This window comes from Bradyrhizobium sp. BWA-3-5 (assembly GCF_032917985.1).
Classification (GTDB): Bacteria; Pseudomonadota; Alphaproteobacteria; order Rhizobiales; family Xanthobacteraceae; genus Bradyrhizobium.
In genome coordinates this window covers 6,508,018-6,559,980 of the sequence record NZ_CP136626.1, presented here as the reverse complement: position 1 = coordinate 6,559,980, position 51,963 = coordinate 6,508,018, and the positions used below count along the sequence as shown (strand labels likewise).

Below are 51,963 nucleotides of genomic sequence, written 5' to 3'. Positions count from 1 at the left end.
CTCCTCGATCACTTCGCCCATGTATTTGAGGATTTCCGCGGCGCTCGCGATCGGCGCCGTTGTCCACGGCTTGAAGCGATAGCCGAAGGTGTGCAGGTCGCTGTCGGAGCGGATGCCGGGGTAGCGGTGGGTGGTCCAGGTGCCGCCAAACGTCTTCTGCGCTTCCAGCGCCACGAAGGTCGTGCCGGGGCATTGCGTGGTGAGGTGGTAGGCGGCGCCGACGCCTGAGATGCCTGCGCCTGCGATCAAAACGTCGAAATGCTCTGTGGTGCGGGGCGAAGTTGCGTCGATCTGGGCTTGAACGTTCATCTTCCCTGTTCTTTTTCGTTTGTTGTTCTGAAAAGCGAAACGCCAGAACTTTTGGTTCTGGCGCCGTGGTCGTCAGCTAATTACACTTCGCGCCGGCTGAGGAACGCGAGCCGCTCGAACAGGTGCACATCCTGCTCGTTCTTGAGCAACGCGCCATGCAGCGGCGGGATCAGCTTGCGCGGATCGCGCTCCCGCAGCATTTCCGGCGTGATGTCCTCGTTGAGCAGCAGCTTGAGCCAGTCGAGCAGCTCGGAGGTCGAAGGCTTCTTCTTCAAGCCGGGCACCTCGCGCACCTCGAAGAAAATGCGCAGCGCTTCTTCCACCAGGCGCTTCTTGATGCCGGGGAAGTGCACGTCGACGATCCGGCCCATCGTGTCGGCGTCGGGGAACTTGATGTAGTGGAAGAAGCAGCGGCGCAGAAACGCGTCCGGCAGTTCCTTCTCGTTGTTGGAGGTGATCATGACGATCGGGCGCAGGCTCGCCTTGATGTTCTCGCCGGTCTCGTAGACGAAGAACTCCATGCGATCGAGCTCGAGCAAAAGATCGTTCGGAAACTCGATGTCGGCCTTGTCGATCTCGTCGATCAAGAGCACCGGTCGCTTCTCATGGGTGAAGGCTTCCCACAATTTGCCACGCTTAATGTAGTTCGAGATGTCGGAGACGCGCGGATCGCCGAGCTGGCTGTCGCGCAGGCGCGACACCGCATCGTATTCGTAGAGGCCCTGCTGCGCCTTGGTGGTCGACTTGATGTGCCAGGTCAGGAGCGGCGCGCCGAGCGCTTTCGCCACTTCCTCCGCCAGCACGGTCTTGCCGGTGCCGGGCTCGCCCTTCACCAGCAGCGGGCGCTCGAGCACGATCGAGGCGTTGACGGCGACCTTGAGGTCGTCGGTGGCGACATAGTCTTTGGTGCCGGTAAATTTCATCTATCCGCTTGCCTTGTTGTTCGTCCGTTTGTTTGCGTTTGCTTTTTCGTGGGCCGCGATGGCCCGAACAGTAAACGACCGCCGGTTCGGCGGTCGCGATTGAAGGTGATGCGGCTTCCTCAGCGTTTGATCAGCGACAGGATCACCAGGATAATCACCGCGCCGATAGTGGCGTTGACGATCTCTCGGATCCAGCCATAGCCGAGGTGGACACCGAGCTGCGGCAACAGCCACGTCGCCAGCAGCGCGCCGATGATGCCGACCACGATATTGCCGACCAGCCCGAAACCCGCGCCCCGCACGATCAGCCCGGCAAGCCAGCCGGCAATACCGCCGATGATCAGCGCCGCAATGATGCCCATTGAATTTCCCCTGCCGGAATAAACCCTTTACGGTTCAATTGTAATTGAAAAAGCCTCCCGGTCTAGGCCTGACAGCTATGCGCTGGCCTTTGACAAGCGCCGGCCCTTGACGAGCGCGGTCCGGCGGGCAATCTGTCATCCATGTTCCTGCAATTCTTCACATCGCTCCGCGATGCCCAGGTCCCGGTGACCTTGCGCGAATATCTGACGCTGATGGAGGCGCTCGACGCCGACCTTGCCGATCAGACGGTCGAGAATTTCTATTACCTGTCGCGCGCCGCGCTGGTGAAGGACGAGCGCAATCTCGACAAGTTCGACCGCGTCTTCGGCAGCGTGTTCAAGGGGCTGGAAAGCCTGCTCGACGCCATGGACAAGGCCGAGATCCCCGAGGAGTGGCTGAAGAAGCTCGCCGAAAAATACCTCACCGAAGAAGAGAAGAAGCAGATCGAAGCCATGGGCTGGGACAAGCTCATGGAGACGCTGCGCAAGCGCCTTGAAGAGCAGAAGGGGCGGCACCAGGGCGGCAACAAGTGGATCGGCACCGCCGGCACCTCGCCGTTCGGCGCCCACGGCTACAATCCCGAAGGCGTTCGAATCGGACAGGAGAAGAACCGTAACAACCGCGCCGTGAAGGTGTGGGACAAGCGCGAGTTCAAGGATCTCGACGGCAATGTCGAGCTCGGCATCCGCAACATCAAGGTCGCGCTTCGCCGGCTTCGCAAGTTCGCCCGCACCGGCGCGCCGGACGAGCTTGATCTGGACACCACGATCCGCGAGACCGCCAACCATGGCTATCTCGACGTCGTCATGCGCCCCGAGCGCCGCAATGCGGTGAAGGTGCTGGTGTTCTTCGATATCGGCGGCTCGATGGATTCGCATATCGAGCAGGTCGAGGAATTGTTCTCGGCGGCTAAATCCGAATTCAAGCACATGGAATATTTCTACTTCCACAACTGCCTCTATGAGGGCGTCTGGAAGCAGAACAAGCGCCGCTTCACCGACCGCACGCCGACCTGGGACGTGCTGCACAAATATCCGCATGACTACAAGGTGGTGTTCGTCGGCGACGCCTCGATGTCGCCTTACGAGATCATGGTGCCGGGCGGCTCGGTCGAGCACGTCAACGAGGAGGCCGGCGCGGTCTGGCTGGAGCGCGTCACGCGCACCTATCCGCACACGGTGTGGCTCAATCCGGTGGCGCAGAAGCACTGGGACTATTCGGAATCCACCACCATCATCCGCCGGCTGCTGTCGGATCGCATGTACCCGATCACAATCGAAGGCCTCGAAGCCGCGATGAAGGAGCTGGTGCGGTAACGCGATTTCGTGCCCCGGACGCAGCGCAGCGCCTTGGCGGTGCGCTGCGGAGCCGGGGCCCATCGACTGGCCGCGATGTGGGTCCCGGCTCTGCGTCGCGTCACTCTGTGCCGCGCCGCGTCCGGGACACGCGAGAGCAGGCGCAAACACAAGAGGTAACAAATGCCCCAGACCATCCACCGCGGCATCAAGGCCCTGATCGACGAGGCCAACGCCGAGATCGAGACCGTCAGCGCCGCCGACGCCATCAAGGTCGCGCAGGACCCCAACGTCGTGATCGTCGACATCAGGGACCCCCGCGAGATCGAGCGCGAGGGCAAGATCCCTGGCGCGTTCTCCTGCACGCGCGGCATGCTGGAATTCTGGATCGACCCGCAAAGCCCCTACGCCAAGCCGATCTTCCAGCAAGACAAGAAGTTCATCTTCCACTGCGCCGGCGGCATGCGCTCGGCGCTCGCGGCCAAGACCGCGCAGGACATGGGCCTGAAACCGGTCGCCCATATGGGCGGCGGCTTCGCCGCCTGGCGTGACGCCGGCGGCCCGGTCGAGAAGTGGGAGCCGAAGAAGAAATGACTCGTCACACGCGGGCTTGACCCGCGTGTCCATCCAAAAATTGAATCGTTCGGAGAAGATGGATTGCCGGGTCAAGTCCGGCAATGACGATCTGAAATATCCGGAGAGTGACCAATGCCCGCTACCACCGACCCGCTCGTCTCCACCGAATGGCTCGCCGCGCACCTGAACGACCCGAACGTGCGCGTCATCGACGCCTCGTTCAAGATGCCGGGCGTGCTGCCGCTGCCGAAGGACGACTATCGCGCTGCGCACATTCCGGGCGCGGTGTTCTTCGACGTCGACGCGGTATCGGATCATTCCAACCCGCTGCCGCACATGTTTCCGTCCGCCGAGCAGTTCGGCCGCGATGTCGGCGCGCTCGGGATCGGCAATGACGACACCGTGGTGCTGTATGATTCCGGCGGCTGGGTTGCCGCGCCGCGGGTGTGGTGGATGTTCCTGTCGTTCGGCAAGGAGGTGCGCATCCTCAATGGCGGCCTGAAGAAGTGGGTCGCGGAGGGACGCAAGGTCGAGAAGGGCGAGGGGACGCCAAAACCGGCCACCTTCAAGGCGGCGTTCGATGCGCGGCGCGTGCGCAGCATGCAGCAGCTCGTCGCGAACCTTTCAAGCCGCGCCGAGCAGGTGATCGATGCGCGCGCCAATGAGCGCTATCAGGGCAAGGTGGCCGAGCCGCGCGCGGGCCTGCGCTCCGGCCATATCCCCGGCAGCCTCAGCCTGCCCTACAACAATCTGTTCGATGCAGCGACCGGCACGATGAAGCCGCTCCAAGAGTTGCGGGCGGCGTTCGCCGGCGCCGGCGTCAAGCTCGATGCGCCCATCGTGACGAGCTGCGGCTCCGGCGTCAGCGCCGCCGTGCTGACGCTGGCGCTCTATCGCCTCGGCGTCGAGAACCCGGCGCTGTATGACGGCTCGTGGACGGAGTGGGGCGCAGCCGACGGCCCGCCGGTCGCAACCGGCCCGGCCTGATCCAGCCCGCCTCACCGCGTCGCGCGGGCGACCGGGCCTTGTGCGAACGGTGTCTGGATAAACGGATTGGGCTGTTGCTGCTGCAAGGTCAGTGTCGCCTCGCGCGCGAGGCGCGCGCGCCGTGCCGCTGCAATCCGCCGCTTTTCGCGCGCCTGCTCCGCGGCCCGCTTTTTGGCGGCGCTGCGGTCCGGCTTGGCTTCCGTCGTCTTTGTTTCTGCCGTCTTGCCTTCCGCTTTTTCCGACGCTTGGGCTGCGGCCTCTTCGTCGACGATCACGGCCGGGCCGCCAAGCGTGGCGATCCTCGCCGCGGCGGAGTTGCCTTCGAAGGAATAGATGTCGGCGGCCACTGGAGGCGGGGTCGGGACAACGGCCGGCTGCGGCGCTTCTACGAGGGCGGCGAGTTTCGCTTCGGCACCGGGCGCTTGAGGCACGGCGGGCACTTCGACAACCGCCACCGCGGGCGCAGCGGCTGGCGTCTCGGCCGTTGCTTCCCTGGCGGGGATGTCCGGTTTCGCCGCCTCGGCCTGGATCGGTTCCGGTGCCTTCGTGGCCGCCGGTTTTTCGGGCTCGATCGCCGTTAGGTCAGCGGTTGGCGCCGCCGGCGCTGAATTTTCGAGGGCGGTTTCCGGAATGGCGGCCGGAGCGTTCCCGGCCGGCTTGTCGTTCTCAGGCGTTTCGATGCGGAGTAGCGCCAGCGTTGGCGGAGAATCGTCTGTCCGGCGGGCAAACATCGGCTCGGGCGCCGTCCGCCGTGCCGGAAGGTTGGCAAACTCCTCGTGCGCGGCGCGCAGCAGGGCCGCTGCGCCAAGCCCAAACACCAGGATCGACATCGAGAGGACGACTGCAGTGAACAGGAAACGAAAGCCGGGAAGCATGGACTCGAGTTCCGCCCTCCGTTGATCGCTGGAGGGTCATTGATGCCAAGGGAACGCGGTGACCACTGGAAGGCGGATTCGTCAGGCGCGAATCAGGCCGCTTTGAGAGTATCTCAGCGCCCGGTCCTTTTTGTTGCAAAATCTGCGGTTCGACGTCGCGCATCGCTCGCAAATCGCGATTTTCGGCGCGCTGAGGCATCTTTGCCGCAGCGCAGGCGCGATCACAAATGGCCGGCGCGGACCGAATTTCGAGGATTTGTCTTGAATGCGCCGCTATCTTCCGTCATCTGCCGTTAACCGTCCGGTGGGGCTTGGGGTCTAACATAAGGCGATGATGAACAACCGCATTCTGACGATTTGTGCTGCCATTGCCGCTGCCACGGCGGGAACTTCGCTCGCGCATGCGCAACAGGGCTATCCTGTCGGCCCGGCCTATTCGACGGCACCCGGTACGTATGTCCAGGGTGGTTACGCCGCAGCCGAGGATCGCCGCCCCGGCGAGCCAGATTTCGACGCCCTGGACGATGACGACACGCCGAACGCGCCTGCTACGGCCGCGTTGCCGCCGCCCGGCCCGGTGCTTTCGCCCAGCGATCCCCGCTATGGCCGCCCGGCGCCCGCGCCGGTTTATTCGGACCGCGGCGCCCCGGCGCCGACGGGCCCGATCCTTTCGCCCGATGATCCGCGCTATGGCCGCCCAGCTACCGCCGCAGTGCCAACCGGTCCGGTCATGTCGCCGGATGATCCGCGTTACGGCCGCCCGGCCGGTCCGCCCCCGGTCATCTATGCGGACCGTCCGCCCGGATCGCAGCCGCAGGTCTATTCCGATCGCGGCGACAGCCGCATTCCTGGCGCCGGCATCGTCTATCCGAACGACGACCGCGCTGGCCTGCGCCCGCCGGGCGCGGTAGGCGCTGCGCCAGGTGCTGCTGGCGCGCTACCGCAGGCGGAGCGACCTGCCGTCGGCGCCGACGGCAGGCCGGTGCAACTCGCCGCGCTGCCGCCGGAAGAGCAGCCGGAAGTCGGCCCTGCGCAGCTTCCGCCGCACCTGCGCCGCCAGGAAGTGTCGTTCGCGACCAAGGAGCCGGCCGGCACCATCGTTGTCGATACCGCCAACACCCATCTCTACTATGTGCTCGGCGCTGGCCGTGCGATCCGCTACGGCGTCCGCGTTGGCCGGGACGGCTTCACCTGGAACGGCGTGCAGAAGATCTCCCGCAAGGCCGAGTGGCCCGATTGGCATCCGCCGACCGAGATGATCGAGCGTCAGCCCTATCTGCCGCGCTTCATGGCCGGCGGTCCTGGCAATCCGCTCGGCGCCCGCGCGATGTATCTGGGATCGACCGTTTACCGCATTCACGGCACCAACCAGCCGTCGACGATTGGCAAGTTCGTCTCCTCAGGCTGTATCGGCATGCTCAACGAGGACGTCTCCGATCTTTTCGAGCGCGCCAAGGTCGGCACCCGCGTGGTCGTGCTGCCCGGCAGCCCGCCGCCCGCCAACACCGCGAACGCCGCGCCTGCTCCGGCGCCCGGCGGCCCGGCTCCCGTAGCTGCACCGGCGCCAGGACCCGCACAGGCGCAACTGTCGCCCGCGCCGGGTGGCATGCAGCCGACCGTCGTTCCGCCGCTGCCGGCGCCGGTCACCGTGCGCTAAGGCGTCTCGGTGTCCGGACGCGGTGCAGCGTTCTTCACGCTGCTCCGCAGAGCCGGGACCTACCGCAAGCACCAACAAGCAGTCTGGACCCCGGCTCAGCAGCGCGCTGCGCAGCGTCGGGGAACGCTGTCCGATTGATGGCTTGGCCTAAGTTCCGCACCGGACAGACTTCCGTCATCGCCACATTCGCCGCTTGATTTCACATTCGCTCCGACTACCTGCCGCTGGTCGCAACGAATGTGAGGATCACGCCATGAGAATTCTTGTTGCGGGCGCCACCGGCGCCGTCGGCCTCAACCTCGTTCCGCAGTTGATTGCTTCAGGTCATTCCGTCGTCGGCACGACGCGGACGGCGGCGAAGGCGGAGCTCATCCGGCGGATGGGCGCGGAACCTGCTGTTGTCGATGGGCTCGACGCGCCAGCTGTTCGCGCCGCGGTGCTTGCAGCCGGGCCGGAGGTCGTCGTCCACCAGATGACCGATCTTGCGGCCGTCACTGATCTCCGGCATTTCGATCGCGCCTTCTCGACGACCAATCAGCTTCGCACCCAAGGAACCGACTTCCTGCTGGCGGCCGCGCGCGAGGCCGGCGTGAAGCGCTTCATCGCCCAGAGCTTCTGCGGCTGGACCTATGGCCGCAGCGGCGAGGCAGTCAAGACCGAGACCGATGCGCTCGATGCCGATCCACCGGAGGAACTGCGCCGCACGCTGGAAGCTATCCAGTATCTGGAGGCCGCCGTCGCCGGTTCGACGAGCATCGAAGGAATCGTCCTGCGTTATGGCTCGTTCTACGGCCCCGACACTGGCATGCTGTCGCGCGCGATGATCGATCAGGTGCGCCGCCGCCGCGTGCCGCTGATCGGCGGTGGTAGCGGACGATGGTCGTTCATCCATGTCGAGGATGCGGCGTCCGCGACCGTCGCGGCCATCGAACGCGGCACGCCAGGCGAAATCTATAACATCGTTGATGACGAACCGGCGCCGGTCAGCGAATGGCTGCCGGCGCTTGCCACGCTCGTCGGGGCGAGGCAGCCGATACGCGTGCCGGCCTGGCTCGGCCGGCTGTTCGCCGGCGAGCACCTGGTATCGATGATGACCGAGGTGCGGGCGGGATCGAACGCCAAGGCCAAGCGCGCGCTCGGCTGGCAGCCGGCGCATCCGTCATGGCGTGAAGGATTTGCGGAGGTTGCCAGCCGCGCAACTGCGCAGCGCGCGGCCTGAGGTTTATTGATCTAGGCGAGCCGCTGCTTCGGCTCGCCCTTGAACCAGGCGTCGATGCCTTCGACCATCTGCCGATAGTGATTCCGAAAGCTGTCCTCGGTGACGTAGCCGAGATGCGGCGTGATCACCATGTTGTCGAGCTTGCGGAAGGGATGATCGACCGGCAGCGGCTCGACCGAGAACACGTCAACGCCGGCGCCGGCGATCTTTTTCTGGGTCAGCGCTTCCAGCAGCGCGGCCTCGTCGACGATCGGCCCGCGCGCGGTGTTGACGAGATAGGCGGTCGGCTTCATCCGCGCGAGGTCGGCAGCGCCGACGAGGCCGCGCGTGCGCTGGCTCAGCACCACATGGATGGTGATGATGTCGGCGGTCGAGAACAGCTCTTCCTTGCTCGCATAGGCGGCGCCTACCTCCTTGCACTTTTCCGGCGTGAGGTTCTGGCTCCAGGCGATCACGTTCATGCCGAAGGCCTGCGCCAGTTTCGAGACCTTGGTGCCGAGCTTGCCGAGGCCGATGACGCCGAGCGTGCGGCCCTCGATTTCCATGCCGACATGGGCCTGCAACGGCTCGCCGGCATGCATCCGGGCGCTTTCGCGGCCGATATTGCGCGTCAGCTCCAGGATCAGGCCCATGGTCAGTGGCGCGGTCGGGTCGCGGCCCCATTGCGTGCCGCACAGCACCACGTTGTGGTCCTTGGCCGCTTCCATATCGATTGCCGCATTGCGCAGGCCCGAGGTGATCAGCAGCTTCAAATTGGGCAGCGCGGCAAACATAGTGCGGGGGAACGGGGTGCGTTCGCGCATCGCGCAGATGATCTCAAAATCCTTCAGCGTGCTTGCCGCGACTTCCGCGGTCGCAAACGGCTGGTTGAACACGGTGATGTCGACGCGATCCCTGACCTTGGACCAGTCGGCGACCTTGAGCGCCACATTGAGATAGTCGTCGAGGATTGCACAGCGCAGCCGCGTCATGGGGAAGTCCCGTTGATGGCGAGGGTGACGGCGGATCAGCCGTCGGGAGGTCGCCATGGTTGCGCGCAATCACAGGGCGCGCAAGCGGGCAAATAGCGTTTTCGAGCGAAGTGGGTACCGGTTCGCGTAAAGAAAACGCGTCAAGAATGGAGCCGCAGGGCAGGCTCAAATAACCCGGAAGGCTCAGCTCTGACGGCCGAGATTCTTGGCGCGCCAGGCCGGGCCGGGGCCGCGCATATAGTGCAGTTCCGGGCGGTACGGGTTGAACGCGATGGCGATGAACTTCCGCCAGAAGGCGCGGAATTCTGCCAGCGGTTTTGCCAGTCCGGCGTCTGCGTGAGCCGGGGTGGAAAGCGATGCCGAACCGATCGTAGCCATGACGCGGGCCCTTGTTTTCAGACGCCTTTTCCGGCGCTGAGAACCAGTTTTCGCCCGATTTATTAAAAGATAGTTTCAATTGTCTGGATTTCGCCGGGGATGGTGACCAACCCGTATTCATCCGTGGTGAACGGATGGAAAACGCACCCGGTGCGGTTGCCCTTTGGGAGCCGCGCCGCTACATCAGCGGCAGCAAATTTCCCTAAATCCTCCGGTTTCAAGGAAGCGCGATGGCTCGCCAGTTCGTCTATTTCATGCAGGGTCTGACCAAGAGCTATCCGACCCGCAAGGTGCTCGATAACATCCATCTGAGCTTCTATCCGGACGCCAAGATCGGCGTGCTCGGCGTCAACGGCTCAGGCAAGTCGACCCTGCTCAAGATCATGGCCGGCATCGACAAGGAATATACCGGGGAGGCCTGGGTCGCCGAGGGCGCCCGGGTCGGTTACCTCGAGCAGGAACCGCATCTCGACTCCAAGCTCACCGTCCGCGAAAACGTCATGCAGGGCGTCGCCAAGCAGAAGGCGATCCTCGATCGCTACAACGAACTGGCGATGAACTACTCGGACGAGACCGCCGAGGAGATGACCAAGCTGCAGGACGAGATCGAGGCGCAGGGCCTTTGGGATCTCGACAGCAAGGTCGACCAGGCGATGGATGCGCTGCGCTGCCCGCCCGACGATGCCGATGTCACCACGCTTTCCGGCGGTGAGCGCCGCCGCGTCGCGCTGTGCCGCCTCTTGCTGGACCAGCCGGAACTTTTGCTGCTGGACGAGCCGACCAACCATCTCGACGCCGAATCGGTGTCGTGGCTGGAAGGCCATCTACGGCAATATCCCGGTGCGATCCTGATCGTGACCCACGACCGCTACTTCCTCGATAACGTCACGGGCTGGATCCTCGAGCTCGACCGCGGCCGTGGCATTCCCTATGAGGGCAATTACTCGTCCTGGCTGGTGCAGAAGCAGAAGCGACTGGAGCAGGAAGGCCGCGAAGATGCGGCGCACCAGAAGACGCTCGCCCGCGAGCAGGAGTGGGTGGCGTCCTCGCCGAAGGCGCGGCAGGCCAAGTCCAAGGCCCGCTATCAGCGCTATGAGGAGCTGCTCAAGAAGGCGAGTGAGAAGCAGACCCAGACCGCGCAGATCATCATCCCGGTTGCCGAGCGACTGGGCGCCAACGTCGTCGACTTCGAAGGCCTCAGCAAAGGCTTTGGCGATCGGTTGCTGATCGACGATCTCACCTTCAAGCTGCCGCCTGGCGGCATCGTCGGTGTCATCGGCGCCAACGGCGCCGGCAAGACCACGCTGTTCCGCATGATCACGGGACAGGAAAAGCCGGACAAGGGCACGATCACGATCGGCGAGACCGTGCATCTCGGCTATGTCGACCAGTCACGCGACGCGCTCGACGGCAAGAAGACGGTGTGGGAAGAGATTTCCGGCAACAACGAGCTGATCCTGCTCGGCAAGAAGGAAGTCAATTCGCGCGGCTATTGCTCGGCCTTCAACTTCAAGGGCGCGGACCAGCAGAAGAAGGTAGGGGCGCTGTCGGGCGGTGAGCGCAACCGCGTGCATCTCGCCAAGATGCTGAAGTCCGGCGCCAACGTGCTGCTGCTCGACGAACCGACCAACGACCTTGACGTCGATACGCTGCGCGCGCTCGAAGAGGCGCTGGAGGATTTCGCCGGCTGCGCCGTCATCATCAGCCACGATCGCTGGTTCCTCGACCGCATCGCCACCCACATCCTGGCCTTCGAAGGCGACAGCCATGTCGAATGGTTCGAAGGCAACTTCCAGGATTATGAGAAGGACAAGATGCGTCGGCTCGGCCAGGACAGCATCATTCCTCACCGCGTGAAGTACAAGAAGCTGACGCGGTAAGACAATCGGGCATTTGCGTGGTGGCCGCAGCGGGAGCGCTGCGGCCAGTTGTCGCTTCACACAGCGGCGACATTGCGTAGATATGCTATTCTTCGCAATTCGAATCCCAGCAAGCCGAGTGCCTCCTTGATGTCCCTTACGCCCGAAACACCCTTGCCGCCGGAAGCTCAGCGCAAGGAATTGCGTCCGATTCCGCTTTTGATCTTCAGCTCCCGCTGGCTGCAATTGCCGCTTTATATCGGCCTGATCGTCGCACAGGGCGTCTATGTCGTGCTGTTCCTGAAGGAACTGTGGCATCTGTTCGCGCATGCCTTCGATTTCAGCGAGCAACAGATCATGCTGCTGGTGCTGGGCCTGATCGACGTGGTGATGATTTCCAACCTCCTGGTGATGGTCATCGTCGGCGGCTACGAGACGTTCGTCTCTCGCCTCAACCTGGAAGGCCATCCCGACCAGCCGGAATGGCTCAGCCACGTCAACGCCAGCGTGCTCAAGATCAAGCTGGCGATGGCCATCATCGGCATCTCCTCGATCCATCTGCTTCGCACCTTCATCGAGGCCGGGGGCCTTGCGTCCGGCAAGAGCGCCTATACCGAGGTCGGCGTGATGTGGCAGACCATCATCCACACGGTTTTCATTCTGTCGGCGATAGGCATTGCCTATGTCGACAAATTGTCGAATGCTTCCACCGAACACACCAAGCACGCCGCTTCACACTGACGGCGGCGTATAGGTCAAGTGGAGTTCCAGCTTTGCGAACGAAAGCGATCGCCGCAATTCTCATAGCGACCGTGGCGGCGCTTGGAATGTCATCTCCGGCATTCGCCGCCGACGCCGCCTTCACGCAGTTCATCGCCTCGCTGTGGCCGGAGGCGCAGGCGGCCGGCGTGTCGCGCGCGACATTCGATCGTGAGACGAACGGTCTCGAGCCCGATTACAAATTGCCCGATCTCCTGCTGCCCGGTCGACCTTCGACCGGCGCGCCGGCGCAGGCCGAGTTCGTGCAGGTGCCGGCCGACTACATGAAGGAGGCGTCCATCGCACGGCTGGCCGGCGAAGGCCAGAAGCTGATGCAGAAGCATCGCGCGGCGCTGAATGAAATCGAGAATCGCTTCGGCGTGCCCGCCAGCATCGTGCTGGCGATCTGGGGCCGCGAAACCGATTACGGCCGCTACCGCCTGCCATATGACACGCTGCGCGTGGTGGCCACGCAGGCCTATGTCGGCCGCCGCAAGGATCAATATCGTGGCGAGTTCATTCTCGCGCTAAAACTGCTCGGCGAGGGCGTGGTGGCGCGCAAGGATTTCCGCTCGTCCTGGGCCGGCGCCACCGGTCTCACCCAATTCCTGCCGTCCGAATATTACAAGCATGGCATCGATCTCGACGGCGACGGCCGCGTCGACATCTGGCATTCGGTGCCGGATGCGCTGGCCTCCGCTGCGCAGCAACTCCTCAACAAGGGCTGGCAGCGTGGCGTGCGCTGGGCCTATGAGGTGAAGGCGCCGGCCAATGTCGATTGCACCATGGGCGTGCCCGAGGTGACCAAGCCGATCGCCGAATGGCTGCGCTTAGGCTTCGTGCCGGTGCGCGGGCAGAGATTGAGCGCCGCCGAGCAGGCGCAGCCGGCCTCGCTGTTGCAGGTGGAGGGGGTCTACGGTCCGGCGTTTCTGACAACGAAGAACTACTTCGTCATCAAGGAATATAATTTCTCAGATCTCTATGTGCTGTTCGTCGGCCATCTCGCCGACCGCATGCTGAGCCCGCAGCCGTTCGCCACGCCCTGGTCGGCATCGACGCAGTTGCGCTCAGCCGATGTCGAGGCCATGCAGCGCCATCTGACGCAGATCGGTCTCTACAAGGACAAGCTCGACGGCAAGGCGGGCATGCAGACCCGCGCGGCGCTCGGTGCTTATCAGAAGTCGGCAGGGCTCAAGGTCGATTGCTGGCCGAGCGAAGCGGTACTACGTTCGATGAGCGGGGGACGTTGAGAGGCGTTACAGTCAGAATGTCCGCTTCCGACGGAAGAGGTCATCGTGGCGCCCGACTTCCGGTTCTGCCCGAAGCAGACTTCGCCCGCAGACCAGCCCGCCTACCGTACGACGAAGCGAACTGGTAGCCTTGCAACAGCGGGGAGCCAGTTACCGGCAACTTACCCGGCGGAAGCAAGTCGGCCCGGTCGACCGCGACGTTGATGACGGGGAGTCACGAGATGATACTCAATGCGGATCATATTACGATCGCAGTGGCAGACGCGGGCCCAGCGATCGAGTTCTTCGCCCTGCTCGGCTTCAAAAAGGATCATGTCGCGACGATCGATGGTGGCCATCCCGCCCGGTACATGGGCATGCCCGGCATGAAAGCGCAGCACATCACCCTCGCACTCGAAGGAGCTAATCCTCCCTTCGAGATCCAGCTTCTTGAGTTCGACCCGGCCGCAGGAACCGATCCGGGTGCGCACCCCACGAACCTGCGAAAACGGGGCTTCAATCATCTCGCGTTCCGCGTCGACGACATCGAGACGGCCACCGCGCGCCTCGTGGCCAACGGCGTAACCGTGCTGAGCGACGAGATGGACTACATCAGCCGAAAGCTGCGGCTCTTCGAAGGACCCGAGGGCATCACAATCGAATTGGTACAGCGGGACGGCTGAGACGCCTGGCATGACGGCCGCTCCTCAGAGCGAGGAGGTACAAACAAAAAGCCCGGCCGAGATATCGGCCGGGGCTCTTGATCAACAGGCGCGGAAAGCGCGCTGATGTCAGGTCAGTTACAGACCTCGACGCGGCGATAGCGCCAGTCGTAGCCGTCCCAGAAGCGCTCGCGGACCATGCGGCACGCCGGGTAGGGCGCTTCTTCGACATAGACCGGACCGCCATAGGCCGGGCGGCTGGAGGCGATCGCACCGCCGATGATCGCGCCGCCGAGCAGGCCGGCCGCCACGCCTGCGGCAACGCCACGCTGGGCGCTTGCGGGTGTCGAGGCAAGCGAACCGGCAATCGTTGCGACCGCGACGAAGGCAGCAAATGTCTTCTTCATGTCCTGGGCTCTCCTGGAGTGGCGCCTGCAGGCGCCGGGTTTAGGGTGACTCACACGCTGTTTCGAACTGCCGTTTCGCTAAAAAAGCGTACATGGGTCAATCGAAAGTAAACGTCCCAAAACTGTGATCGAAGAAAACGGTTTTTTCGGGCCAAAACAGCATTCATCCCGGAAAAGCGGGGCCTTTCCGGGATGTTGGACCGTAAATTTAATGAAGATGAATGCTGGATGAATTCCTTCCAGCGGCGTCTGCTAGTCGCAAACCCTGACGTTGCGCACGCGCCAGCCGTAACCGTCCCAGAACCGCTGCCGCTGCCAGATGCAGGATTCGCCGTAGCCAGGATCGACCACGTAGGCCGGACCGCCACCGTAGTAGCCAGGCGCATAATAACCGGGGCCGTAGTAGCCGTTCTGGGACGCAATCGCGCCGCCGACAATGGCACCCCCGATCAATCCGGCGGCAACGCCTGCAGCGACACCGCGCTGCGCATGGGCGGGAGCTGGAACGGCTACCGCCGAAAGGGTTAAAGCGGCAGCGGCGCCGAGCGCCAGCAATGTCTTCTTCATGGCCATGACCTTTCTCAGGGGGCAAAGGGGGAGGTCGCGTCCCGACAAAAGTTCCATACTTCGCTTGAATGATCAATGAACGGCCGCGTGAGCCAGGGCGACTAAAGTGAAGGCTGGCGGTGCAAAAATACCTGCTTCAAGCGTCCTCGAAACGGGAGCTCACGGTGACGAGCGAAATGGCGGCGTTCATAGTGGCGGTCGGCGGCACGTCGCTGATCTGCTTCCTCCTGATGAATCGTGGGCAGAACCGAAAGGCGCGGCGCGAGAGCGTGAGTGACGGCACATATTCCAGCATCGGTGGCAGCGATAGTTCCAGCACAGAGAGCTGGAGCCTGTTTTCCTGGGGCGGCAGCGACAGCTCTTCGTCGCAAGATTCCACGTCATCGAGCGACACCAGTGGAGACAGCGGAGGAGGAGGCGGTGGCGACGGCGGCGGTGGTGGCGGCGATTGACGCCGAAAGCTGCGGATAATCAGCGCGGGTTTGATGTACCTCAACACCGCTATTTAGATTCATTCCAGTAATTGCCCGGCATCAGTTTGGAATTGCTTGAAAATGCGGCTTTTCCTTTTGCATCCAAGAGCAGTCTTCCATATCGATGAGGGTGCATCACCTTAGGGTTCTTTTGGTTTCATGATCGTCTGTTCCTGCAATGTCCTGAGCGACCAAGATGTCCGGAATGCCGTGAGTGCAGCTTCGGACCTGCCGCGAAATCCCAAGCAGATTTATGGTTGCCTCGGCTGCAGTGCCGAATGCGGCCGCTGCGCACGCACGCTCAAGACCATCATCGACGAAGCCCTTGGCGCCTGCGCCAAGGAATGCTGCGCCGGCTGCCCGCACAGCCATGCGGCGAATGATAAGCCTGCCCAGGAAGCTGCCCCGGCCTTTGCGCTCGCGGCCTGCTGAAATTCCCTTCGAAATCCACTGACTTCAGGCAATCCCACGGCTTTTTCCGTGGAACGGTTGCCCTTGGCTCCAAACTGATTTAGAGGCATTCTAAATGCAGGTGCGGGCCGCGTTTGGCCGGCAAAATTGGAGTGAACCATGCAGGGCGATCCCAAAGTCATCGACTATCTCAACAAGGGCCTGCGTAGCGAGCTCACCGCCATCAACCAGTATTGGCTGCACTACCGGCTCCTGAACAATTGGGGCCTGCTCGACATGGCCAAGGTCTGGCGCAAGGAATCCATCGAGGAGATGGAGCACGCCGACAAGTTTACCGACCGCATCCTGTTCCTCGACGGCTTCCCGAACATGCAGGTGCTCGATCCCTTGCGAATCGGCCAGAACGTCAAGGAAATCATCGAAGCCGATCTCGCCGCCGAAATCGGCGCGCGTGCGCTTTACCAGGAAGCCGCCACCTACTGCCATAGCGTCAAGGACTACGTCTCGCGCGACCTGTTCGAGAGCCTGATGAAGGACGAGGAACATCACATCGACTTCCTCGAAACCCAGCTCGACCTGATCGGCCGCATCGGCCTTGAGCTCTACACCCAGAAGCACGTGGGTGGTTTGGAGAACGGGGACTGAGCTTCTTACTTTTCGTCTCTCAAGCGAGGGGCATCCCGCAACGCACTGCTGTCATCATCCGCGAAAGCGAAAGCGGGTGATCCAGTATCCAGAGACGCCAGTGAATAAATCGAAAGGACGCGGCGTACTGGATACCCGCCTTTGCGGGGTATGACGGCCAGTGGAATGTAGCCCCTACAACTGGGTCTTATACCGCTCGTAGATTTCCGCCTGGCTCTCGCGCTCGCCGAGGCCGGTCTGGTCGTGGATCACTTCGCCGATGCTCGGCATCACCGAGCGTTCGACGCGTTCTGTGGTCCACAGCTTCGAGCGCATCAGCGCCTTGCCGCAATGAAAGTAGGCCTCGCGCACGTCGATGCGCAGCACCGCGCGCGGCGGCTTGCCGAACTCGATCATCGAGGCCATCAGCTCCGCCTCTGTTGTGACGGCGCCCTTGCCGCCGACGCGCAGCGTCTCGTCGATCCCGGGCACGAAGAAGATCAGCTGCACGAAGCCCGAGCCTTCGACGACGTTGCGAAAGCTGTCGATGCGGTTGTTGCCGGAACGGTCCGGCATCAATAAGAGGTTTGGTCCGCCGACATGGACGAAACCGGGATTGCCGCCGCGCGGCGACGCATCGACGCTGCCGTCCGAGCCCGACGTAGCAAGCACGCAGAATGGCGACATGCCGATGAACTTCTTCGCATGCGCGTCGATCTCCGGCCGCGCCTTGGCGATCACGCGCGGCGAGGGGGCGGGATAGATCTTGGCGAGGTCGTCAGGGGCAAGATCGGACAAGGGCGGCTCCTTTCGATTTCGCGGCAAGGCTAGCATCCTGCGGGTTTTGCGTCATCCCCCGGGGTTTGAAGCCTTCTAGCTCCGTCATTGCGAGGAGCGATAGTGACGAAGCAATCCATCTATCCCCGCGCGGGGAGGTGGATTGCTTCGCTTCGCTCGCAACGACGCCGCATCATCAAACCGCGTCCGCCGGCACGAAGCAGCTGATGATGATGCTGCCGCGGTGATGCACGTACCACACCACGGCTTCGCCGATCGGGTTGCCCTGGTCGCGGATGACCGCGCGCTCGGGCACCTGCATCCACTGGCCTTCGATCGGCACCCAATACGCGCCGCCGCGAACGTCATAGGCGGTGCGGTGGCCGTCCGAAATATCGCAGCACGGCACGCCGTTCGGCGCGATCACGCGCTTGAACCAGGCGCGGATATCCGGCGGCACGTGATCGAACTGCCCTCTGTCGACGGCGAGCGCGGTGCTCGCCAGGATCGAAAGGCAGCCAAGCAAGGCGAATGGCGCAAGCCTTCGCATCCGATCCTCCGCTTTTGGTTTGTCTGTCCGAGCGCGTCGCGCCCGCGATTCGTCAATTGAGAACAATTCAAGCGGAGCCGGTGCGCGGATGCACGCTCAAATAATGAGCGATGCGCGGGTGGCTGGTTTGATGCGGTGCGAAATCAAGGCTTCTTCTTGCCACGCTCGCTGGCTTCTGCGCGCGCCTTCAGTTGCGTTTTCGGCACGACATTCTGCCACGCCATGACAAGCGCGCTTTTCAGTGTCGCCGCATCGGCCTTGGCGAGAAGCACATTGGTGTAGCCCTGCTTGCCCCAGCCGCCGGGTACAGGCCGGAAGATGTCGGGCTCGGCCTCGACCAGCACCTGCTGCTGCTCGGCCGTCAGCTTGACCGTGCCAAAATTCTCGTCGGGATGGCCGAGCGTCGCGAAGATGCGTTTGCCGACGCGGAAATCGGCCTTGCCGTGATGCGCGCTCTCGACCGCATCGGAAAGCGTCAGGGCTATCCGGCGAAAACAGCTGGCCGACATCGCTCGCCCTGTTACCGTCTACATCGCCCGCTGCGGCGCGCTCTGCAATAGCTCCTCCAGCTGCTTCTTGTAGATCTTCGCATTGCCGGTCGTGAGATGGCCGCGCGTCTCGCGCGAGGCCGGGATCAGGAACAGGCGGCCATTCTTGACGCGTTTCATCGCGGCATCGGTGACGCCGGTCTCCGGCGGATTGCGCTCGTCGTCGGCGGCGTTGATCAACAGCAGCGTCGCCTCGATCTTCTCCAGCGCGGGCGCCGGGTTGTAATCGTGCGAGGCTTCCCATTGATAGATGAAGTCGTTGGCGTCGGCCGTGATCGCGGTCGCCAGCCGCTCGTCCACCATCTTGTCGGCCTTCGCCGCGGTGGGCGCCAGCGACTGATAGGCGAGGGTTCCGCCGCCGGTCGCGATGCCGTAGGCATTGATGGCGTATTTCATCATGCGCGGCTGGGCGGTGTAATTGCCGCCATTGTAGTCGGGGTCGTTCTTGATAGTCTCCAGCATCATCCGCCGCAGCATCCAGTTGCGCGCCGCCATCTCGGTCGGCTGCGAGGCCATCGGCACCAGCGCATCCATGAAGTGCGGATACTTGCCGCCCCAGATCCAGGTGTGCATGCCGCCCATCGAATTGCCGATCACGAGCCTGACATGCTTGATGCCGAGCCCTTCGGTGAGGAGGCGATACTGCGCGTCGACCATGTCCTCGTAATTGTATTTCGGAAACGTGGTCTTCATGCCGTCGGAGGGTTTTGACGATTTGCCGTGGCCGATGCCGTCAGGGATGATGATGTAGTGTTTCGCAGCATCAAGCGGCTGGCCGGCGCCGAACAATTCGCCGCCGAAGGTTGCCGTCAGCATGCTGGCCGCCGAGCCGCCGGAGCCGTGCAGCACCAGCACCGGCTGTCCGTTTGGCTCGCCGATCGTGGTGTAATGCAGCCGCAGTTCCCCCATTGTCTCGCCGGTGTGGAATTTGAAATCCCTGGCGATCCAGTCGCCCTGCTTCGGGGCGGGATAGTCGGCTGCAAGAGCGGTGATGGAGGTCAGGGCAAAGGCGGCCGACAGGGCTGCGCGCGACAGGTGCATGATCGTCTCCCCGAGGTTTCCCTAAAAGCTTGCGGCTTGTTGCGCCGCTTGCCGGGAACCTTATCACACCGTCGTGCCCCGCCTATCCCTCCACTTCGGTTTCCGGCCGGTCGTTGCCGGCGGCGGTCTCCGAGTGCCAGCGGCCGTCCGAAGTCTCATATTCGATCACTTCGGTACGGCCCGGCACGCGCTGCTCGGCCGCCGCGCGCCGGGCCGCGGCGAGCGCGGCGGCCCGGTTCGGAAACGGCTCGGAGAACACGCCATCGACAGTGTAGGCCCAGCCGCCGTCATGTTCGACGATCTTGTAGGTCACATGGGTCATCGGGAACTCGCTGTGGTGCAGGTGCCGACGGGGTGAACGCGCCGCATGATCCGTGACAGAATAGGCTACGCCGTCGGATTTTGCACCGGCCGTTCGTCCTTGAACGACGAGCCGTGCCCAAGGAGAGAACTATGTGCCGCAATATCAAGACCCTGTTCAATTTCGATCCCCCGGCGACGCATGCCGAAATCCATGCGTCCGCACTGCAATTCGTCCGAAAGCTCTCCGGCTTCAACTCGCCGTCACAGGCCAATGCCGAGGCGTTCAACCGCGCGGTATCCGAAGTTGCCGACAGCGCGCGGCGCCTGCTCGCCTCGCTGCAAACCAACGCGCCGCCGCGCGACCGCGAGATCGAGGCCGAGAAGGCGAGGGAGCGCTCGCGGGCGAGGTTCGGCTAGGGGGAATTAGCGGCGGATGGATCGATCATCTGCTATCGCGCGACCTCACAAAGGCCCCAGGGCTGCTGCGCCCCTGCCTACCTTCCGTCAAACCAGGATCGCCTCTTCCCTTGAGAATTCGGCAAAATCGTCGGTGGAGGTACCCATGTTATATTCGCAAAGCCCACCACTGACGGCCGAAGAAACACTCGACGGGCTTGCGCGCGATCTGGACGTCCGACCCGACCAGCGCGTCGGCCGACGGCGCACAAAGCCGCCGACCGGTTCGGCCTATTCCTACCGCTTCGGGGAAGGGCGGCCGGAAAGCAGTCGGCCGTCGATTGGCAGGCGACTATTCCGTAGCATTGTCCGGTTCTCGATTGCGGTTCTCATCGGTGTCGGCGCGACGCTTGGCTGGCAGGCCTATGGGGATGAAGCAAGGGAGATCCTGGTAACCCAGGCCCCAGTGCTGGCTTGGGTATTGCCCGTTCCGACGACGAAGTCGCCAATCGCTGTACCGTACGCTGACCCGACGCGGCAGCTGGCGCCCATGGCATCCACGCTCGATGCCGTGAGGCGCAGCGTAGAGCAACTCGCGGCCAAGCAGGAGCAGATGGCCCAGAACATTGCGGCATTACGGGCTGCCGGGGAGGATGTCAGGCAGAAGACGCCGGCTGCACCTGCAGCCGCCACCGCTACGGCCGCAGCCCCGGCCCAGCCGGCCGTCTCCGCCCCGCAGCCCAAGCCTCCGCAAGCCAAGATCGACTCTCGCCTGCCGTCTCCCGCCGGATCGCAGTTCTCGCGCTGACTAATCGGCGCCCTTCGGCGTGATCTGCGTCACGGCGTGGCGCAGCCATGGTCCCGATGATGGCAGCGGATATTGGCCATCGGAGAGATATCATGGACCAGGCAATGCGGCTGAAGCTCGCCGCGGTTTTCTTCGCCATCTTCTGGGTTGGAAGCATGCTGTGGTGGAGCGGCGAGTATCATCCTGCCTACATCATTCTGCTCGCCGTTTGCGGGGCACTCGGAGGCTATCTGTGGTACCTCGCCATGCGCTGGGTGTTTCGGCACATGCACCTGTTGACGCGAAACGGCGATCGCGGCGCCGGCAGCGAGACGCCGTGACGCGTTCGCGGATTGCTGCTAGTTTCTTCTCACGCATCACAAACCGGGCAGGCCCGCCATGCGAGTTCTCGCCGCTCTTGCATTCGTCCTGATCTCGTCGACGGCGTTTGCCGCCACCTCCGAGAGGTTCGGCAGGGGCGGCTGGTACAAGTATTTTCAGCCGGAGATCGAACGTGCCAACGCCAGTGGCGAATTGTTTCGCATCAGAGGGCACTGCCAGTCGAACTGCACGCTGTTTCTCGGCCTGCGCAATGTCTGCGTCGAGCGCAGCGCCACGCTGTTGTTTCACGCCGGCCACGACCGCCAGCGCAACATTCACGCCGGCTCCACGCAGCGCATGCTGAGCGCCTATAACGCAAAGCTGCGCAAATACGTCCTCGATAACCATTACATGGACACGCTGGAATTCCACGCCGTCCCCGGCAGCATGATCATCGACCGGTTCGGCTATAGGGAATGTCCGCGCCTGTAGCAGCCGTGCCGCAGGCCTCAGACGAGGCGAAGCGGAAGCTGGTGCAGGGGACGGGCGTGGCGCTGCATGAAGTCGGTCAGGTGTTCCGGCACCGGCACGCCGTCGATATCGCAGCGCATCTGGATCTCCGCCGCAACGTCGGAAGAAACGTCCTCGGACCAGTGTTCGAGCGTGTTGAATGCCACGATGCGGACGGGGCTGTTGTATTGGCCCGCCAGGAGATCGCCGACGATGGTTTCGAGGTCGGCCCTTTCAATCTCGGTTTCCCGGTAATCCGTCCCGACGGAAAAGCTGTCCACGATGAGGTAGGCGGTTTGATCCGCCCCGTAGGGTACCGTCCCGGGTGACCATCCGGCACCTGGCATGTGCGCATATCCTGCAATTCGGGCGATTCAAGCGCCGGTGTGCGCAGAGGTTCCTTTGTTCAATGCCAATTTTTCCCGGATAGGCTATGATCCGAGCCGGTCCATCGCCCGTAAGGGATGTCGTTCCACCACAAGCGCCCGGAGAGGTAGCGTCATGACCAGATTGGATGATCGGACGATTGCCAACATGGATATCGTGCTGGAGGAGGCCTGCCGGGTCTTCCCACACGGTGGCGACCATGAACATCGCCGCTACATCGCGCAGAAGCTGAAGCTGAGTGCGCGGAAGGGGAATACCACCTTGGGCGGCCTGAGGGCCGTCGCCCACAGCGCACTCAAGGAGATCACGAGCGACGCTTCGCCCGATCGGCTGCACAGGAACTAGCCGGTCAACCTCGGCGTTCTCCCCTCGCACAGTGTACGCGGCCACTTATCGGCACGCTGAGCGAGATCGAGGGGACGTTTGTGATGGATCAATTGACCCGAAGGGACACGCGCGACAGAAGCAAGATCAACATGCAGCAGCGCTGGGAGGTGAAATACTGGGCGAGAGAACTTGGCGTATCCCACGCGGAGTTGCAGAAGGCCGTCGACAAGGTCGGCAATTCGGCGGCCGCGGTTCGGAAGGAATTGGCCCGTCCTTGAGCCGCAGCAATGCCGTTTAGGCTGCTCCGTCAGATGATCAGCCAGTATTTTTCCGGATAGCCCACGAGGGCCGATCGGATCAAAATACCACTTTCACCAAGAGCGTATATTTGCGTTCGCCCGGCGGAAACGCCGGGCTTTCGCATCTATTGCGTCTGGATGCCTGTCGTTGGCGGTGCAGAAGGCGGGCAGTCCGGTTATGAAGCAGGGGCGGCTGACTTTTTGTCGTCGGCCCAGGTGCGCTGACCGCATTGGCATTCGAAGATGCGGACCGTCGTGCCATTTCGGGGGTCCATGATCTTGCGGATCAATTTCGGCCGAGCGCCACATCGACACCTGAATTCGTCGCGTAGTTCTAGTTCCGAAAGTCTTTTGTCAGCTAGATTCATGACTCGCTTCCCCTGCAAAGGGGAACCACTTAACTCGACCCTCGCCCGATTCATTCATCAGGGTATGCGGGCTACTCGACAATGAGTCTTCAACTTTCTAAGCAGGTTCAAGTCGCGATGAGAGATACGGTGGTCACGGCTTCACATCACCGAGAGGCAAATCTGTTGGCCTTCAACTCACTTCCCACTTCACCGGCAGATTGAGCAGGCCGCGGAACGCCCAGCCGCCGATCCGCACCGGCTCGCGTTCGTCGAGCCGCAGGTCCTTCAGCCGCGCGAACAGGCTCGGCAGTGCCACGTCGGCGACCATAGCGCGGGAGGCGAAGGCGCCGGCGCAATAATGCGGGCCCGCGCCGAACGCGATGCTCTTCTGGGTGTCGCGGGTGACGTCGAAACGATCAGGCTCGGCAAAGCAGGCCTCGTCGCGGTTGGCGGAGCCGAACATGAAGAACACTCGGTCTTCCGGCTCGAAGTCGACGCCGCCGAACGTCCACGGTTTGGCGACGCGGCGCGGCGACATCTGGATCGGCGCGATCCAGCGCGCATATTCCTCGAACACGTCGATCCACTTCGCTCCTCCTTCGTGCACCAGCGCGAGCTGGTCGGGATGGGTCAGCAGCGCCCAGGTCGCGCCCGATATCGCATCGCGCGGCTCGTTCTGTCCGCCTGATATCGCAAGCTTGATGTTGGCGCGGACGCTTTCCATGTTCTGGCCCGCCGCGAGCAATACGCTGAGGATCGAGGTGTTCGGACGCTTCTTCACGATCGGGATCATGTCGTCGATCGCCGCATCGATGCCCGCGGTCGCGGCGTGGCAGCGCGCCTCGACCTCCTTGTTGCCGGTGTAGTTGGCGATGCCGTCGATCATTGCCTGTGACCAGGCGTCCATGTCCTGGTAGCGCATATTGGTCAGCCCGGTGACGTCCTTCAGGCATTCGGCCGACAGCGGCAGCGCGAACGCCTTGCAGAGATCGGCTTCGCCTTTCGGCGCGAGCTCGTCGAGGATGCGGTCGGCGTGGGCCTGGAATTGCCGGATCCAGGTGTCGCGTACCGTGCGCGGTGACACCGCCGGAAACATCGCCTGCCGCTCGCTCATGTGCGCTTCGCCGTCCTTGCGCATCATGTTGTGCCCCATCAGCACGTTCATCAGCCCGTTCGGCTGGTGCGAGGAGAATACGTCGATGCGCTTCTCCTGGGTGAAGATGTCGTCGCGGCGGGTGAACACGGTGGAGCCGAGCTGCGGCACGAAGGCAATCGGCGCCTCCTTGCGCATACGCGCCAGCGCGGGATAGGGGTCGGCCCAGAAGGAGGGGACGTCGATGTCGAAATGCGGAGCGTTGGACATGGTTCACACCGCCCGGTAACCGCCGTCGACCATCACGATCGAGCCGGAGACATAGGCCGACAGATCGGAGGCGAGGAAGATCGCGGGGCCGACGATGTCTTCCGCGGTTCCGGGACGGCCGAGCGGGGTGTGGTCCATGAAGGTCTTCACCAACTCCGGATTGTTGGCGCGGGCGTTGGCGTTGAGCGGCGTTGCGATGAAGCCCGGGCCGATCGCGTTGACGCGCACGCCTTCCTTGCCGAGTTCGGCGGCGAGCGCTTTGGTGAAGCCGAGCACGCCGTGCTTAGAGGCGGTGTAGGCGGGTGAGCTCGGCGTGCGCACATGCACGAAAGACTGGATCGAGCCGATATTGACGATGCGCCCCTTGCTGGCGCGCAGCGGCGGCAGGAACGCGTGCGTCACGTTAAAGACGCCGGTGAGGTTGATCGCGATGATGTCTTCCCAGTCGCTGATCACGGCCTCCGCCGCACCTAGCATGCCGCTCCGGCGGACGATGCCAGCATTGTTGACGAGGATCGAGACCTGGCCGACCTGGCTGGAGACATGCTTCGCCATCGCGACGCAGTCTTCGCGTTTGGCGACATCGAGCGCGAAGCTGTCGGCCTTGCCGCCGGCGCTGCGGATTTCCTGCGCCGCCTCGGCTATAGCCTTCTCCTCGCGGTCGAGCAGCACAACGCGCGCACCCTCGCGGGCATAGCCGAGCGCGATGGCGCGCCCGATGCCGGAGCCTGCGCCGGTGACGACGGCGATGTGATTTTCGAGAAGGGGCATGGCGCGTTTCCTCTTTGCTTGGTTTTGCCAGAGGATAGCAAGCGTGCCCGCGCGCACAAGGTGAAACGAATGATGTGGGCGGGTGAGGCGCAGCCGTAATCCGCCGCAATTTCACGCAAGAGAGGCGGATTACGCTATCGCTAATCCGCCCTACGCAATCTTACAGCTTGCAGCTGCCCTTCTTGAGCATGCCGTCCTTCACGGCGAGCGCCGCGGCGAATGTTGGAATCGGCGTGCTGACGGTCTTGTAGTTCGACGGGATCGGCTTGGTCGGAATGCTCTGATCGCAAACCTGGCAGACGCCGGTGCCTTCCCAGCGGATCAGATGAAAGGCGGCTTCGGCGGGATTGGTCGCGACAACAGCGGTGAGGGCCAGGCCGGCGGTAGCAGCAAGCGCGGAAAGACGAAGCATGGGCAAAAGACTCCTGTCATGGAAATGCGCGGCCGCGCTCCGCAAGGGGAGTTTGAGGGAGCGGGCTCCCGACCGGGGATGGCCGGGGCTTTCCTTTGTTGTAACCGGCGCGTGCCAGAGCTTCGCCGGAAATCGACGCGTTCCCGCAAAATGCAAAGCTTTGGGAGATCACAGAGGCCAAGCGTACGAGTGATGGCGTGCAGCCGATCGCATCCGAGCACATCGATGGACTTTTCGGAATGGAAAGTCCGTTCCATCGGTCACACGGCTTCTACATCGATGGCGTCGACGACACGACGGCCAAGTTGCCGAAAGACTGGCAGGTCGGGCCGTGAAGGTCCAAACAGAGGTCGACAAACGGATCGTGTTCGGCGTGGCGCCGGCTCCGGAGGACCTTGTCGTTTCCAAGCTCGCGCGCTTGGACGACCGGGACAGGCAATTCGTCGAGGCGATCCATGACGTGCGGCCATTGGATATCGAACTCGTCGAACAACGGATACGAGAGACCGATTTGGAGCCTGCCATCGCGGAAAGGGCGATCGCCTATATCCGTAGTTTGGCCCCAAGATAAGACTTCCGGTCCAAAGCCGCCGGGGCGCTCATCGGAGGGAGCGACTGATGCGCCGCTAATAGGTTGACGCTGCGCTTGCCGCCCCCTCACCATGAGAAGCAAGCTCAGAACGAGCAGGCGCCGCTGCGCAGCATGCCGTCCTTGAACACCAGTGCGTCGACGAAGGTCGGCACTTCCGAGCCGACGATCACCCTGAAATTGCCGGGATAGGGCGCGGTCGGAATGTTCTGATCCCAGATCTGGCAGAAGCCGGTATCCCGCCAGCGGATCAGGTGATAGGCGGCGCTTGCGGGGCTCGACGCGGCAAGGGCAGTGAAACCAATGGCGGCAACGGCGCAAAAGCCAAAAATACGACGCATCTTCGAAATCTCCTGTTTGAACGCGGGGCCTTGGCGCCCGGTTACCCTTGAGTAGCGGGCCATGCGGGAAGGTTCAAAGATGGGAACGTTGGAATAGGTTAGCGGATTTCTTACGCGCCGCTACAATTTGGCAGCGAAGCGATGCCGGCATCGGGTCAGGAGGAGAAGTCACAATGCAAGCAGCAAACTCATGGCGCGCGTCACGCCGGCGCAGCCGCGCAAGGGCCGTGCTGACGATGCTGTGCGTGGTCATCGCATTGTCGATTGCGCCGGGCGGATCGCCGGCGGCCGCGCCGATCGCGGTGGCGGTCGCGGATTTCGATTATTTCGACACGTCCGGCGAGGTCGTGGACCAGAGCGCGGAGCACCGCGCCCGCGTTGCCTCGTTTGCCGCCCTGCTACGCGACAACCTCGCGGCCCAGGACGGCTATCGCGTGGTCAGGCTGGAATGTTCTGATCCACCCTGCACCGCTAACAGCCTATCGCAGGATCTCTTCATCGCCGCCGCGCGCAAGGCCGGCGCGCGCCTCGTGGTCTATGGCGGCATCCGCAAGATGAGCACGCTGGTGCAGTGGGGCGAAATCCAGTTGCTCGATCTCGAAGCCGAGAAATTGTTGATGCGGCGAACGGTGACGTTCCGCGGCGACAATGACGCCGCCTATCGCCATGCCGCCGACTTCGTCGGCAATACGCTGAAGGAAACCATGCCGAAGCCGTGAACCCCGCAGGCCTCGACGATCCAGGGCGGAATTATGTGCTAGTCTCGCGAGCCATCAAACCGACGACGGGAGACAGCGATGTTGGAAACCGACAAGGTATTCGCCGGCTCGATTCCGGAAAACTACGACCGCTACATGGTGCCGTTGATTTTCGAACCGTTCGCCGCAGATCTCGCGCAGCGCGCAGCGTCCTTCTCGCCAAGCGCCGTTCTGGAAATCGCCGCGGGCACCGGGGTTGTCACCCGCGCATTGGCGCCAAGACTATCGCCCGACGCAAGCTATGTCGTAACCGATCTCAACCAGCCGATGCTCGACTATGCCGCCTCTAGACAGGGGCCGGACAACCGCATCGAATATCGGCAAGCGGATGCGCTGGCGCTGCCGTTTGAAGATGCGGCCTTCGATCTCGTTTGCTGTCAGTTCGGCGCGATGTTCTTTCCCGACCGTCCATCTGCCTATCGCGAAGCCAAGCGGGTCCTGAAGCCCGGCGGGCATCTCTTGTTCAATGTATGGGACCGCATCGAAGAAAATGTATTCGCAGATGATGTGACGAATGCGCTCGCAAGGATGTTTCCGGACGATCCGCCGGGCTTTCTGGCACGCACCCCGCACGGTTATCACGATACGCTACTGATCCGCAGCGATCTGGTGGGCGCAGGTTTCTCCCGCGTGGCGATCGAGACGAGAGCCGAACAAAGCCGTGCACCCTCACCGCGCATCCCGGCCGTTGCCTATTGCCAGGGAACTGTTCTTCGTAACGAAATCGAGGCGAGGGACGCCGGCAAACTGGAAGCGGCAACCGACTACGCCGCATCGGCAATTGCAGACAGGCATGGCAGCGGCGAGGTTGCCGCCAAGATCCAGGCACACGTGATCGTGGCCGCAGCCTGAATGCCAGAACGATCCGGTGCGATCTTCAGCGGCTGACCGCCGCATGGATGGCTTCGCAATGGCGCACCAGGTTAGGGTGGGCCGTGACGAACGCTTTCAGCGGCGTCGGGATCGGGAAGAAATGGATGTTGGCGATGAAGCCGTAGATGCCGGCATCGATGCTGGTCGGCTCATTGCCATGCATGTAGCCGTCTGCCGGGACCAGATCGGCGAGCACCTGCAAATCGGCCAGCCCGCGCGCATAGGCCTGATCGGGCGTATAACGCCCGATGCCCTGGAAATGATAGCGCTGCGCGTTGTAGTCCCTGGCCTTGTTCATGCCGGCTGCGTCGATCTGCGAATGCTGCGCCATGAACCCGTCGCGAAATGCCGGGAAATAACGCTCGTCCTTCCAGCGCGAATACGACATGACCCAGTAGAGGTCATCAAGCATCCGCGTGACGAGGAGGTTGGTGATGCGCTGCGCCGGTGTCAGGGCGGCATCGATGGTCAGGCGATATTTGCTGACGAGATGGGAGATGATAGTCTCGCTGTCGCCGATCGTCTCATCGTCATCGACGACATAAGGCAATTGCCCGCGCGGCGCCGACGAGGCGTCGAAGATATGCTCATGGACGAACGGAACGCCGGCGAGCTTGAGGAAGGCATAAACCTTCAGTCCGTAGCCGTTATTGTCGGCGACGCCGAACAGCTCGGGGTAGGAGTAGAGCGTCAGCATCGATCACCTTCTGGAAATCTGCGCCACGCATTCGATCTCGATCAGCATTTTGGGGTCTGGCAACGCCTGCACCACGCAGGTGGTGCGGGCCGGGTAGGGCGCCGGCCCGAATGCGGAGGCATACAACATATTCATCGTGGCGACGTCGGAGGCGCGGGTCAGCAGCACGTTGACCTTGACGAGATCGCCGAATGTCGCGCCCGCCTCGTCGAGGATGCGCTTGATGTTTGCGACGACGAAGCCGAACTGCGCCTCAAAACCGTCGGCCAGCGCGCCCTTGTCGTCAAAGCCCGGAATGCCCGAGATGAACAGCAAGTCGCCGACACGTGCCGCGAAGGAGAGCGGCGGAGACTTGATGTCGGCGGGCGGCGCAAAGTGCTGGATCTCTGGCATGGGACACCTTTGGTGGCGCGATTGGTTCCCTTGAGCCTAACGCGCCGCTGCCTCGCTGGAAAGGCAGCGGCGCTGCGCCAGCGACCCGCCGATAGCTCTGGGTAAGGTGCGATGCGAAACGATCGCGAAGCGGAAATTGCCGCGCGAATGACTAGCGCAAGATGATGGCGGTAAAGGTAATGCAGTTCACAGGCGCGCTGATTTTCATGCGTTCATGTGGAGATTTTTCGCCAGCAGGCGGCAGAATTTGATGAAATTGTGTCATGCCTGCCGTAGCGCGACCCCAGATGCGGTCATCAATCGCTTTTCCCCTATCGCTGATGGGGTACAATCGCCCGGTCACGACTCAATCGGCGCCGCAGGCTGCCAATCCCTGGAGAAGATATCCATGAAGATGCCATCCGCCCTCCGTGCCGCCGTGCTCGCGCTTGCGGCCTTTGCGGGCGTCAGCCTGTCCTCCGCCGCGCAGGCCGATGAAGGTTTTGTGCAGCTCACGATCTACAAGGCGGGGTGGGTGATCGGCGGCTCCGGCGGCAGCGGCGTTCTGGATTTCCACGGCCGGCGCTATGCGCTTTCGACCGGCGGCCTCGACTATGGCTTTGTATTCGGCGGTTCGAAGACGATTTTGCGCGGCCGCGTCAGCAACATCTGGCGCCCCTCCGATGTCGCCGGCGTCTACGGCGCCGCTGGCGCGGGGCTTGCCGTTGGCCGCGGTGCGCGCGCCATCGTGCTGACGAACCAGAAGGGGGCAGTGCTAGAATTGACCGGGCACCAGGTCGGATTGATGGCGAACGCGGATTTGTCAGGTCTCGCCATTACGATGCGGTAGGTCCCTCGACGTCATTGCGAGCGAAGCGAAGCTTGCTTCGTCGCTTCGCTCCTCGCAATGACGCCGCTTACCCGGTGAGCGCCTCGCAATGACCCGCGAAGATCTGATCGCGGCCTATACCGCCGCCGGCCGCCACTACCACAACCTCGCGCATATCGAGGACTGCGTCGCCGCGCTCGCGCGCATCGACGATCTTTCGGCGCGCGAGCGCGAAATCCTGTCCGAGGCGATCTGGTGGCACGACGTCGTCTACGACGCGACGCGCGCGGACAATGAAGAGCGCAGCGCCGAGCTTGCCGAGCAGCATGTCCGCGCTGACATCGCCGAAGAGGTCGGCCGCCTGATCCGCCTGACCAAAACGCACGACGTGAAGTCCGGCGACCGTCTCGGCGCGATCCTGATCTCGATCGACCTCAGCATTCTGGGCGCCGAGCCCGCGCGCTACGACGCCTATGCCGCCGCGATCCGGCAGGAGTTCATCCACGTGCCGGAGGCCGACTATCGCGCCGGCCGCGCCAGGGTGCTCGGCCATTTCGCGGCGAAGCCGGTGATCTTCCCCGATGCTGCCTTCGCCGCGAAATACGACCAGAAGGCGCGCGCCAACCTCGCGCGCGAGCTGGCGTCGCTGCGCTGAGAGTCACTTCACCCCGAGAAAATCCCGCTTGCCGATCTCGACGCCATTATGGCGCAGGATGCCGTGCGCGGTGGCGGCGTGGAAATAGAAATTCGGAAACGCGAAACCGGTGAGATACTGCTGGCCCTTCAGCGTCATGGTGTTGCCCGGGCCGATCGGGAAGGTGACATCCCGCGTATCGCCGCCGTCGAACTGCGCCGGCTTGAACGACTTCACATAATCGGTCGCTTTCGCGATCCGCTGCTGCAATTCCCCAAAACTCTTTTCGGTGTCCGGCGTCTGTGGCACCTCGCTGCCGGTGAGCCGCGCGCAAGTCTTCATCGCGAAGTCGCAGACCGTCTGCACTTGCCGCGTCAGCGGATACATGTCCGGGTAAAGCCGCGCATTGAGCAGCACCTCGGGCTGGATGTTCTTCCCCTTGCAATGCGCTTCGGCCTTCGTGAGCAGGCCGGAAAGGCTGCCGAGGATCTGCAGGAAGGCGGGCACGGAGGCGTCGTGGAAGGACATGTGATGCTCTTTTTCTTGATGTGGAATATCGCCCCGCAAGGATGAGGCGTTGTTCGAGATGGGGCGGCGAGCGGAAAATTCAACACTTGCGACGTGGCGAAATGCCTCAAGCACATGAGCTGCCCAACCTCGCCCCGCGTGCGGGGAGAGGTCGGATCGCGAAGCGATCCGGGTGAGGGGGTACAGGTATGTCGACGAGTTGCGTCCGCGGAGGAGGCCCCTCACCCCGACCCTCTCCCCGCGAAGAGCGGGGAGAGGGAGAAGAGCTACCGCGCTGCCGGCATCACCATCCCGGCGGGTTGCGCCTGCGCGCTCGGCCCGCGCATCCGCGCCAGCAATTCCGCCGTCGGCCAGGAATCCGCCGGCAGGCCATACTTGATCTGCATCGCCTTCACCGCCGTGCGGCTGAGCTGCCCCATCACGCCGTCGATCTTGCCGACATTGAAGCCGGCGCGCACCAGGTGCTGTTGCAGCTCCTTCAGCTCGTGGAGCGGCAATTGCGCGACCGGCACGGCCGGTTGCCGCATCGGCGCAGCGCCGGCGATGCGGCTGGCGAGATAGGCGGCGGTGGTCGAATAGATCAGCGAGTTGTTCCACTCCGTGTAAACAGCGAAATTCGCATAGGCCAGAAACGCCGGTCCGGTGCGGCCCATCGGCAGCAGCAGCGAGGCCGGCAGGTCGTCGTTCGGCAGCGGCCGCCCGTCGGGATAGGTGACGCCTAGCTGCGCGAATTTTGCGCGCGACAGCTTGATCGTCAGATCCGCCTGCTCCCACGGAAAGTTTTGCGGCGCGCGCACTTCCTGCAGCCACGGCTCGCCGCGCCGCCATTTCAATCCGGTGGCGATGTAGTTCGCGGTCGAGCCGATCACGTCGGGCGCGCTGCGCAAGAGGTTGCGATGGCCGTCGCCGTCATAGTCCACCGCATAGGTGAAATAATGCGTCGGCAAGAATTGCGTTTGCCCGAGCTCGCCGGCCCATGCGCCAATCATCTCGCTTGCCGTGAGGTCGCCGCGGTCGATGATTTTCAGCGCCGCGATGGTTTCCTTGCTGAACATCTCGGAGCGGCGGCAGTCATAGGCCAGCGACACCAGCGAGCGCAGCGTGGACAGATTGCCGAGCTCGGCGCCAAAGCTGCTTTCCAGGCCCCAGAACGCGGCGATCACCGCCGGCGGCACGCCATATTCCTTCTCGGCGCGGGCGAACGCCGCTGCGTGCATCTTGATGCGCGCCTGTGCGTTCCTGGCCGCGCCGTCGGAGGCGCGGTTGCGCGCGAATTCGGTGAACACCTGGCCGAACACGCGCTGGCCGCGGTCGCGGTTGACGATGCTCTGGTCGTAGACGAGGTAGGGCGCGGCCTCGCCGAGCGTGCGCTGCGATACGCCCTCGGCGACCGCCTGCTGTTTCAGGTCAGTCAGGAATCGGTCGAACGACATGCCGTTGTGACAGGAGGCCCCCCGCGGTGCGCGCGGGGCGGCGGCCGGTTGGCCGGGTGCCGGTGCAACCGCAGGCCTCGGCGCAGGACGGGTTGGGGCGGGGACCGGCTGGGCGATGGCGAGCGAGGAAAGGAACAGCGATGCCGTGGCAGCAACGAGGAATCTGAGAAGCGGCATCCATGTCCCCGGTGAAAGGAATCGTAGGGTAGGCAAAGCGAAGCGTGCCCACCATTTTCGGCAACTCGGCCAGTTCAATCAAGATGGTGGGCTCGCTTCGCTCAGCCCATCCTACGGCGCCATCTCGGAGCAATCCCCCGCGCAAGCCCCGCCGCACGCATAGGAGCTTACCGTAACAACCTGATCTCGCAGGCTGTTCCAACCGCCTCCCGCCGTGTAGGCTCAGGCCCGCACTGCCGGGCCAATAAATATAAGGCCATCGCCCATAGGGGCGGGCAGACAAAAGGGAGATGGCGGAAAGACCATGACGGAACTCCGATACCTCGCGCCGGCAACGCTTGACGAAGCGGTTGGCGCCTTTGCCAAGGCCGGCAGCGCCGCGCGCATCCTGGCCGGCGGCACCGATCTTCTGGTGCAGATGCGCTCCGGCATCCTGAAGCCCGGCGTCATTGTGGACATCAAGAAGATCCCGGAAATGACCGCGATCGAACAGACCGCCGACGGCGGCTTTCGGGTCGGCGCCGCCGTCTCCGGCATGGCGCTCGCGGAACACAAAACGTTCGGCAAGGTCTGGCCCGGCGTGCTCGAGGCGGTCAACCTGATCGGCTCCAAGCAGGTGCAGGGCAGGGCCTCTGCCGGCGGCAATCTCTGCAACGGCTCGCCCGCCGGCGACAGCGTGCCCGCGATGGTCGCGGCCGGCGCCGTCGTCACCGTCCAGGGCCCGGATGGCCGCCGTGAGTTGAAGGTGGAGGATGTGCCGGCCGGTCCGGGCCGCACCAATCTCAAGCACGGTGAGATCCTGGTCAGCTTCAAGCTGCCGCCACGCCCGCCGGGTTCGAGCGATGCTTACCTGCGCATGATCCCGCGCACCGAAATGGATATCGCCGTTGTCGGCTGCGGCGTCGGCCTCACCATGAAGGATGGCACGGTAACCGCGGCCCGCGTCGGTCTCGGCGCGGTGGCCCCCACCGTGCTCTTGGTTGAAGACGCTGCGAAGGCATTGATCGGCTCCAAGCTCGACGACGCCGCGCTGGCGAAGGCCGCCGCTGCATGCTCCGCCGCCTGCCGCCCGATCGACGACAAGCGCGGCACCATCGCCTACCGCACCAAAGTGGCCGGCGTGCTGCTCAAGCGCACCGCCGCCATCGCCGCCCAACGCGCTCAAGGGAAGCAATAGCTCAATGGCCAAAGTTCACGTCACCACCACGATCAACGGCGAGCCGATGGAATTCCTCTGCGAGCCCAACGACACCATGCTCGACGCGCTGCGCGGGCCGCTGGCCCTGACCGGCTCCAAGGAAGGTTGCGCCTCCGGCGACTGCGGCGCCTGCTCGATCACGCTCGACGACCGTCTGGTCTGCTCCTGCCTGATGCTCGCGGTCGAATCCGAAGGGCATCATATCCGCACCATCGAGGGCATGGCGCAGGGCGACAAGCTGCATCCGCTGCAGCAGAAATTCCTGGAGATGGCCGCGCTTCAGTGCGGCATCTGCACCTCTGGCATGCTGGTCGCCTCCGACGCGCTGCTGAAGAAAAATCCAGACCCGACCGAGGAAGAGGTCCGCTTCTGGCTCGCCGGCAACCTCTGCCGGTGCACCGGCTACGACAAGATCGTCCGCGCGGTGATGGAAACCGCGGCTGAAATGCGCGCCCAATAGGAACTGGAGCAGCCCAATGAATCTCGTCACCAACAACAAATGGATCGGCCAGCGCACCATCAGGCCCGACGGCATGGACAAGGTCACCGGCCGCGCCCAGTTCGCCGCCGATACCACCATGCCCGGCATGATCTGGGGCAAGGTGCTGCGCAGCCCGCATCCGCATGCGCGCATCCGCTCGATCGATACTTCGAAGGCCGAGAAGCTGCCCGGCGTGAAAGCCGTCGTCACCGCGAAGGACATCGTCGATTTCCCGATCGAGAATGGCGCCGTGATGCTCGGCATCCAGGACATGCGCTGGATGTGCCGCAACGTGATGGCGCGCGACAAGGCGCTGTTCCCCGGCCACCCCGTGGCGGCGGTGGCCGCGACCACGGAAGCGATCGCGGCCGAAGCCTGCAAGCTGATCGAGGTCGATTACGAGGTGCTGCCCTGGTCGATCGAGATCGACGACGCGATCAAGCCCGACGCGCCCATCCTGCACGAGTTCAACAAGTTCGACGGCAAGCCCTCCAACATCGCAGGGCGTCTCGAGCACAAGAAGGGCGACATCGCCGAAGGCTTCAAGAAGGCCGATGTTGTCATCGAACGCACCTTCACCACGCGCCCGGTGCACCAGGGCTATATCGAGCCGCATGCCTGCCTGATCTCGGTGGCGCCTGACGGCAAGACCACGATCTGGAGCTCCAGCCAGGGCCAGTTCATGGTCCGCGCGATGACGTCGATGCTATCAGGCATCCCGCAGAGCGACATCCGCGCCATCCCCGCCGAAATCGGCGGCGGCTTTGGCGGCAAGACCATCGTCTATCTCGAACCGCTCGCGACGCTGCTGGCGAAGAAATCCGGCCGGCCGGTGAAGATGGTGATGACGCGTGAGGAGGTGATGCGCGCGACCGGCCCCACTTCGGGCTCGAAGAGCACGGTGAAGATCGGCGCCACCAATGACGGCAAGATCGTCGCCGCGCACGGCACCTTCTACCTGCAGGCCGGCGCCTTCCCGGGCTCGCCGATCCGCGGCGCGGCGGGCTGCAGCTTCACGCCCTACGACATCCCGAACCTGCTCTCGGAAGGCTTTGACGTCTGCTCCAACCGCTCCAAGGTCGCGGCCTATCGTGCGCCGGGGGCGCCGATCGGCGCCTACGCGGTCGAATGCGTGATCGACGAGGTTGCCGAAGCGCTGAAGATGGACCCGCTCGACTTCCGCCTGAAGAACGCGGCGAAGGAAGGCACGAAGGCGGCGCACGGTCCGGTGTTCCCGCGCATCGGTTATGTCGAGACCGTGGAAGCTGCGAAGAACTCGCCGCATTACGCCGCGCCGCTCGGCGACGGTAACGGCAAGCTCCGCGGGCGAGGCGTCGCTAGCGGCTTCTGGTTCAACGCTGGCGGCGAATCTTCCGCGCAGGTCAACATCACCGAGGACGGCAACGTCGTCGTCACCACGGGGCATCCCGATATCGGCGGGTCGCGCGCCGGCATCGCCAACATCTGCGCCGAGCTGCTCGGCATCGATTATCGCCGCGTCTCCGTCATCATCGGCGACACGCAGACCGTCGGCTTCTCCAACCTCACCGGCGGCAGCCGCGTGCTGTTCGCCTCCTCGATGGTGGTGACGCAGTCGACCGAAAAGATCATCCAGACGCTGCGCGAGCGCGCGGCAAAAATCTGGGAGATCGATCCGGAAGCGGTGAAGTGGGAGCAGGGCGCCGCGCATCCGGTCAGCCCGAACGCCGGCCAGTTCGAGCCGCTGACGCTGAAAGAGCTCGCTGACAAGGCGCCGGCGATGGGTGGCCCGATCGGCGCCGGCGTGCAGCTCAACACCGCGGGCGCCGACGGCGGCTTCGGCACCCATGTCTGCGACGTCGAGGTCGATGTCGACCTCGGCATAGCGCGGGTGATCCGCTACACCGCCGTGCAGGATGTCGGCCGCGCCATTCACCCGGGCTATGTCGAGGGCCAGCTCCAGGGCGGCGTCGCCCAGGGCATCGGCTGGGCGCTGAACGAGGAATACATCTACACCAGGGAAGGCAAGGTCGATAACCCCGGCTTCCTCGACTACCGCATGCCCGTCTGCTCGGATCTGCCGATGCTCGATTGCATCATGGTCGAGATCCCGAACCCGAAACACCCGCAAGGCGTCAAGGGCGTCGGCGAAGTGCCGCTGGTGCCGGTGATGGCGGCGGTCGCCAACGCGATCTACAACGCGCTCGGCAAGCGGTTCTATGCATTGCCGATGTCGCCGCCAAAGGTGCTGGAGAAGCTCGGCGAGCCGACGCGTCAGGCGGCGGAATAAGAGGCGAGATGCGTAGGATGGGTGGAGCGCAGCGAAACCCATCAATTTTCGCCAACCGGATGAATTGATGGGTATCGCTTCGCTCCACCCATCCTACGCACTGCGCTCCTCGCAATGACGGCGAAGCGCATGCGTAGCGCGGATGAGCGGAGCGATATCCGGGGCTATTCACTATCGATCCCGCGTATCGCGGCGCTCATGCGGGCTACAGGCTGATGCCAATGAACGGTGTGCTTCCCTTCCGCGCCATGGCCTACAACAACGCCTGGGCCAACCACCGTCTGCTCACCGCGTGTCTTAAGCTGTCACAGGATGAAATCACCGCGAAGCGAACCGGCTTCTTTCCGAGCCTGCGCGCCACGCTCAACCACATCCTGATCATCGACCAGTTCTACGTCGACGCGATGGAAGGCGGCACGCTCGGCCCCGCCGCCTGGGCGGACCAAGAGCCGTGTGCGACCGTTGCCGCGCTGAAGGAAGCGCAGGCTGCCGTCGACCGCCGCTTGCTCGCGATCGTCGAAGCGCTCGACGGCGACGGACTGCAGCGCATCGTCTCCGTGCATCGCGGCACCTCGATCCAGCGCGAGCGGATGGATCGCCTGCTGCTGCACCTGTTCCAGCATCAGGTGCATCATCGCGGCCAGGCCCACTGCATGCTGAGCGCCACCTCAGTGAGCCCGCCGCAGCTTGACGAGTTCTTCGCGGTGGGCGAGGCGCCGTTGCGGGCGGCGGAGTTTGCGGAGCTGGGTTGGACGGAGGAGAGGATTTGGGGCGAGCAAACATGCTAGCTTCGGACGTCCAGTCTGCGGGCTGCACATAAAGGCGATCATGGCCCACCAAAACGCGCCGAATACTTCCCCCTTCCAGTCCATCCGTGCCGTCGATTACACCGTCATCTTCGTGCGCGACATGGCGGCGATGCGCCGCTTCTATGAGGGCGTGCTGTGCTTTCCGCTGACGCGGGAATTGTCGGCGGGCTGGATCGAGTATCAGATCGGCGGCAACACGCTCGCGCTGGCGCGGCCGAGCCGGACGGCGAAGGATGCCCCGGTGCCAAAGGGGAGTGCGTCGCTGCAGCTTGCGTTCAGGGTTGGCGTCGAGGATGTCGACCGCTGCGCCGACGAGCTAACGCGGCATGGTGTCGATCTGCTGGAGCCGCCGGCCAACCAGCCGTTCGGGCATCGCACGCTGTTCTTCAGGGATCCCGATGGCAATCTGCTGGAGGTGTATGCGGAAATTTGATGTCGCCGTGTGGTCCGTAGCTAGGATGAGCGAAGCGATACCCGGGGTCTAAGCTTCCACATCTGGCGGAGCCAGACGTCTCACTTTCCCGCATGTCGCTGGCTTATGCGGGCTACGGCGTCGCGATAGCTATGACCCTAGTTCAGCGTTTGCCACGCCAGCTGGACGTCGCTGTGGCAAGTGTTGCAATGGGCCGGCTGGTTGAAGGTATTGGCGAGCTGCCATTCCTGCGCTTCATTGCTCCATTGCGCGGTGGCATGGCAGAGGATGTCGTCGGAACCGCAGGCGGAGCAGACTGGCGTCGCGCGGGCGGCGCGGGGCGCCACCTTCAAATCGGGCGGTTGCGCGGGCGTCCGCTCCGGCGCAAGCCGGTCCTGGATGATCTCGAATGGGTTCATCAGCTTGACGCGTCGCAGCATTGGCCTGCATCCATTTTCGTGCGAGTCGAGATTCGCTTCTTTCAAACTAGCGAATCAGCCCGGCCGTTCCATTGCTAAATTGCGCAATCCCCGAGAATTAACTTTGTCATTTCGAAGAAGATTCGCGCAAGCCGGCGGCGCAAAAAGCAGCGAGGTGTTGACGTATCGCAACACCTTTGGGGAGGCGCGGCGTACGCTTCGATGGACTTCCGCAAAACTACGGAGTGCCCTTGTTGCCTCCATTCATCCGGCGCTTCACTTCGCGCTTCCCTCGGCAATTCACTTGGCGAACACTTCCCGCGCTGGCGTCTCTGGTGCCGCTGCTGCTCGGCGCCACCAGCCTTGCCGCGCAGGCGCTCGCTGCGGAGCAGCGGCGCGCCAAGGCGATGCTGGAAGAGATGTGCGGCGGTGTCACGCGGTCGGCGCCACCGGCCGGAGCTCGAACCCGCTGGCCCCGGCATTCCGCAGCTTCGACGAAAAACTTTACGATACCGACATGGTGCAGCGGCTGCAGGATGGGCTGACCACCATCCATACGGAAATGCCGACCTTCCGCTTCAAGCATGATGACGCCGCTGCGGCGGTGAATTACCTGCAATCCATTCAGCGCCACCACTGAGGCCATTGCGGCAATGCGAAACCGCCCGGCATCGCTGCCGGGCCGCTCCATTAACCGACTAATACTTTTTCTTGGTCGTCGCCGCTCCGGTCGTCTGCTGGCCTGGCGCACTTTCCGAATGGCCCTTGGCGGTCTTCTTCTGGTGCCCCGGCGCGTATTCCGACGCGCCCGGCGCGGTCGAAGTCTTGCTTTTCTGCATCTTGTGTCCCGGCGCGTACTCCGAGGAGCCCGGAGACTTCGTGCCGCCCTGGGCAAAGGCGGCGGTCGTCAGCAGCACGGTTGAAACCGTCAACAATGTCTTCAGCATGGGTCACTCCTATTCAGGTGGCCATGCAACGCGGTGCCCGCGGCTGATGTTCCGCTTTTTCCCGATGCTCGCGCGACGTAATGTCGATGAACAGCCCTTCATCTTCAGCCTCCGCCTTGAGGAGGCGCACCTGATGTGACCTCGCGCCAGACTGCCCGGACGGGGCAGATCACTTCCGATTGTCAGAAATTGCCGTCAAGTCAAAAATTGCTGAAAATCAGAAATATTCCGCTTCCGTTTTCACCCAAATCAGCGGCATATTCCGCCCGTCTCACCGCGAAATGAGGGGCGTTGGCCATCGTCACTGACGCGCGGCGGGATGCGATGGACGCAGAGGCCGTAACTGACGAGTGTGGCTGATGCGTACGGTGAAGTCGTGTGGTTCTGGCGCCGTGGTGCTGGCGTTAAGCCCTCAAGGTGCGAAAGTATCTGGAGGGCGACGGAGGCAAAAGAGCCGTTCTCCGGGAAGAGTACGAAGTAAGCCGTAAAGCCATTGCGCAGGGAAGGCCGGGATGCTTCCGCCGAACCTGTATGCTCGTGTGCAGCTTTTGCTAATGCGCATAATGGCACACGAGACCGCGGGTGCGGCGCGCACCCGGTCTTCCCTGCGCCCTCTGACTTTCAGGTGGGCGAAAGCTGATGCAAACCTCGGGCAATTCATGCCGCGAGATCGCCGCCTCATATTCAGTCGTCATCCCCGCGAAGGCGGGGATCCAGTAATTCGAGACGCCAGTGATTGAACCGATGAGCCGCGGCGTACTGGATCCCCGCCTCCGCGGGGATGACAGTCGAGGGTTTGGCGATTCTGGAAGCGTCGTTGAAAGGTGAACGAGCGATCTTCACAACTCCCTTGCATTGGAAAACGCGAACGAAGTCACCCGCCGCGTGTTCTCGTCCAGGATCAGCGTGCGGGTGATCGGCGGCTCGGCGCGCTGGCTGCAGTTTTCGCGCTCGCAGAGCCGGCAGTTGACGCCGATCGGCGTGCCTTCGGCTTTCTCCAGATCCATCCCCGCGGCATAGACGAGCTTTGATGCATGACGGATTTCACACCCCAGACCAATCGCAAAGCGCGGCTGCGGCTGCGGGTGCGGAGCGATCGGCCGGCGCACCATCTGCGCGATCGAGAAATAGCGCGTGCCATCCGGCAACTCGATCACCTGCTTGAGCAGACGGTCCGGCGTGTCGAAGGTCGAGTGCACGTTCCACAGCGGGCAGGTGCCGCCGAATTTCGAGAACGGAAACGTGCCAGAGGAAAAGCGCTTGGAGACGTTGCCGGCATTGTCGACGCGCAAGAGGAAGAACGGCACGCCGCGCGCGTTCGGCCGCTGCAGCGTGGTGAGGCGGTGGCAGACCTGCTCGAAGCCGGCGTTGAAGCGCTGCGCCAGTACATGGACGTCGTAGTTCAGCGCTTCGACGGCGCCGTGGAAGGCGGCGTAGGGCATCATGACGGCGGCCGCGTAATAGTTGGCCAGCGTGATGCGATAAAGCCGGCGCGGGGTGTCGTCGAGCGGGCCGGCACGATTGACGATGGCCTCGATCGCCGGGGCGCATTCGGCGAGCCCGATCTGGAAAGCGAGCTGAAAGGCGCGGCCGGAGCTATCGACCAGTTCCGAGATGAGGAGCTGGCGGCGATGCCGGTCGAAACGGCGCAGCGTCTCGCGCATCACGTCAACAGGCATGATCCGGGTGACGATCGAATGCTTTTCGCGCAGCCGAACGGACAGGGCCGCGAACAGGCCGTCCGCGGCGACGTTCAGTTCGTCGCGCAGGTTCTCCGCGGCCTGCTCGAGCTCCGGAAAATAATTGCGGTTCGCCTCGATCAGGTCGCGGACGCGCTCGATCGGATTGGCCTCGAACCGCGCGCCCTCGTCGCGGTCGGCCATCTGTGCCGCCACCAGGGTTTCGCCGCGGCGGGCCTCGGTGTAGGCGGCATACAGCCGCTGAAGGGAATGCGTCACGCCGGGGCACAATTCAGCGAGGTCGCGCAGTTCCTGTTTCGGCAGGTCGATCTGGCGGAACAGCGGATCGGAGAAAATCTCGTTCAGCTCGGCAAAGAAGCGGTCCTCATCGGCGGTGGCGAGATCGCGCAGATCGAGGTCATAGGTCTCGGCCAGCCGCAGCAATATCTGGGCCGTCACCGGTCGCTGGTTCCGCTCTATCAGGTTGATATAGCTCGGAGAAATCCCGAGGCCCTCGGCGATCTGGGTCTGCGATAGGCCGAGCTGCTGGCGGATCCGGCGGAAGCGCGGGCCGACGAACAGCTTCTTTCCGGACTCGGCGGGCACGGCAGCGTTCCTGACCTATATGTGACAAAATTTACAAAGTGACATTTGTTACAAGTACGTATGTTACATGACATCACCAATCAAAAACAAGCCATCTATACGAATTTCTGTTTTTGACGTTTAGCTCAGGACATGCATTTCGCAATGCACTGTCAAGAATGTGCGATTGACGGTGGCCCCACCGAGCCGCTGCAGATTGCCGGCACTGAAAGGATTATGCAGATGAACTATCAGCCACGCGGGATCAGCGATCAGGCGATCCAGGGACCGGGGTCCTATCTCAACGCGGTCAAAGCCGCCGAGGCGCTCCTCAAGCAGCAGCCGACCTGGAACGGCGTTACCGCCGAGGCTGTGGCGCGCATGCGTCTGCAGAACCGCTTCAAGACCGGCCTTGATGTCGCTCGCTACACCGCGGCGCTGATGCGCGCCGACATGGCGGCCTATGACGCCGACCCGACCAAGTACACCCAGTCGCTGGGGTGCTGGCATGGCTTCATCGCGCAGCAGAAGCTGATCTCGGTCAAGAAGCACTTCGGCAAGACTGACCGCCGCTATCTGTATCTCTCCGGCTGGATGATCGCCGCGTTGCGCTCCGAGTTCGGCCCGCTGCCGGATCAGTCGATGCACGAGAAGACCTCGGTGCCGGCGTTGATCGAAGAGCTCTACACCTTCCTGCGTCAGGCGGACTCGCGCGAGCTCAACGATATCTTCCGCGCTATCGATGTCGCCCGCAAGGAAGGCGATAAGGCGAAGGAAAAGGCGTTGATCGAGAAGGTCGACAACTTCCAGACCCATGTCGTGCCCGTCATCGCCGACATCGATGCCGGCTTCGGCAACGCCGAGGCGACCTACCTGCTCGCCAAGAAGATGATCGAGGCGGGTGCGTGCGCCCTGCAGATCGAAAACCAGGTGTCCGACGAAAAGCAGTGCGGCCACCAGGACGGCAAGGTGACGGTGCCCCACGAGGTGTTCCTGGCGAAGATCCGGGCCTGCCGGCATGCCTTCCTCGAACTCGGCGTCGAAGACGGCATCGTCGTGACCCGCACCGACTCGCTCGGCGCCGGTCTCACGCAGCAGATCGCCGTCAGCCACAAGCCGGGCGATATCGGCGACCAGTACAACAGCTTCCTGGATTGCGAAGAAGTGACGGCCGAAAACGCCAGGAATGGCGACGTCATCATCAACCGCAACGGCAAGATGATGCGTCCGAAGCGGCTTGCCAGCAATCTCTACCAGTTCCGTTCCGGCACGGGTGAAGACCGCTGCGTGCTCGACTGCATCACCTCGCTGCAGAATGGTGCCGACCTGCTGTGGATCGAGACCGAGAAGCCGCATATCGAGCAGATCGCCAAGATGGTCGATCGCATCCGCAAGGTCGTTCCGAACGCGAAGCTGGCCTACAACAACTCGCCGTCGTTCAACTGGACGCTCAACTTCCGTTGGCAGGTGTACGATGCGATGAAGGAAGCCGGCAAGGATGTCAGCAAGTACAACCGCGCCGAACTGATGAAGCCGGAATACGACGATACACCGCTGGCGATCGAAGCCGACGAGCGCATCCGCACCTTCCAGGCCGATTCAGCCAAGCGTGCCGGCATCTTCCACCACCTGATCACGTTGCCGACCTATCACACGGCGGCGCTGTCGACCGACAATCTCGCGAGGGAATATTTCGGCGAGCAGGGCATGCTGGGCTATGTGAAGAATGTCCAGCGCCAGGAGATCCGTCAGGGTATCGCCTGCGTCAAGCATCAGAACATGGCCGGCTCCGATATCGGCGACGAGCACAAGGAATATTTCGCCGGTGAAGCCGCGCTGAAGGCGGGCGGCGCCCACAACACGATGAACCAGTTCGGCTAAATCTGGAATTGAGAGCAGGAGACTGACAATGACCAAAGGCAGCAATTTCTGGGTGATCGGCGGCGAGTTCGGCTCGATGAACTTCCACAAGCTCGTCGAAGGCTCGGCTCAGGTCAGGGGTCCATTCAAGACCCGCAAGGAGGCCGAGGAGTGCTGGAAGGAGGTCTCCGAAGAGAGCCGCCATAAAGCCGGCGTACGCTTCTCGATCGTCGAAGAGCCCTCGCGCGTCTCGGCCTGAGGGCTGCCAATCAAACAACGTCTTTGAGGAAACGCCAGGGACAGGCGGCCCCATCCGGAAAACCGGGTGGGGCCGTTTGCGGTTTGAGGCGGTGTTGCCGCCCTCTCTTGCGGGGCGGTGGGCTGCAACCGCGGCCCCAGAAGGCGGTGGATGGCTAACCCATTGCAATTAAACGTCCTTTGCGCGCAATATAGTTACTGCTAGGTTAATCGGGCTAACCCTTCAGGATAAAGGCGGCCAGCGATGTCAGACGCGCAAAATTCCGGCAGTGAGGCCCGCGATATGCGACCGACGCGGCTGCGCGATGCGCTGCGCCAGGCTCGCATCGAGGCCGCCGACCGCACCGGTGTCGTGGTCGAATTGCGCGATGCCGAACTCGCCCGGCTCGAGATCCTGAACGAGGCGCTCGATCCGCTGTTCGCGGAAGTGCCGGCGCAGGTCGACCTGTTCGATCGCGGCGTCAGCCAGGGCGAGACGCCGCGGCTGTGGATCGATGTCGTCGCGCATATCGTGATGGGGCGCGACAAGCGCATCTATCGCTTCGTGCAGGACACCCGCTTCGGCCGCATCGTGCTCACCGAGTCGCATGACGTGCGCGTCATCGTCGATGCCGTCACCGGCTATGTCGCGCGCCGCATGATCGAGCGCGAGCATGCGATGGTGGCGATGCCGGTCGCTGAGCCCGCCGTGGAGAACAAGCCGCGCCGGCGCGGCCTAGGCATGTTCGTGCTCGGCTTCGTGCTCGGCGGTGTGGCACTATTCGGCCTCGCTCTCTACGCCAGCCTGCACAATTTCTAGGATTGCCGACAGCGGGTTGGAAATCGCAGTGGCATCATCATGACCGTACCGTTTGCCATTGCGCTGGTGGTCGCCTTCGCGGCCAGCGCTTATTTCTACGCCAAATGGCAGACGCTGCGCCGCGCCGAATTCATCCGCACCTTTGACTGGCCGCGCGGGCTGCTCGATCGGCTGGAGAAGCATCATCCCGGCTTCCGGCGGAAGGATAGCGCGCTGGTCTCGCAAGGCCTGCGGCAATTTTTCCTGGCCTACCTCATGAGCGGTAGACGCCACGTCTCGATGCCCTCGCAGGTCGCCGACGATCTCTGGCACGAATTCATCCTGTACACGCGCGACTATGACGCATTCTGCCGTCGCGCCTTCGGCAGCTTCCTCCACCACACGCCCGCCGTCGTGCTCGGCGAGCACCGTCAGAGCAACGCGGGTCTGCGCCGCGTCTGGTGGTATTGCTGCAAATATGAGAACATCGATCCGGTCCGCCCGACGCGGCTGCCTCTGCTGTTCGCGCTCGACAGCAAGCTCAATATTCGAGACGGCTTCGTCTATCACCCCAATTGCGAAGCGTTGCGCAAGGACGGCAGCGGCGCCACGTATTGCGGCGGCGATTTCTCTGATACGTCGTTCGACGGCACCTCGGACGGGTTCGGCGACTCCGGCAGCGGCGACAGCGGGGGTGGTGACGGCGGCGGTGGCGGAGATGGCGGAGGCGGCTGCGGCGGTGGCGGGGATTGAGACAGTCGCCCGGTCGCATGCCCGAGCCATCGCTAAAGCAGCGCCACCTGCTTGATCTGCTTGACGCGGAAGTCGGCATCGATGGCGCGCACGGTTTGTACGCAATGCCATGTCCCGCCGATGCGCGCGATCGAGAACAGATTATATGCCGCGGCCGGATAGTGCCGGTGCGCCAGCGCGGAGGCCGAGGGCACGCCGACAGCGGGGATCTGTCGGCCGGCGCCTTCGATCCACATCGTCGAATGGATGTGGTCGTGGCCGTGCAGGATGAGCTCCACGCCGCGCCGTTTCAGCACGGCGCGGAGCGCCTTGGAGTCGGTGAGCCGCTTCATGCGCGATGTCGAGTGGAGGGGGTGATGAACCAGCAGCACGCGGAACGTCTCATCGGGCGGCAGCTTCGCCAGCTCGCGGTCGAGCGCGTCGAGCTGCGCACGACCGAGCCGGCCGGTCGCCATCAACGGCAGCGTCGGCACCGCCGAGGATACCCCGATCAGCGTCAAGGGTCCGCGCCGGCGTACGAATGGAAACCGCGTGTCATCCGCTCCGGCATCGCCACGAAGATATTTCTCGAAGGTGCCGCCGAAATGATGCCGCGTCGCCCGCACATAGGCGTCGTGATTGCCGGGAACGACCGTGACCTCTTGCGGCGTGCCCACGCTTTCGAGCCAGGCCTTTGCCGGGGTGAATTCCGCCTCGAGCGCCAGGTTGACGAGATCGCCTGTTACCGCGACGTGGTCCGGCCGCTGCGCCTGCATGTCGGCGATCAGCGCGTCCAGCACCTCGCGGCGGTGATATTTGTGGCGATTGCGGATCCAGTTGACATAGCCGAGCGCCCGCTTGCCGGCGAGATCGCGCAGTCGTGCCGCGGGCAAAGGCGGCAGATGCGGATCGGACAGATGCGCGAGCGTGAAGGTCTCGGTCATTCGCGCCCAGCGGCATTCCCTGTGATAAAGAACCGTCGCTCGATCATGTCGGCGATATAAGGATCAAACGTGACAGCTGTCCATCCGAGGTTTGCGTGACGGCACTCCAGCACCTGCGAAAACGTTTGGAGCCGCAATTGCGGCGGGTGTTTCATCTGTATTGGCGGCTCGCCCGCGGCATGACGCTGGGGGTTCGCGGCGTCGTGCTCGACGGCGAGAACCGGGTATTCCTGGTCCGGCACAGCTACGTCTCCGGCTGGCATCTGCCGGGCGGCGGGGTCGAGGTCGGTGAAACCTTTCTCGAGGCGCTGCGGCGGGAGCTCATCGAGGAGGGGCGGATCGAACTGACCGCAGAGCCGGCGCTGCACGGCCTGTTTTTCAACAGCCACGTCTCCCGCCGCGACCACGTTGCCGTTTATATTGTTCGAAAATTTAGGCAGGATCGCCTGCCGGAGCCCAATCGCGAGATTGTGGAGTGCGGGTTTTACGCGGCGGGGGCGCTGCCGGAAGGGACGACCAAGGGGACGCGGCTGCGGATTGCGGAAGTGCTCGATGACGTGAGGCCGGTGGCGACGTGGCGCTAGTGACCGCCGGCATAGTAATCCGTCTGCGCAAGGGAAGGGCGATCAGGCAAGAATGAAATTGCTGAAGATTCTTTGCGCAATTGGCTTTCTCGTCGTGCTGGTCAGCAATATTTGGTCGATATCCGGCTGGATCGAAGCCCGTGGCGTCTATGACGATATCTGCTATCTGCGGCAGGCGCATTTGTTCGACCGATTTGGTGTTCGTGGTATCGACACCAACATCACGTTCGACGACGATCACTATCTCAAGAACAAGTTGAAGGAGATTGATTTTCCGGAATGGAACGATGCGAAGCGAACTCCTTGCCATACTTGGATTGCCAGTGCGGATAAGTATGTGCTGCAATATCCGCCCGGAACCGGCTTCATACTGTCGCTGTTTCCGGCCGGATTCCGGGTCATCCCGCTCTACGTATTGACCTCAATTGTCGCCGTTGGGTTTTCACTCCTCGCGTTGACCTTTGCATCCACAATTTATCGACTGATGCTGGTCGCAGCGTTCGGCGACGTTGCGATCTATCTCATGATTAATCCGACGAAGGCCAGCTATTCTGTAGCGCCGACCATGATGATTTGCGCGCTCGCGGGTTTTCTGACAGCAAAACTCTTCATGGAGCCATCGCGACATCGGCTGGCGCTGTGGGCGCTGGTCGGTTTGCTGATCGGGTTGTCCGTCAACTGCCGCCTGCCCAATCTGCTTCTGGCGATGGGCTATTGCCTGTATCTCGCCGGCGCGTTCCTCGTGGTCCGCAACAGGGAGACATTTCTGCACGGGGCCGCCTTCGGCATCAGCTTGCTGATCGGGATGGCGCCCACCCTGATCGCGAATGCGGTCAATGCCGGCAGCCCGTTCTCGACCACCTATGGCGGCGTCGACGTCGCGCCGCCCGAGCTGAAGCTGGACGTGCTGTTAAGCTATCTCGTTGACGTTCAATTCACCTTGCTGGCGATATCGGCCGCCTGGACCGCCTGGCTGTGGCGCATCGGCCAAGGCCGTGCCCAGCAGGCCGTTCTGCTGGTCGCCCTCAACCTCGCGGTCAACCTGATTTTCTTCATGACGCACCCGATATTTACGCCATATTATATGATTCCGATCGACATGCTTTCCCTCTGGACCCTGCTGTTCGCAACGCTCGACATGCGCCGCGAACGGGCCGCCGATCGCGCGGCCTTCCCTCAACCGGCGCACGCCTGATTGCGGTATGACGCACCATGGACGGACTTGATTCGGTGAGCGAGCGATGATGGGACCGGCGCTTCGGATTGCGGTTCTGGTGCCGTGCTACAATGAGGAAGCCGCGGTCGCGACCGTCGTCTCCGACTTCCGCAAGGCGCTGCCGACCGCCGAGATTTTCGTCTACGACAACAATTCCAAAGACAGCACCATTGAGGTGGCGCGCGCGGCGGGCGCGACCGTGCGCAGCGAGCGCCGCCAGGGCAAGGGGCATGTCGTTCGTCGCATGTTCGCCGATGTCGATGCCGACATCTATGTGCTGGTCGATGGCGATGCGACCTATGATGCGCCGAGCGCGCCGCGCATGATCGATGCGTTGGTCAATGATCACCTCGACATGGTGGTAGGATTCCGCGTCGACCAGTCGGTCGCGGCCTACCGGCCTGGCCATCGCACCGGCAACTGGATGCTGACCACCTTCCTGTCCACGGTGTTCGGGCAAGCGTTCAAGGATATCCTTTCCGGTTACCGCGTGTTTTCGCGCCGCTTCGTCAAATCCTTTCCGGTGCTGTCCGACGGCTTCGAGATTGAAACCGAGCTCAGCGTGCACGCGCTCGAACTGGCGCTGCCGGTAATGGAAATCGAGACGGCCTACTATGCCCGCCCCGAGGGGTCGGTCAGCAAGCTCAACACCTGGCGCGACGGTTTCCGGATTCTCGGGACCATCCTGAAGCTGTACCGGTCGGAAAAGCCGCTGCGGTTCTTCACCGTCATCGGCATCTTCCTGATGCTGGTCTCGATCGGCCTCGCGATTCCCGTGATCGTCACGTACCTTGAGGAGGGCATCGTGCCGCGGCTGCCGACGGCCGTGTTGTCGATGGGCCTGATGATCGTAGCGGTGCTGTCGGTAAGCTCGGGGCTGGTGCTGGATACGGTGACGCGTGGCCGCCGCGAAAAGAAGCTTTTGGCCTATCTGGCCCAGCCCGCCCTCCGCAAGGATTGAGGCAATGCTGGGATTGCCGTTTCCAGCGATGGACCGCGCCGCCGCCAGATGCTATCTCGCGCCCCATCATGAGCGAACTTGACGTCACCATCCTCGCTGAAACCCCAAAGGACGCACAGGCGATCGAGCGCCTGCACGAGCGCACCTTCGGACCCGGCCGCTTCGTGCTGAGTGCGTATCGTCTGCGCGAGCATGTCGATCACCTGCTCGACCTCTCGTTCACGGCGCGTATCGGCACGCTATTGGTCGGCTCGGTGCGACAGCTGCCGATCTGCATCGGTGACACGCCGGCCCTGATGCTCGGGCCGTTGACGGTCGAGCCGCCGTTCCGCGGCCGCGGCGTTGGCCGCATGCTGCTCGATCGCTCGCTGCAGGACGCCAAGGCGAAGGGCCATCGGCTGGTCATCCTGGTCGGTGATGAGCCTTATTATCGCCGCGTCGGCTTCAAGGTCGTCCCGAAGGGACGGGCGATCATGCCGGGCCCGGTCGACTACAGTCGCCTGTTGGTGGCCGAACTAGTCGAGGGCGCCTTTGACGGTGTCTCGGGCGACATCCGGCCCGACTGGAGCAAGGCGCGATAGCACCGCCGGCAAAGCGGCGCGGCGGCTCGTCAGCGTCACTATCGGAGAAGTCGACGCCGTTTCGTGCCGGCCACTTGCTTGGATGCCGACGGCGTCCCTCCGGCAGCCTGCTGCAGCTCGTGCCGGAATTCCTCGCGCTTTTCGTGGATCGTCGCGACGACCAGCCCCATCGGCACGCCAAGGCCGATCAGGGCGGCTTCGGATACTAGCAGGCTTGCCTCAATGGTTTCGGGCACGGCATCGGTCACGCCGATGCCGTAGAGATGCCGCGCGTGGTCGGCATCGCGTGCGCGCGAAACGATCAGCACATCCTTCCGCAGCGCGCGCACCTGCGCGACGATTGCGTCGATGCCTTCGGGTTCGTTGATGGTGACGATCACGGCGGCCGCCTCCATGAGACCGCAGCTCTTCAAGAACTCCGGGTGGGTGGCATCGCCGTAGAAGACGGTACGGCCCTGCCGGCGCTGCTCCGGCACGGCCGCGGCATCGTTGTCGACGGCGGTGTATTTGAACTGGTGGCGATCCAGCATCGTGCAGACGACCTGTCCAACACGGCCGTGTCCGACGACAATGGCATGGCCGCTGTCGCCGCTCGGCGCGATGGTGAGCTCGGGATCAAGCGGCTTGTCCTGGCGGACCATCGGCGCCAGCCGCCGCGCGACATGAGACAGTGCCGGCGTGAGCATCATGGTCAGCGTGGTCAACGCGACGGCGAAGCTCGATACGTTGCCGTCGATCAGGCCGAGTGTCGCCGCCATCCCGATGCCGACGAAAGCGAACTCGCCGCCGGGACCAAGCAACAGCCCGACCTCGATCGAAGCGGGCCAAGAGAGGCGAAACATCCGGGCCAGAAAAACCAGGATGGTCGACTTTACGACGATCAACCCGGCCGCACCGGCAATCAGCCAGACCGGATCGCGAATGATCTGGCCAAAATCGATGTTCATGCCGACGGTGAAGAAGAATAGGCCGAGCAGGAGACCCTTGAACGGATCGATGGCGGTTTCGATCGCCTTGCGGAATTCCGTCTCCGCCAGCAGCAGGCCCGCGACAAAGGCGCCCAGCGCCATGGAAACGCCGGCCAGGGCGGCGGCCACACCGGTTGCGACGATGACGAACAGCGTCGTGGCGACGAACAGATCGCTCATGCCGACCGATGCCACGAGGCGGAATAGCGGACGCATCACCACACGGCCGACGACGACGATCACACCGAGTGCGATGGCGGCATTGGTGAGCGCGAGCGCCAGGGTGGCAATCACCGAACCGGATTCACCCGCGCCAAAAATCGTGATGAAGAGCAGAAGAGGAACGACCGCCAGATCCTGCGCCAGGAGAACCGCAAAGCTGGCCCGCCCTGCGCTGGTATTGAGCCGTTTCTGTCGCCCAAGAATCTCCATGACGATGGCGGTCGAGGACAAGGCGAGACACGCACCAAGGATGAGCGACACCGGAGCCTTGCTGTCGGCCAGCGCGGCAACAAGGCCGATCGCCACCGTCGAAAAGACGATCTGCAGGCTGCCCAATCCAAAAATCAGGCGGTGCATCGACTTCAGTCGTTCGTAGGACAGCTCCATGCCGATGAGGAAGAGCAGGAACACGACGCCGAGATTTGCGATGCCGGATACGTTTGCCGCGTCGACGACGGTGAACCAGTAGAGCAGCGGAAAGCGGTCGATGAACGATCCGAGTCCGAGCGGTCCGAGGATCGCGCCGGCTACGAGGTAGCCGAGAACCGGATTGAAGCCGAAACGCCGCACCAAGGGAATGACGACGCCGGCGGTGCCGAGCAGAACCAGCGCGTCGCTGTAGACCTGAACATTGATGGACGAAGTCATCTATTCGATGTGCATCCGCTTCCCGAGGGCCGTCTTCGCCTGGACGTTAGCTGGTAGCCCCAGCTAACGCCACCCCACGGGCCGATACATCCGTACTAGAACTTCAGATTGGCAAATGCGCGCACGCCGAGGCCCGGCATCAGGACTTGATCCTTGGTGTAGGACACGTGGTTGCGGATGTTCTCGTTCAACAGGTTGTTGCCGACGAGTCCGACCGTCATTTCACGCGCGCCGAACCAACTCGGGTCGAGCTTGGTCCTGTAGCTGACCTCCGCCTTCAACAGATTATAGCCTGCGGTCGGTGTCTCGCCGATCGGGGCAATATCGTTCTGCGCAAAGGCGTGCAGCAGGTTGATCCGCGTCAGCCAGTTGGCGTCGCGCCAGAACAGGCCGCCACCGACGCGCACCGGCGGGATGCGCGGGACGTTGGTGCCGTCGCTGAAGGTCGCGCGCACGACGTCGAATTGGTTCTCGATGCCCCAGATACCGCCGTGG

68 protein-coding genes (2 of these 68 cut by a window edge) are annotated in these 51,963 nt (G+C 63.2%); 39 read left to right on the top strand and 29 right to left on the bottom strand.

The features are described from left to right. From RX331_RS31560 to RX331_RS31550, 3 genes are all read right to left on the bottom strand, one after another. A protein-coding gene (locus RX331_RS31560) for an NAD(P)/FAD-dependent oxidoreductase (RefSeq protein ID WP_317253498.1) crosses the window boundary here: on the bottom strand, positions 1-309 show its beginning. It extends 1,194 nt beyond the left edge of the window; only the first 309 of its 1,503 coding nucleotides appear in the window; it begins with the start codon at positions 307-309; the stop codon falls past the left edge of the window. A gap of 80 nt (positions 310-389) precedes the next feature. Further along, complete coding sequence (locus RX331_RS31555; protein ID WP_317253497.1) at positions 390-1,232, bottom strand: MoxR family ATPase; 843 nt, start codon at positions 1,230-1,232, stop codon at positions 390-392. A gap of 119 nt (positions 1,233-1,351) precedes the next feature. Next, positions 1,352-1,594 carry a GlsB/YeaQ/YmgE family stress response membrane protein gene (locus RX331_RS31550; RefSeq protein WP_317253496.1) on the bottom strand — a complete coding sequence of 81 codons (243 nt, stop codon included), beginning with the start codon at positions 1,592-1,594 and terminating at the stop codon, positions 1,352-1,354. Positions 1,595-1,735: 141 nt separating this feature from the next. On the opposite strand from RX331_RS31550, the gene RX331_RS31545 reads away from it, so the two are divergent. The 3 genes from RX331_RS31545 to sseA all read left to right on the top strand — a co-directional run bounded on the left by RX331_RS31545 (position 1,736) and on the right by sseA (position 4,453). Further along, a complete protein-coding gene (locus RX331_RS31545) occupies positions 1,736-2,911 on the top strand; it encodes a vWA domain-containing protein (protein ID WP_283029750.1) in 1,176 nt (391 codons plus the stop codon). Positions 2,912-3,073: 162 nt separating this feature from the next. Further along, a complete protein-coding gene (locus RX331_RS31540) occupies positions 3,074-3,484 on the top strand; it encodes a rhodanese-like domain-containing protein (RefSeq protein WP_317253495.1) in 411 nt (136 codons plus the stop codon). A gap of 114 nt (positions 3,485-3,598) precedes the next feature. After that, positions 3,599-4,453: a 3-mercaptopyruvate sulfurtransferase gene (gene sseA / locus RX331_RS31535; RefSeq protein WP_317253494.1), complete on the top strand. Its 855-nt coding sequence runs from the start codon at positions 3,599-3,601 to the stop codon at positions 4,451-4,453. A gap of 11 nt (positions 4,454-4,464) precedes the next feature. On the opposite strand, the gene RX331_RS31530 is transcribed toward sseA, so the two are convergent. Continuing rightward, complete coding sequence (locus RX331_RS31530) at positions 4,465-5,328, bottom strand: hypothetical protein (protein WP_317253493.1); 864 nt, start codon at positions 5,326-5,328, stop codon at positions 4,465-4,467. Positions 5,329-5,659: 331 nt separating this feature from the next. Here RX331_RS31530 and RX331_RS31525 point away from each other — a divergent pair, with 331 nt between their 5' ends. Both RX331_RS31525 and RX331_RS31520 read left to right on the top strand, forming a co-directional pair. Beyond that, the gene (locus RX331_RS31525; protein WP_317253492.1) at positions 5,660-6,985 is read left to right on the top strand and encodes a L,D-transpeptidase; all 1,326 of its coding nucleotides are present in this window, start codon (positions 5,660-5,662) and stop codon (positions 6,983-6,985) included. 253 nt (positions 6,986-7,238) lie between these two features. Next, positions 7,239-8,204 (top strand): NAD(P)-dependent oxidoreductase, encoded by a 966-nt coding sequence (locus tag RX331_RS31520; RefSeq protein WP_317253491.1) that lies wholly within the window; start codon positions 7,239-7,241, stop codon positions 8,202-8,204. 11 nt (positions 8,205-8,215) lie between these two features. Here RX331_RS31520 and RX331_RS31515 read toward each other — a convergent pair whose 3' ends face one another. Continuing rightward, complete coding sequence (locus tag RX331_RS31515) at positions 8,216-9,175, bottom strand: D-2-hydroxyacid dehydrogenase family protein (RefSeq protein ID WP_317253490.1); 960 nt, start codon at positions 9,173-9,175, stop codon at positions 8,216-8,218. 183 nt (positions 9,176-9,358) lie between these two features. Beyond that, entirely contained in the window at positions 9,359-9,553 is a 195-nt protein-coding gene (locus tag RX331_RS31510; protein WP_317253489.1) for a hypothetical protein, read from the bottom strand. Between the two features lie 11 nt (positions 9,554-9,564). On the opposite strand from RX331_RS31510, the gene RX331_RS31505 reads away from it, so the two are divergent. The 5 genes from RX331_RS31505 (at position 9,565) to RX331_RS31485 (ending at position 14,083) form a co-directional block, all read left to right on the top strand. Beyond that, on the top strand, positions 9,565-9,759 hold the full coding sequence (locus RX331_RS31505) for a hypothetical protein (RefSeq protein WP_317253488.1): 195 nt from the start codon (positions 9,565-9,567) through the stop codon (positions 9,757-9,759). 24 nt (positions 9,760-9,783) lie between these two features. Then, positions 9,784-11,433, top strand: coding sequence for an energy-dependent translational throttle protein EttA (ettA, locus tag RX331_RS31500; RefSeq protein WP_317253487.1), 1,650 nt, complete (start codon positions 9,784-9,786; stop codon positions 11,431-11,433). Between the two features lie 129 nt (positions 11,434-11,562). Beyond that, positions 11,563-12,153, top strand: a complete 591-nt coding sequence (locus tag RX331_RS31495) for a TIGR00645 family protein (RefSeq protein WP_317253486.1) — start codon at positions 11,563-11,565, stop codon at positions 12,151-12,153. Positions 12,154-12,239: 86 nt separating this feature from the next. Beyond that, the gene (locus RX331_RS31490; protein ID WP_317253485.1) at positions 12,240-13,421 is read left to right on the top strand and encodes a lytic murein transglycosylase; all 1,182 of its coding nucleotides are present in this window, start codon (positions 12,240-12,242) and stop codon (positions 13,419-13,421) included. A 221-nt stretch (positions 13,422-13,642) separates the two neighbouring features. Further along, complete coding sequence (locus RX331_RS31485) at positions 13,643-14,083, top strand: VOC family protein (RefSeq protein WP_317253484.1); 441 nt, start codon at positions 13,643-13,645, stop codon at positions 14,081-14,083. A gap of 113 nt (positions 14,084-14,196) precedes the next feature. Here RX331_RS31485 and RX331_RS31480 read toward each other — a convergent pair whose 3' ends face one another. Then, positions 14,197-14,469 (bottom strand): hypothetical protein, encoded by a 273-nt coding sequence (locus RX331_RS31480; protein WP_065744450.1) that lies wholly within the window; start codon positions 14,467-14,469, stop codon positions 14,197-14,199. Between the two features lie 252 nt (positions 14,470-14,721). Further along, entirely contained in the window at positions 14,722-15,036 is a 315-nt protein-coding gene (locus RX331_RS31475) for a hypothetical protein (protein ID WP_317258279.1), read from the bottom strand. Positions 15,037-15,200: 164 nt separating this feature from the next. Between RX331_RS31475 and RX331_RS31470 the strand changes: the two genes are divergently transcribed. From RX331_RS31470 to bfr, 3 genes are all read left to right on the top strand, one after another. After that, entirely contained in the window at positions 15,201-15,488 is a 288-nt protein-coding gene (locus tag RX331_RS31470) for a hypothetical protein (protein ID WP_317253483.1), read from the top strand. A 180-nt stretch (positions 15,489-15,668) separates the two neighbouring features. Further along, positions 15,669-15,941: a bacterioferritin-associated ferredoxin gene (locus RX331_RS31465; protein ID WP_317253482.1), complete on the top strand. Its 273-nt coding sequence runs from the start codon at positions 15,669-15,671 to the stop codon at positions 15,939-15,941. Between the two features lie 138 nt (positions 15,942-16,079). Beyond that, complete coding sequence (gene bfr / locus RX331_RS31460; RefSeq protein WP_317253481.1) at positions 16,080-16,565, top strand: bacterioferritin; 486 nt, start codon at positions 16,080-16,082, stop codon at positions 16,563-16,565. 174 nt (positions 16,566-16,739) lie between these two features. Here bfr and RX331_RS31455 read toward each other — a convergent pair whose 3' ends face one another. The 5 genes from RX331_RS31455 to RX331_RS31435 all read right to left on the bottom strand — a co-directional run bounded on the left by RX331_RS31455 (position 16,740) and on the right by RX331_RS31435 (position 19,782). After that, complete coding sequence (locus RX331_RS31455; RefSeq protein WP_410708029.1) at positions 16,740-17,378, bottom strand: MSMEG_1061 family FMN-dependent PPOX-type flavoprotein; 639 nt, start codon at positions 17,376-17,378, stop codon at positions 16,740-16,742. A gap of 139 nt (positions 17,379-17,517) precedes the next feature. Then, positions 17,518-17,871 (bottom strand): hypothetical protein, encoded by a 354-nt coding sequence (locus RX331_RS31450; protein WP_317253479.1) that lies wholly within the window; start codon positions 17,869-17,871, stop codon positions 17,518-17,520. 143 nt (positions 17,872-18,014) lie between these two features. Continuing rightward, the gene (locus RX331_RS31445) at positions 18,015-18,380 is read right to left on the bottom strand and encodes an MmcQ/YjbR family DNA-binding protein (protein WP_317253478.1); all 366 of its coding nucleotides are present in this window, start codon (positions 18,378-18,380) and stop codon (positions 18,015-18,017) included. A gap of 18 nt (positions 18,381-18,398) precedes the next feature. Beyond that, positions 18,399-19,460 (bottom strand): alpha/beta fold hydrolase, encoded by a 1,062-nt coding sequence (locus RX331_RS31440; protein ID WP_317253477.1) that lies wholly within the window; start codon positions 19,458-19,460, stop codon positions 18,399-18,401. An 82-nt stretch (positions 19,461-19,542) separates the two neighbouring features. Beyond that, entirely contained in the window at positions 19,543-19,782 is a 240-nt protein-coding gene (locus RX331_RS31435; RefSeq protein WP_317253476.1) for a DUF2188 domain-containing protein, read from the bottom strand. Positions 19,783-19,913: 131 nt separating this feature from the next. On the opposite strand from RX331_RS31435, the gene RX331_RS31430 reads away from it, so the two are divergent. The 4 genes from RX331_RS31430 (at position 19,914) to RX331_RS31415 (ending at position 21,759) form a co-directional block, all read left to right on the top strand. After that, entirely contained in the window at positions 19,914-20,180 is a 267-nt protein-coding gene (locus RX331_RS31430; protein ID WP_317253475.1) for a DUF2277 domain-containing protein, read from the top strand. A gap of 145 nt (positions 20,181-20,325) precedes the next feature. Next, positions 20,326-20,967 carry a hypothetical protein gene (locus RX331_RS31425; protein ID WP_317253474.1) on the top strand — a complete coding sequence of 214 codons (642 nt, stop codon included), beginning with the start codon at positions 20,326-20,328 and terminating at the stop codon, positions 20,965-20,967. Between the two features lie 92 nt (positions 20,968-21,059). Then, positions 21,060-21,287 carry a hypothetical protein gene (locus tag RX331_RS31420; protein ID WP_317253473.1) on the top strand — a complete coding sequence of 76 codons (228 nt, stop codon included), beginning with the start codon at positions 21,060-21,062 and terminating at the stop codon, positions 21,285-21,287. A gap of 58 nt (positions 21,288-21,345) precedes the next feature. Continuing rightward, positions 21,346-21,759, top strand: coding sequence for a hypothetical protein (locus RX331_RS31415; RefSeq protein WP_317253472.1), 414 nt, complete (start codon positions 21,346-21,348; stop codon positions 21,757-21,759). A gap of 17 nt (positions 21,760-21,776) precedes the next feature. Here RX331_RS31415 and RX331_RS31410 read toward each other — a convergent pair whose 3' ends face one another. After that, complete coding sequence (locus RX331_RS31410; RefSeq protein WP_317253471.1) at positions 21,777-22,124, bottom strand: hypothetical protein; 348 nt, start codon at positions 22,122-22,124, stop codon at positions 21,777-21,779. A 154-nt stretch (positions 22,125-22,278) separates the two neighbouring features. Here RX331_RS31410 and RX331_RS31405 point away from each other — a divergent pair, with 154 nt between their 5' ends. Both RX331_RS31405 and RX331_RS31400 read left to right on the top strand, forming a co-directional pair. Beyond that, positions 22,279-22,509 carry a hypothetical protein gene (locus RX331_RS31405; RefSeq protein ID WP_317253470.1) on the top strand — a complete coding sequence of 77 codons (231 nt, stop codon included), beginning with the start codon at positions 22,279-22,281 and terminating at the stop codon, positions 22,507-22,509. 83 nt (positions 22,510-22,592) lie between these two features. Next, positions 22,593-22,769 (top strand): DUF3606 domain-containing protein, encoded by a 177-nt coding sequence (locus RX331_RS31400; RefSeq protein ID WP_317253469.1) that lies wholly within the window; start codon positions 22,593-22,595, stop codon positions 22,767-22,769. A 561-nt stretch (positions 22,770-23,330) separates the two neighbouring features. On the opposite strand, the gene RX331_RS31395 is transcribed toward RX331_RS31400, so the two are convergent. From RX331_RS31395 to RX331_RS31385, 3 genes are all read right to left on the bottom strand, one after another. Further along, a complete protein-coding gene (locus tag RX331_RS31395) occupies positions 23,331-24,503 on the bottom strand; it encodes a cytochrome P450 (protein WP_317253468.1) in 1,173 nt (390 codons plus the stop codon). A 3-nt stretch (positions 24,504-24,506) separates the two neighbouring features. After that, the gene (locus RX331_RS31390; RefSeq protein ID WP_317253467.1) at positions 24,507-25,274 is read right to left on the bottom strand and encodes an SDR family NAD(P)-dependent oxidoreductase; all 768 of its coding nucleotides are present in this window, start codon (positions 25,272-25,274) and stop codon (positions 24,507-24,509) included. Positions 25,275-25,434: 160 nt separating this feature from the next. Beyond that, positions 25,435-25,686, bottom strand: a complete 252-nt coding sequence (locus tag RX331_RS31385; RefSeq protein ID WP_317253466.1) for a hypothetical protein — start codon at positions 25,684-25,686, stop codon at positions 25,435-25,437. Between the two features lie 197 nt (positions 25,687-25,883). On the opposite strand from RX331_RS31385, the gene RX331_RS31380 reads away from it, so the two are divergent. Both RX331_RS31380 and RX331_RS31375 read left to right on the top strand, forming a co-directional pair. Beyond that, complete coding sequence (locus RX331_RS31380; RefSeq protein WP_317253465.1) at positions 25,884-26,021, top strand: hypothetical protein; 138 nt, start codon at positions 25,884-25,886, stop codon at positions 26,019-26,021. Further along, a complete protein-coding gene (locus RX331_RS31375) occupies positions 26,018-26,257 on the top strand; it encodes a DUF6036 family nucleotidyltransferase (protein WP_317253464.1) in 240 nt (79 codons plus the stop codon). The genes RX331_RS31380 and RX331_RS31375 overlap by 4 nt, the downstream gene beginning before the upstream one ends. Positions 26,258-26,361: 104 nt before the next feature. On the opposite strand, the gene RX331_RS31370 is transcribed toward RX331_RS31375, so the two are convergent. Further along, positions 26,362-26,616: a hypothetical protein gene (locus RX331_RS31370; RefSeq protein WP_317253463.1), complete on the bottom strand. Its 255-nt coding sequence runs from the start codon at positions 26,614-26,616 to the stop codon at positions 26,362-26,364. A gap of 173 nt (positions 26,617-26,789) precedes the next feature. Here RX331_RS31370 and RX331_RS31365 point away from each other — a divergent pair, with 173 nt between their 5' ends. Both RX331_RS31365 and RX331_RS31360 read left to right on the top strand, forming a co-directional pair. Then, entirely contained in the window at positions 26,790-27,335 is a 546-nt protein-coding gene (locus tag RX331_RS31365) for a DUF2380 domain-containing protein (RefSeq protein WP_317253462.1), read from the top strand. A 78-nt stretch (positions 27,336-27,413) separates the two neighbouring features. Continuing rightward, positions 27,414-28,226, top strand: coding sequence for a class I SAM-dependent methyltransferase (locus tag RX331_RS31360; protein ID WP_317253461.1), 813 nt, complete (start codon positions 27,414-27,416; stop codon positions 28,224-28,226). 25 nt (positions 28,227-28,251) lie between these two features. Here RX331_RS31360 and RX331_RS31355 read toward each other — a convergent pair whose 3' ends face one another. The 3 genes from RX331_RS31355 to RX331_RS31345 form a co-directional block, all read right to left on the bottom strand. Further along, positions 28,252-28,944, bottom strand: coding sequence for a glutathione S-transferase family protein (locus RX331_RS31355; protein ID WP_317253460.1), 693 nt, complete (start codon positions 28,942-28,944; stop codon positions 28,252-28,254). Positions 28,945-28,947: 3 nt separating this feature from the next. Further along, positions 28,948-29,337 carry a RidA family protein gene (locus RX331_RS31350; protein ID WP_317253459.1) on the bottom strand — a complete coding sequence of 130 codons (390 nt, stop codon included), beginning with the start codon at positions 29,335-29,337 and terminating at the stop codon, positions 28,948-28,950. 151 nt (positions 29,338-29,488) lie between these two features. Further along, complete coding sequence (locus RX331_RS31345) at positions 29,489-29,680, bottom strand: hypothetical protein (protein WP_317253458.1); 192 nt, start codon at positions 29,678-29,680, stop codon at positions 29,489-29,491. A gap of 45 nt (positions 29,681-29,725) precedes the next feature. Between RX331_RS31345 and RX331_RS31340 the strand changes: the two genes are divergently transcribed. Next, positions 29,726-30,166: a hypothetical protein gene (locus RX331_RS31340; RefSeq protein WP_283029716.1), complete on the top strand. Its 441-nt coding sequence runs from the start codon at positions 29,726-29,728 to the stop codon at positions 30,164-30,166. Positions 30,167-30,254: 88 nt separating this feature from the next. After that, positions 30,255-30,800 carry a phosphohydrolase gene (locus tag RX331_RS31335; RefSeq protein ID WP_317253457.1) on the top strand — a complete coding sequence of 182 codons (546 nt, stop codon included), beginning with the start codon at positions 30,255-30,257 and terminating at the stop codon, positions 30,798-30,800. Positions 30,801-30,803: 3 nt separating this feature from the next. Here RX331_RS31335 and RX331_RS31330 read toward each other — a convergent pair whose 3' ends face one another. Then, positions 30,804-31,307, bottom strand: coding sequence for a DUF1993 domain-containing protein (locus RX331_RS31330; protein WP_317253456.1), 504 nt, complete (start codon positions 31,305-31,307; stop codon positions 30,804-30,806). 266 nt (positions 31,308-31,573) lie between these two features. Further along, a complete protein-coding gene (locus tag RX331_RS31325) occupies positions 31,574-32,917 on the bottom strand; it encodes a lytic murein transglycosylase (protein WP_317253455.1) in 1,344 nt (447 codons plus the stop codon). A gap of 304 nt (positions 32,918-33,221) precedes the next feature. Here RX331_RS31325 and RX331_RS31320 point away from each other — a divergent pair, with 304 nt between their 5' ends. The 5 genes from RX331_RS31320 (at position 33,222) to RX331_RS31300 (ending at position 38,107) form a co-directional block, all read left to right on the top strand. Further along, positions 33,222-34,094, top strand: coding sequence for a xanthine dehydrogenase family protein subunit M (locus RX331_RS31320; RefSeq protein ID WP_317253454.1), 873 nt, complete (start codon positions 33,222-33,224; stop codon positions 34,092-34,094). Between the two features lie 4 nt (positions 34,095-34,098). Continuing rightward, entirely contained in the window at positions 34,099-34,575 is a 477-nt protein-coding gene (locus tag RX331_RS31315) for a (2Fe-2S)-binding protein (protein WP_317253453.1), read from the top strand. A gap of 16 nt (positions 34,576-34,591) precedes the next feature. Then, entirely contained in the window at positions 34,592-36,865 is a 2,274-nt protein-coding gene (locus RX331_RS31310) for a xanthine dehydrogenase family protein molybdopterin-binding subunit (RefSeq protein WP_317253452.1), read from the top strand. Between the two features lie 215 nt (positions 36,866-37,080). Next, entirely contained in the window at positions 37,081-37,653 is a 573-nt protein-coding gene (locus tag RX331_RS31305; protein WP_317253451.1) for a DinB family protein, read from the top strand. Between the two features lie 40 nt (positions 37,654-37,693). Beyond that, the gene (locus RX331_RS31300; protein WP_317253450.1) at positions 37,694-38,107 is read left to right on the top strand and encodes a VOC family protein; all 414 of its coding nucleotides are present in this window, start codon (positions 37,694-37,696) and stop codon (positions 38,105-38,107) included. A 137-nt stretch (positions 38,108-38,244) separates the two neighbouring features. Here the strand turns inward: RX331_RS31300 and RX331_RS31295 are convergent, their stop codons facing one another. Further along, positions 38,245-38,526: a hypothetical protein gene (locus RX331_RS31295; RefSeq protein ID WP_317253449.1), complete on the bottom strand. Its 282-nt coding sequence runs from the start codon at positions 38,524-38,526 to the stop codon at positions 38,245-38,247. A 400-nt stretch (positions 38,527-38,926) separates the two neighbouring features. Here RX331_RS31295 and RX331_RS31290 point away from each other — a divergent pair, with 400 nt between their 5' ends. After that, a complete protein-coding gene (locus tag RX331_RS31290; RefSeq protein WP_317253448.1) occupies positions 38,927-39,145 on the top strand; it encodes a hypothetical protein in 219 nt (72 codons plus the stop codon). Positions 39,146-39,203: 58 nt separating this feature from the next. Here the strand turns inward: RX331_RS31290 and RX331_RS31285 are convergent, their stop codons facing one another. Both RX331_RS31285 and RX331_RS31280 read right to left on the bottom strand, forming a co-directional pair. Beyond that, on the bottom strand, positions 39,204-39,452 hold the full coding sequence (locus RX331_RS31285) for a hypothetical protein (RefSeq protein WP_317253447.1): 249 nt from the start codon (positions 39,450-39,452) through the stop codon (positions 39,204-39,206). 839 nt (positions 39,453-40,291) lie between these two features. Further along, a complete protein-coding gene (locus RX331_RS31280; protein ID WP_317253446.1) occupies positions 40,292-41,737 on the bottom strand; it encodes a short-chain fatty acyl-CoA regulator family protein in 1,446 nt (481 codons plus the stop codon). 222 nt (positions 41,738-41,959) lie between these two features. Between RX331_RS31280 and RX331_RS31275 the strand changes: the two genes are divergently transcribed. The 4 genes from RX331_RS31275 to RX331_RS31260 all read left to right on the top strand — a co-directional run bounded on the left by RX331_RS31275 (position 41,960) and on the right by RX331_RS31260 (position 45,365). Further along, entirely contained in the window at positions 41,960-43,597 is a 1,638-nt protein-coding gene (locus tag RX331_RS31275; protein WP_317253445.1) for an isocitrate lyase, read from the top strand. A 28-nt stretch (positions 43,598-43,625) separates the two neighbouring features. Beyond that, positions 43,626-43,835, top strand: coding sequence for a hypothetical protein (locus RX331_RS31270; RefSeq protein ID WP_028347002.1), 210 nt, complete (start codon positions 43,626-43,628; stop codon positions 43,833-43,835). A 243-nt stretch (positions 43,836-44,078) separates the two neighbouring features. Next, positions 44,079-44,633: a hypothetical protein gene (locus RX331_RS31265; protein ID WP_317253444.1), complete on the top strand. Its 555-nt coding sequence runs from the start codon at positions 44,079-44,081 to the stop codon at positions 44,631-44,633. 39 nt (positions 44,634-44,672) lie between these two features. Continuing rightward, the gene (locus RX331_RS31260) at positions 44,673-45,365 is read left to right on the top strand and encodes a hypothetical protein (protein WP_317253443.1); all 693 of its coding nucleotides are present in this window, start codon (positions 44,673-44,675) and stop codon (positions 45,363-45,365) included. Between the two features lie 32 nt (positions 45,366-45,397). On the opposite strand, the gene RX331_RS31255 is transcribed toward RX331_RS31260, so the two are convergent. Next, positions 45,398-46,288 carry a metallophosphoesterase gene (locus tag RX331_RS31255; RefSeq protein WP_317253442.1) on the bottom strand — a complete coding sequence of 297 codons (891 nt, stop codon included), beginning with the start codon at positions 46,286-46,288 and terminating at the stop codon, positions 45,398-45,400. A 95-nt stretch (positions 46,289-46,383) separates the two neighbouring features. Here RX331_RS31255 and RX331_RS31250 point away from each other — a divergent pair, with 95 nt between their 5' ends. From RX331_RS31250 to RX331_RS31235, 4 genes are all read left to right on the top strand, one after another. Next, positions 46,384-46,872 (top strand): NUDIX domain-containing protein, encoded by a 489-nt coding sequence (locus RX331_RS31250; RefSeq protein ID WP_317253441.1) that lies wholly within the window; start codon positions 46,384-46,386, stop codon positions 46,870-46,872. 181 nt (positions 46,873-47,053) lie between these two features. Continuing rightward, positions 47,054-48,067 carry a hypothetical protein gene (locus tag RX331_RS31245; protein ID WP_317253440.1) on the top strand — a complete coding sequence of 338 codons (1,014 nt, stop codon included), beginning with the start codon at positions 47,054-47,056 and terminating at the stop codon, positions 48,065-48,067. Between the two features lie 46 nt (positions 48,068-48,113). Next, a complete protein-coding gene (locus RX331_RS31240) occupies positions 48,114-49,049 on the top strand; it encodes a glycosyltransferase family 2 protein (RefSeq protein WP_317253439.1) in 936 nt (311 codons plus the stop codon). Positions 49,050-49,117: 68 nt separating this feature from the next. Next, positions 49,118-49,630 (top strand): N-acetyltransferase, encoded by a 513-nt coding sequence (locus tag RX331_RS31235; protein ID WP_317253438.1) that lies wholly within the window; start codon positions 49,118-49,120, stop codon positions 49,628-49,630. A gap of 38 nt (positions 49,631-49,668) precedes the next feature. Here the strand turns inward: RX331_RS31235 and RX331_RS31230 are convergent, their stop codons facing one another. Then, on the bottom strand, positions 49,669-51,468 hold the full coding sequence (locus RX331_RS31230) for a cation:proton antiporter (RefSeq protein WP_317253437.1): 1,800 nt from the start codon (positions 51,466-51,468) through the stop codon (positions 49,669-49,671). Between the two features lie 95 nt (positions 51,469-51,563). Next, on the bottom strand, positions 51,564-51,963 hold the 3' end of the coding sequence (locus RX331_RS31225) for a TonB-dependent receptor (RefSeq protein WP_317253436.1). It continues 1,985 nt past the right edge of the window; the window shows 400 of its 2,385 coding nt (coding positions 1,986-2,385); the start codon falls outside the window, past its right edge; its stop codon occupies positions 51,564-51,566.

Excerpts from the sequence above, each read along its gene's own strand:
- RX331_RS31385 (WP_317253466.1), bottom strand. The coding sequence starts at position 25,686 with ATGCTTCGTCTTTCCGCGCTTGCTGCTACCGCCGGCCTGGCCCTCACC.
- RX331_RS31555 (WP_317253497.1), bottom strand. The coding sequence starts at position 1,232 with ATGAAATTTACCGGCACCAAAGACTATGTCGCCACCGACGACCTCAAG.
- RX331_RS31275 (WP_317253445.1), top strand. The coding sequence starts at position 41,960 with ATGAACTATCAGCCACGCGGGATCAGCGATCAGGCGATCCAGGGACCG.
- RX331_RS31270 (WP_028347002.1), top strand. The coding sequence starts at position 43,626 with ATGACCAAAGGCAGCAATTTCTGGGTGATCGGCGGCGAGTTCGGCTCG.
- RX331_RS31350 (WP_317253459.1), bottom strand. The coding sequence starts at position 29,337 with ATGCCAGAGATCCAGCACTTTGCGCCGCCCGCCGACATCAAGTCTCCG.
- RX331_RS31265 (WP_317253444.1), top strand. The coding sequence starts at position 44,079 with ATGTCAGACGCGCAAAATTCCGGCAGTGAGGCCCGCGATATGCGACCG.
- RX331_RS31425 (WP_317253474.1), top strand. The coding sequence starts at position 20,326 with ATGTTATATTCGCAAAGCCCACCACTGACGGCCGAAGAAACACTCGAC.
- RX331_RS31285 (WP_317253447.1), bottom strand. The coding sequence starts at position 39,452 with ATGCTGAAGACATTGTTGACGGTTTCAACCGTGCTGCTGACGACCGCC.
- RX331_RS31230 (WP_317253437.1), bottom strand. The coding sequence starts at position 51,468 with ATGACTTCGTCCATCAATGTTCAGGTCTACAGCGACGCGCTGGTTCTG.
- RX331_RS31540 (WP_317253495.1), top strand. The coding sequence starts at position 3,074 with ATGCCCCAGACCATCCACCGCGGCATCAAGGCCCTGATCGACGAGGCC.
- RX331_RS31320 (WP_317253454.1), top strand. The coding sequence starts at position 33,222 with ATGACGGAACTCCGATACCTCGCGCCGGCAACGCTTGACGAAGCGGTT.
- RX331_RS31515 (WP_317253490.1), bottom strand. The coding sequence starts at position 9,175 with ATGACGCGGCTGCGCTGTGCAATCCTCGACGACTATCTCAATGTGGCG.
- RX331_RS31260 (WP_317253443.1), top strand. The coding sequence starts at position 44,673 with ATGACCGTACCGTTTGCCATTGCGCTGGTGGTCGCCTTCGCGGCCAGC.
- RX331_RS31255 (WP_317253442.1), bottom strand. The coding sequence starts at position 46,288 with ATGACCGAGACCTTCACGCTCGCGCATCTGTCCGATCCGCATCTGCCG.
- RX331_RS31295 (WP_317253449.1), bottom strand. The coding sequence starts at position 38,526 with ATGCTGCGACGCGTCAAGCTGATGAACCCATTCGAGATCATCCAGGAC.
- RX331_RS31310 (WP_317253452.1), top strand. The coding sequence starts at position 34,592 with ATGAATCTCGTCACCAACAACAAATGGATCGGCCAGCGCACCATCAGG.
- RX331_RS31360 (WP_317253461.1), top strand. The coding sequence starts at position 27,414 with ATGTTGGAAACCGACAAGGTATTCGCCGGCTCGATTCCGGAAAACTAC.
- RX331_RS31465 (WP_317253482.1), top strand. The coding sequence starts at position 15,669 with ATGATCGTCTGTTCCTGCAATGTCCTGAGCGACCAAGATGTCCGGAAT.
- RX331_RS31235 (WP_317253438.1), top strand. The coding sequence starts at position 49,118 with ATGAGCGAACTTGACGTCACCATCCTCGCTGAAACCCCAAAGGACGCA.
- RX331_RS31400 (WP_317253469.1), top strand. The coding sequence starts at position 22,593 with ATGGATCAATTGACCCGAAGGGACACGCGCGACAGAAGCAAGATCAAC.
- RX331_RS31395 (WP_317253468.1), bottom strand. The coding sequence starts at position 24,503 with ATGTCCAACGCTCCGCATTTCGACATCGACGTCCCCTCCTTCTGGGCC.
- RX331_RS31520 (WP_317253491.1), top strand. The coding sequence starts at position 7,239 with ATGAGAATTCTTGTTGCGGGCGCCACCGGCGCCGTCGGCCTCAACCTC.
- RX331_RS31415 (WP_317253472.1), top strand. The coding sequence starts at position 21,346 with ATGCGAGTTCTCGCCGCTCTTGCATTCGTCCTGATCTCGTCGACGGCG.
- RX331_RS31355 (WP_317253460.1), bottom strand. The coding sequence starts at position 28,944 with ATGCTGACGCTCTACTCCTACCCCGAGCTGTTCGGCGTCGCCGACAAT.
- RX331_RS31410 (WP_317253471.1), bottom strand. The coding sequence starts at position 22,124 with ATGCCAGGTGCCGGATGGTCACCCGGGACGGTACCCTACGGGGCGGAT.
- RX331_RS31430 (WP_317253475.1), top strand. The coding sequence starts at position 19,914 with ATGTGCCGCAATATCAAGACCCTGTTCAATTTCGATCCCCCGGCGACG.
- RX331_RS31450 (WP_317253479.1), bottom strand. The coding sequence starts at position 17,871 with ATGCGAAGGCTTGCGCCATTCGCCTTGCTTGGCTGCCTTTCGATCCTG.
- RX331_RS31455 (WP_410708029.1), bottom strand. The coding sequence starts at position 17,378 with ATGCTAGCCTTGCCGCGAAATCGAAAGGAGCCGCCCTTGTCCGATCTT.
- bfr (WP_317253481.1), top strand. The coding sequence starts at position 16,080 with ATGCAGGGCGATCCCAAAGTCATCGACTATCTCAACAAGGGCCTGCGT.
- RX331_RS31545 (WP_283029750.1), top strand. The coding sequence starts at position 1,736 with ATGTTCCTGCAATTCTTCACATCGCTCCGCGATGCCCAGGTCCCGGTG.
- RX331_RS31525 (WP_317253492.1), top strand. The coding sequence starts at position 5,660 with ATGATGAACAACCGCATTCTGACGATTTGTGCTGCCATTGCCGCTGCC.
- RX331_RS31435 (WP_317253476.1), bottom strand. The coding sequence starts at position 19,782 with ATGACCCATGTGACCTACAAGATCGTCGAACATGACGGCGGCTGGGCC.
- RX331_RS31475 (WP_317258279.1), bottom strand. The coding sequence starts at position 15,036 with ATGAAGAAGACATTGCTGGCGCTCGGCGCCGCTGCCGCTTTAACCCTT.
- RX331_RS31495 (WP_317253486.1), top strand. The coding sequence starts at position 11,563 with ATGTCCCTTACGCCCGAAACACCCTTGCCGCCGGAAGCTCAGCGCAAG.
- RX331_RS31330 (WP_317253456.1), bottom strand. The coding sequence starts at position 31,307 with ATGTCCTTCCACGACGCCTCCGTGCCCGCCTTCCTGCAGATCCTCGGC.
- RX331_RS31240 (WP_317253439.1), top strand. The coding sequence starts at position 48,114 with ATGATGGGACCGGCGCTTCGGATTGCGGTTCTGGTGCCGTGCTACAAT.
- RX331_RS31550 (WP_317253496.1), bottom strand. The coding sequence starts at position 1,594 with ATGGGCATCATTGCGGCGCTGATCATCGGCGGTATTGCCGGCTGGCTT.
- RX331_RS31325 (WP_317253455.1), bottom strand. The coding sequence starts at position 32,917 with ATGCCGCTTCTCAGATTCCTCGTTGCTGCCACGGCATCGCTGTTCCTT.
- RX331_RS31485 (WP_317253484.1), top strand. The coding sequence starts at position 13,643 with ATGATACTCAATGCGGATCATATTACGATCGCAGTGGCAGACGCGGGC.
- RX331_RS31305 (WP_317253451.1), top strand. The coding sequence starts at position 37,081 with ATGCCAATGAACGGTGTGCTTCCCTTCCGCGCCATGGCCTACAACAAC.
- RX331_RS31530 (WP_317253493.1), bottom strand. The coding sequence starts at position 5,328 with ATGCTTCCCGGCTTTCGTTTCCTGTTCACTGCAGTCGTCCTCTCGATG.
- sseA (WP_317253494.1), top strand. The coding sequence starts at position 3,599 with ATGCCCGCTACCACCGACCCGCTCGTCTCCACCGAATGGCTCGCCGCG.
- RX331_RS31405 (WP_317253470.1), top strand. The coding sequence starts at position 22,279 with ATGACCAGATTGGATGATCGGACGATTGCCAACATGGATATCGTGCTG.
- RX331_RS31315 (WP_317253453.1), top strand. The coding sequence starts at position 34,099 with ATGGCCAAAGTTCACGTCACCACCACGATCAACGGCGAGCCGATGGAA.
- RX331_RS31440 (WP_317253477.1), bottom strand. The coding sequence starts at position 19,460 with ATGCACCTGTCGCGCGCAGCCCTGTCGGCCGCCTTTGCCCTGACCTCC.
- RX331_RS31340 (WP_283029716.1), top strand. The coding sequence starts at position 29,726 with ATGAAGATGCCATCCGCCCTCCGTGCCGCCGTGCTCGCGCTTGCGGCC.
- ettA (WP_317253487.1), top strand. The coding sequence starts at position 9,784 with ATGGCTCGCCAGTTCGTCTATTTCATGCAGGGTCTGACCAAGAGCTAT.
- RX331_RS31490 (WP_317253485.1), top strand. The coding sequence starts at position 12,240 with ATGTCATCTCCGGCATTCGCCGCCGACGCCGCCTTCACGCAGTTCATC.
- RX331_RS31390 (WP_317253467.1), bottom strand. The coding sequence starts at position 25,274 with ATGCCCCTTCTCGAAAATCACATCGCCGTCGTCACCGGCGCAGGCTCC.
- RX331_RS31365 (WP_317253462.1), top strand. The coding sequence starts at position 26,790 with ATGCAAGCAGCAAACTCATGGCGCGCGTCACGCCGGCGCAGCCGCGCA.
- RX331_RS31300 (WP_317253450.1), top strand. The coding sequence starts at position 37,694 with ATGGCCCACCAAAACGCGCCGAATACTTCCCCCTTCCAGTCCATCCGT.
- RX331_RS31335 (WP_317253457.1), top strand. The coding sequence starts at position 30,255 with ATGACCCGCGAAGATCTGATCGCGGCCTATACCGCCGCCGGCCGCCAC.
- RX331_RS31445 (WP_317253478.1), bottom strand. The coding sequence starts at position 18,380 with ATGTCGGCCAGCTGTTTTCGCCGGATAGCCCTGACGCTTTCCGATGCG.
- RX331_RS31370 (WP_317253463.1), bottom strand. The coding sequence starts at position 26,616 with ATGCGTCGTATTTTTGGCTTTTGCGCCGTTGCCGCCATTGGTTTCACT.
- RX331_RS31480 (WP_065744450.1), bottom strand. The coding sequence starts at position 14,469 with ATGAAGAAGACATTTGCTGCCTTCGTCGCGGTCGCAACGATTGCCGGT.
- RX331_RS31420 (WP_317253473.1), top strand. The coding sequence starts at position 21,060 with ATGGACCAGGCAATGCGGCTGAAGCTCGCCGCGGTTTTCTTCGCCATC.
- RX331_RS31510 (WP_317253489.1), bottom strand. The coding sequence starts at position 9,553 with ATGGCTACGATCGGTTCGGCATCGCTTTCCACCCCGGCTCACGCAGAC.